Source organism: Rhodoferax sp. GW822-FHT04A08 (genome assembly GCF_058801025.1).
Genome location: NZ_JBXAMW010000009.1, coordinates 53,628 through 108,844 on the forward strand (window position 1 = coordinate 53,628; position 55,217 = coordinate 108,844).

Here is a 55,217-nt window from a genome sequence, read left to right on the forward strand (position 1 = left end):
CGGTATGGGGCCCGGTGGCGGTTCGCGCCGCTTTGGCGGCAGTTCGGGTGTACAGCCGGTGTCGGTCATGGCCGCGCGGCTACAGGACATACGGGTCACGGCCAGCGCCATTGGCAGCCTGACCGCATCCAACACGGCAGTGGTCCACGCGCAGGTGAGCGGCACGCTGCAGAGCATCCTGTTCCAGGAAGGGCAGCAGGTGCAGGCCGGCCAACTGCTCGCACAGATCGATCCGCGCTCTTTCCAGGCCGCCGTGGGCCAGGCAGAAGGCGCACTGGCACGTGACAGTGCCCAGCTCGACAACGCCCGGCTGGACCTGCAACGCTACAAGGACCTGGTGGCCAAGGACGCAGCCCCCAAACAGCAGGTCGATACCCAGTTGGCCCTGGTGCGTCAGCTCGAAGGCACCGTCAAGGTGGACCGCGGCGCGCTCGACAGCGCGCAGTTGCAACTGTCCTACACCAAGGTCGTGGCGCCCACCAGCGGGCGCGTCGGTCTGAAGCAGGCCGACATCGGCAACGTGGTGCAACCCTCGGATGCCAACGGCATCGTGTCCATCGCACAGACGCGGCCAATCGCGTTGGTGTTTTCCATCCCTGCGGCGCAAGTGCCGGTGCTGCAGGCCAAGCTCAAGGCCAAGCAGCCACTGCGCGTGGAGGCCTGGGACAAAGGCAGTGCCAAGCTGCTGGCCACTGGCCAGGTAGCGACCATCGACAACGCGATTGACGCCAGCACCGACACCATCAAGGTCAAGGCCTTGTTCCCCAACAAGGACGATGCGCTGTTCCCCAACCAGTCGGTCAGCGTGCGGCTGCAGCTCGACACGCTCAGCAATGTGCTGGCTGTGCCGCAAGCGGCCGTACTGCGGGGTGCGCAGGGCTTTTATGTGTACGTCGTCGGCGATGACAACACGGTGAGCACACGGGTCATCAAACCCGGCGTGGTGGACGGCGACTGGATGGCCGTCGAAGGCGCTGTGCAGCCAGGCGAAAAAATTGTGATCGACGGTGTGGACCGGCTGCGCAATGGCGCCAAGGTGGAAGTCATAGTTCCCAATGCCAAACCGGGTGGCGGTGGCAACTGGAAGGGCGGCGACAAGGGCGGCAAGGCTGCCAATGGTGCTGCACCTGCGGCATCTGGCGCAGCAGCACCAGCCCCTGCAGCTCTCGGCCCCGGCACCAGACCTGCTCCGGCAGGCGCACCACCCCAACCTGCAGCCGGCAAGGAGGGCCCCGCCGAGAATGCGGGAGCCGCCGGTGCCGACGACGCTGCAGCGGCGCAACGCCGCGCCTTCTTCCAGAGCCTATCCCCCGAAGATCGCGAGAAGCTGCGCAACATGACGCCAGAAGAGCGCCAAGCCTGGCGCGAAAAGATGCGTGCCAAGCTCAATCCGCAATAGGCCCCCATGAATCCGTCGCGCATATTTATCGAGCGGCCGGTGGCAACCGCGCTGCTGATGCTGGCCATCTTGCTTTCGGGTCTGCTGGCGTACCGGCTGTTGCCGCTATCGGCCCTGCCCGAGGTGGACTACCCCACCATCGAGGTCACTACGCTGTACCCGGGCGCCAGCCCGGATGTGATTTCCACCACGGTGACCGCGCCGCTGGAGCGTCAGTTCGGACAGATGCCGGGCCTGGGCCAGATGACGTCGAGCAGCTCGGGTGGCGCGTCCATCATCACGCTGCGATTCTCGCTGGGCCTGTCGCTGGATGTGGCCGAGCAGGAAGTGCAAGCCGCCATCAACGCCGGCAGCAACCTGCTGCCCAGCGACTTGCCCATGCCACCGGTCTACAGCAAGGTCAACCCGGCCGATGCGCCGGTGCTCACCATTGCCGTGACCTCACCGTCGCTCACCGCTATCAAGCTGCATGACCTGACCGAGAACCGGCTCGCCCCCAAGCTCTCGCAGGTGGACGGGGTGGGCCTGGTCAGCATTGCCGGTGGCCGCAAACCCGCCGTGCGCATACAGGCCAACCCGCAAACGCTGGCCAGCCTGGGGCTATCGCTCGATGACATTCGCACTGCTATTGCCGCAGCCAATGTGAACCAGGCCAAGGGCAGCTTCGACGGTGCGCAGCGCGCCTCCACCATCGATGCCAATGACCAGCTCAAGTCGGCTGCCGAATACCAGGACCTGATCATTGCCTGGAAGAACGGCAACCCCTTGCGCCTGAAAGACGTGGCGCAGATCGTGGACGATGCCGAAAACCTGCGTCTGGCCGCCTGGGCCGACCAGACGCCCGGCGTCATCCTGAACGTGCAACGCCAGCCCGGCGCCAACGTGATCCAGACAGTGGACCGGGTCAAGGCCCTGCTGCCGCGGCTGCAGTCCACGCTACCAGCCTCGGTGGACGTGCGCATCATCGCCGACCGCACCACCACCATACGCGCCTCGGTGGATGACACTGAGTTCGAGTTGCTGCTGGCCGTGGCGCTGGTGGTGATGGTGATCTTCCTGTTCCTGCGCGATGCGCGGGCCACGTTGATTCCGGCGGTGGCCGTGCCGCTATCGCTGGTGGGCACCTTCGGCGTGATCTACCTGGCGGGCTTTTCCATCAACAACCTCACGCTGATGGCACTCACCATTTCCACCGGGTTTGTGGTGGATGACGCCATCGTGATGATCGAAAACATTGCCCGGCACCTTGAGGTGCCGGGCAATGTTTCGGCGCAGGCTAACTTGGGCGAAGCACAAGTTAAGGGTGCGTCAGCACCCGGCCAGAGCCAAAACATTGCTCTCTCGCCCATGCAGGCCGCACTCAAAGGCTCCAAACAGATTGGCTTCACTATCATCTCGCTCACGGTGTCGCTGATTGCGGTGCTGATTCCGCTGCTGTTCATGGGCGATGTGGTGGGGCGGCTGTTCCATGAGTTCGCCATCACGCTGGCGGTCTCCATCCTGATTTCCGCCGTGGTCTCGCTCACGCTCACGCCCATGATGAGTGCACGCCTCTTGCGCCCCGAAGCGCAACGCAGCCACAGCCGCCTGGGCGCCTGGAGCGGCCGGGCCTTCGACTCCATGGTGGCTTCCTACGGGCGCGTGCTCCACTGGGTGCTGGACCGCTCGGCCCTCACGCTGCTGGTGTTCGGCCTGACGCTTATCGCCACGGTGGCGCTGTATATCGCGGTGCCCAAGGGCTTCTTCCCGGTGCAGGACACCGGGCTGATACAGGTCATCACCGAGGCGTCGCAGAGCACCTCGTTTGCCGCCATGGGCGAACGCCAACAGGCACTGGCAGACACCATCCTGCAGGACCCGGATGTGGACCACCTGGCCTCCTTCATCGGTGTGGATGGAGCCAACGCCACGCTCAATACCGGGCGCATGCAGATCACGCTCAAACCGTTTTCCCAGCGCACCAGTTCGGCCAGCGAAGTGATACACCGCCTGTCCGCCAGTACCTCGCATGTGCCAGGCATTACCGCCTACATGCAGGCGGTGCAGGACCTGAGCATTGAAGACCGCGTCTCCAAGACGCAGTACCAGTTCCTGCTCAGTTCACCGGACTCCAAAGACCTGGCCACGGCCGCCAGCCGGCTGCTGGAGCGCCTCAAGACACTGCCGCAGATTGAAGACGTGGCTACCGACTTGCAGGACCAGGGTCTGCAAGCCTATGTGCAGATCGACCGCGAGGCCGCTGGCAAGCTGGGCGTGACGGTGTCCGCCATCGACAACGCACTCTACAACGCCTACGGCCAGCGCCTCATCTCCACCATCTACACCCAGGCCAGCCAGTACCGTGTGGTGCTGGAAGCCGCCGAGCCTTACCGCACCGGCATGCGTTCGCTGGACAAGCTGTATGTGCCTGGCAGCAGCGTGAGCAGCAACGGCACCACCACGACCGTGCAGGTGCCGCTGTCGTCGGTGGCGCAGTTTGTGGAGCGCCCCTCGGCGCTTTCCATCAACCATGTGGCGCAGTTCCCCTCGGCCACCGTGTCCTTCAACCTGGCACGGGGCGTGTCGCTGGGTGCGGCAGTGGATGCCATCAAGGCCGAAGAAGCCAAGCTCGATCTGCCGGCCAGTGTAGAGACCAGCTTCCAGGGCGCGGCCGAAGCTTTCCGCGCATCGCTGACCAGCACCCTGCTGCTGATCGTGGCGGCGGTGGTCACCATGTACATCGTGCTGGGTGTGCTGTATGAGAGCTTCATCCACCCGGTCACCATTTTGTCCACGCTGCCCTCAGCCGGGCTGGGCGCGCTGCTGGCATTGCTGCTGGCGCGCCAGGACCTGGGCGTGGTGGGCATCATCGGCATCGTGCTGCTGATCGGCATCGTCAAAAAGAACGCCATCATGATGATCGACTTCGCGCTGGACGCCGAGCGCGAGCAGCAGCTCTCGCCACGCGAGGCCATCCACCAGGCCTGCCTGCTGCGCTTTCGCCCCATCCTGATGACCACCATGGCCGCGCTCTTGGGCGCACTGCCCTTGATGCTGGGCACCGGCGCAGGCCATGAACTACGCCACCCCCTGGGCGTGACCATGGTCGGCGGCCTGATCGTGAGCCAGATCCTCACCCTGTTCACCACCCCCGTGATCTACCTGGGCTTCGCGCAGCTATCGCAGCGCTGGAAGGCGCGCAGCTCCGAAGGAGCAGCGGCATGAGCGAGCCCACCAAGGCTGCCGCGGATCCGGCTCCGCCGGTCCGCCAGCAGCGCCCCCCCTCGGGGGGGGAGGCGCCGAAGGCGACACAGGGGGGCTCCATCTCGTCGCCTTTCATCAACCGCCCCGTTGCCACCACACTGATCACACTGGGCATTGGCCTGGCCGGTGCGCTGTGCTTCTGGCTGCTGCCCATCGCGCCGCTGCCGCAGGTGGACATTCCCACCATCTCGGTGAGCGCCTCACTTCCCGGCGCCAGCCCCGACACCATGGCCGCCACCGTGGCCACACCGCTTGAGCGGGTGCTGGGCAGCATTGCCGGGGTGAGCGAGATCACCTCGCGCTCCTCACTGGGTTCCACCAACGTCACGCTGCAGTTTGACCTGAAGCGCGACATCAATGGCGCCGCCCGCGATGTGCAGGCTGCCATCAACGCCGCACGCACGCTGCTGCCCACCGGCATGCCCAGCAACCCGACCTACCGCAAGGTCAACCCAGCGGATGCGCCCATCATGATTCTGGCGCTGACCTCGGACACGCTCACGCGCGGCCAGATGTATGACGCGGCCTCCACCGTGCTGGCGCAGCGCATTGCGCAGGTGGAGGGCGTGGGACAGGTGAGCGTGGGTGGCGGAGCCCTGCCGGCGGTGCGCGTAGAACTCAATCCGGACCAGCTCGCAGCCAACGGCATTGCGCTCGACAACGTGCGCCTTGCACTCACCGCCACCAATGCCAACCGTCCCAAAGGCACGCTGGAAGATGGCGCACGCAGCTGGCAGGTGGGTGCCAATGACCAGGCCCGCACCGCGGCCGAATACGCACCCGTGATCCTGAACTACCGCAGCGGCGCAGCGGTGCGCCTGCGCGATGTGGCGACCGTACGCGACTCGGTGCAGGACACGCGCAACTATGGCGTGGCCAATGGCAAGCCAGCGGTGGCGCTGTTTGTACAGAAAGAGCCTGGCGCCAACATCATCGACACGGTGCAACGGGTGCGCGAGCTGCTGCCGCGCCTGCAGGCCTCCATTCCCGCGGCCATCGATGTGAAGGTGCTGAGCGACCGCACGCCCACCATACGTGCGTCGCTGCGCGAAGTGGAGCGCTCGCTGGCCATTGCCATCGGGCTGGTGATTCTGGTGGTGCTGCTGTTCTTGCGCAGCTGGCGCGCCACGCTGCTGCCGGCGGTGGCCGTGCCAGTGTCGCTGGCAGGCACGCTGGGCGTGATGTACCTGTGCGGCTACAGCCTGGACAACCTCTCGGCCATGGCGTTGACGGTAGCCACCGGCTTTGTGGTGGACGATGCCATCGTAGTGCTGGAGAACATCACCCGCTATACCGAGCAGGGACTGAGCCCGCGCGAGGCCGCGCGCAAGGGTGCGCGCGAAATCGGCTTTACCGTGGTGTCCATCAGCGTGTCGCTGATTGCGGTGTTCATTCCGATTCTGATGATGGGTGGCGTGGTGGGTCGGCTGTTCCGCGAGTTTGCGGTGGTGCTGTCCACGGCCATCATGGTTTCCATGCTGGTGTCGCTCACCACCACGCCCATGATGGCTTCGCTGCTGCTGCGCCCCCGAGAGAAGCAACGCCCGCGCAACGCACGACTGCAGGCGCTGTCGGATGGAGTGGCAACGCTGGGGCGCAAGGCCGTGCGGTTGTACCGGCGCAGCCTGGCCTGGACGCTGCGGCATCAGCCGGTGGCCATGCTGTCGCTGCTGGCGGTGATCGCGCTCAACATCTACTTGTACACCGCCATCCCCAAGGCCTTCTTTCCGCAGCAGGACACCGGTGTCATCGTGGGCGGCGTGCAGGCTGACCAGGGCAGCTCTTTCGAGATGATGCAAAAGCGGGTGGACACATTTGTGGCCATCCTGATGGCCGATCCGGCGGTGGCCAACGTCAGCGGCTCCACCGGCGGCGGGCAGCGCAACACGGCCAACTTCTATGTCACGCTCAAACCCCTGGCCGAGCGCAAGATCAGCGTGGACGGCGTCATTGCCCGGCTGCGCGGCAAGCTGGCGCATGAGCCCGGCGCCAATCTGTTTCTGGTGCCGGTGCAGGACATCCGCATGGGTGGCCGCCAGGCCAATGCGCAGTACCAGTACACCTTGCAGGCCGACTCGCTGGAGGACCTGCGCAGCTGGGAGCCGCGCGTGCGTGCCGCCTTGTCCAAACTGCCGGAGCTGGCCGACGTGAACTCCGACCAGCAGGACAAGGGCATGCAGACCACGCTCACCATTGACCGCGATGCTGCGGCCAGGCTGGGCGTGACGGTGAGCAATCTGGACACCACGCTCAACGACGCGTTTGGCCAGCGCCAAGTCGGCGTGATCTATAACCCGCTCAACCAGTACCGGGTGGTGATGGAATTGGCACCCGAGTACCTGCAAGGGCCGGAGATGCTGAGTCGCCTCTACGTCACCAGCAAGACCGGTGCGCAGGTGCCGCTGTCGGCCTTTGCCAAGGTGGAGACCACCAACACGCCGCTGTCCGTCAACCACCAGAGCGGCACACCGGCCTCCACCATCAGCTTCAACCTGCCGCTGGGCGTGTCGCTGTCGGAGGCCACCGCTGCCATTGACGGTGCGCTGCTGCAGCTGGGCGTGCCGGTGTCGGTGCGCGGCAGCTTCCAGGGCACGGCCAATGCGTTCCAGCAGTCGCTGTCGTCACAACCCTTGCTGATTGCCGCGGCGCTGGTCACCATCTACCTGGTGCTGGGCATTCTGTACGAGAGCCTGATCCACCCGCTCACCATCCTGTCCACGCTGCCGTCAGCCGGTGTGGGTGCGCTGCTGGCGCTGATGCTGTTTGATACGCAGTTCTCCATCATCGCCTTCATCGGCGTGATCCTGCTGATCGGCATCGTGAAGAAGAACGCCATCATGATGATCGACTTCGCCATTGCGCGCCAGCGCGTGGGCAACGTCAGCGCGGGTGCCGCGATCTTCCGTGCCGCCAGCCTGCGGCTGCGGCCCATTCTGATGACCACCATGGCCGCCTTGTTCGGCGCGGTGCCGCTGGCCCTGGGCACGGGCGATGGCGCCGAGATGCGCCAACCACTGGGCATTGCCATCGTGGGCGGGCTGATCCTGAGTCAGCTGCTCACGCTCTACACCACGCCGGTGGTATTTGTGCTGATGGACCGGCTGCGCCGCAAGCCCAAGGCCACTGCCGCCCCTGCCCTCACCCCTTTGCCGAACGCGACTGCACACTGAGACCGCCATGCTGAAACCCAAAAGCCTCACCCTTCTCTCCCTGGCCGTATGCGCGCTGCTGAGCGCCTGTGCCATCACGCAGGTTGCACCACCCGCGTCGCAAGACGCGCCGGCCCGGTTCAAGGAAAGCGCTGGTCCTGACGCTGCCACTATGCAGAACGTGCCGGACGCTTGGTGGACCCTGTTCCAGGACCCGGTGCTGGATGATCTGGAACGCCGCGTGGTCATCGGCAATGAGAGCATCAAGTCCTCGCAGGCCCAACTTGCCAGTGCGCAGGCGGTGCTGGGCGCCAGCCGCAGCGCCACCGGGCCCACTCTGTCTGCCAGCCTGAACGGCACGCGTTCGGCCAACGCGCAATCGACGGCGGCTGAGAACCCGAGCAACAGCGTCTCCCTCACCGCCACCGCCAGCTGGGAGGTGGACCTGTGGGGCCGCCTGTCCATGGCCACACAAGGTGCAGAGGCCAGCCTGAATGCATCGCAGGCGGATCTGGCTGCCGCGCGCCTGTCGGTGCAGGCGGCCGTGGCGCAAAACTATTTTTCGCTGCGTGCAGCCGAGGCGCAGCAGGCCCTGCTGGCGCGCAATGTGCAGGCCTACCAGCGCGCACTGGAGTTGACCCGTGTGCGCTACAGCTCGGGTGTGGTCGGTCTCACCGACGTGTTGCAGGCGCAAACCCAGCTCAGCAGCGTGCAGACCCAACTGGCCGACATGCAGGCGCAGCGCGCCCAACTGGAGCACACACTGGCGGTGCTGCTGGGCGAGGCACCCGCGGTCTTCTCCATCGCGCCCACGGCAACCTTGCCCCAGGCAGTGGCCGTGCCAACGCTGCTGCCATCCACCCTGTTGGAACGGCGGCCGGACATTGCCGCTGCACGCGAACGCGTGAAGGCCGCCTACGACCAGATCGGAGTGACCGATGCGGCCCTGTTCCCCACCCTGAACCTGTCGGCCACGGCGGGCTACAGCCAGTCGTCCATCGCCAATCTGCTGAGCACACCCAATTTGCTGTGGTCGCTGGGAGCCTCGGTAGGTCAGTCCATCCTGGATGGGGGCAGCCGCCAACTGGCCAGCGCACAGGCGCGGGCCTCGGCCGACCAGGTCACCTCGTCGTACCGGCAGTTGGTACTCACCGCGCTGCAGGAAGTGGAAGACAACCTGGTCCTGAGCGCCCGGCTTTCCGACGAGGTGCAATCACAGACTCAAGCCCTGCAGGCGGCCCAGCGCAATCTGGAGATCGTGATGGAACAGTACCGCGCGGGCACGGTGAGCTACCTCAATGTCAGCAGTGCCCAAAGTTCGGCACTGAGCAGCGAGGCAACCCTGGTCTCGGTGCGCAATCGCCAGCTGATTGCCATCAACACCCTGCTCAAGAACATTGCGGGTCGCTGGCAGATGTAACAAAAAAGCGTGTCTTTACATAGCTGCGGTAAAGATAGGTAAACAGCTACGTTTTTGCCGCTTTTCATTTGATTTAGAAAATTTTCCGCCGAATTCCAATGGAGTCCATCCCACCCCATTGGAGTCAACATGAGCAGCATCGACAGCATTTCCTCCTCGGTCTATGTGCCCCCATCCAACCTGACACAGACGAGCCAGACCAGCAGTACTTCTGACCCGGATGGCGATGGGGACGGCAGCAAAGGTGTCAAGGGTTCGGGTCACCACGGGCATGGCCATGGTCGCGGCGGCGCCCTGCAGTCCGCTTTGATGCAGGCACTGCAAAGCCTGGGGCTCAACACCACCCAGAGCACCAGCGCCACCTCCAGCACTTCGGGCAATTCGTCCACCACCACCGCCGGCACCGACAGCGACGGTGATGACGACGGCTCCACTTCCGGTGCCAGCAGCACCAAGGCGGACATTGGAGCCTTCATGCATGCCCTGTTTCAGGCCGTCAAGAGTGAGAACACCGGCGGAGCTTCGGGTAGCGGCACAGGCAGCAATTCCGGCGATCCCAAGAGCAACTTTGCCTCCGGCCTGTCGGCCCTGATTTCACAGGTCACCAGTGGCAACGCGCCATCGGACCTGCAAAGCGCCTTCAACAAGATGGTGGCGGACCTGCAAGGCAGCTCCAGTTCAAGCTCTGGCAGCACGGGCACCAGCGGCAACGGATCGACCAGTTCACAAGTCAGCCTGCAGGCCCTGCTCAGCCAGATGCAGCAGAACCTGGGCTATGGCGCTACCTCCAGCACGTCCTCACTGGGCAGCCTCTTCAGCAACCTGGCATAAGACGCCGGGGACGCGTGCCTAAGCCGGCACTCCGGCCAACGCGGACTCGATGACGGCGATGCGCGTGCGCAGCTCCGGTGCAATCCAGCGCTCCATGGCCTGCATGGGTTGCGTCCAGCGGGCAAGCGCAGGCGCCCTGACGCCAATCTGCGCCCATGCCCAGTCCAGCAACACGATCGCTACCACGCGCAGGAAGTCGTCGGCCACCCAATAGGCCAGTGTTGCATCGCGCTGGCCCGCCTCGCACAGTTGCCGTGTGACAGAACGCAGCGCCTCCACGCGCTGCAGCACGCGGGGGTGCGATGGCACAGCCAGGTCCAGCTCTGCAACCAGGCTGTCCAGCCAGTTGCCAAAGGATGTGCCCGCGTCAGGCAGTACCTTGCGCACCAGCAGATCTATCGCCTGGATCTCGTTGGTGCCTTCGTAAATCATGGCCACGCGCGCGTCGCGCACGATTTGCTCGATACCCCACTCGCGCACATAGCCGTGCCCGCCCAGCACCTGCAGGCATTCGCTGCCACCGTAAAACGCCTGCTGGGTAAAGGCGGCCTTGATGACCGGCGTCACAAAGCTGCACCAGCGCTGGGCCGCTTCGCGGCGAGCGGCGTCTGCGTGGTGTTTGCCCATGTCCAGCTCGATGGCGGTTCGGTATGCCAGCACACGGCCGCCGTCGATCCAGGCCCGCTGGGTATCCAGGATGCGGCGCATGGCCGGATGCTCGGCGATCAGGTCGGCCTCGGCGGCCGACCTGCCGCGGCCCGGTGCGCGCATTTGCCTGCGCTCGCGGGAGTAGGCGTCTGCGGTTTGCCACGCGGCTTCCAGCAGGCCAATGCCCTGCAAGGCCACATGCAGGCGCGCGGCGTTCATCATGACGAACATGGCGTTGAGACCACGCCCGGGCTCGCCCACGATCCAACCCCTTGCGTCTTCGAAACGCATGACGCAGGTGGGGCTGCCGTGCAGGCCCATCTTCTCTTCTATGCGGTCGCAGTAGGCCGCACTGCGGCTGCCGTCTTCGTAGTATTTGGGCACCAGAAACAGCGACAGCCCCTTGGGGCCGGGCGGTGCGTCGGGCAGGCGCGCCAACACCAGGTGCACGATGTTGTCGCTGAGGTCGTGCTCGCCGCCGGAGATGAATATCTTGGTGCCCGAGACGCGGTAGCTGTCATCCGCCTGTGGCACGGCCTTGGTACGCGCCAGCCCCAGATCACTGCCGGCATGGGCTTCGGTCAGGCACATGGTGGCCAGCCATTCGCCGGTGGCAATCTTTTCCAGGTAACGCTTCTGCAAGGCTTCACTGCCGTGGTGCTTGAGGCATTCGTAGGCGCCGTGCAGCAAGCCGGGCGCCATGGTCCAGGCGTGGTTGGCGGCACTGAGCATTTCGTACAGCATGGCGGCCAGCACCGAGGGCAGCCCCTGCCCACCGTCTTCCACATCGGCCGCCAGTGCGGGCCAGCCGGCCTGCCAGAAGGCGGCGTAGGCATCCTTAAAGCCTGGCGGCATGGTGACCGATCCGTCCTTCCACTGCGCGCCCACTTCATCACCCTGGCGGTTCAACGGGGCAATGGCTTCGCCCACAAACTTGCCGGACTCCTCCAGCACCTGGGCCATCAGATCTTCATCGACCTCTGCGAATGCGCCTAGTTGCTGCAGAGTTGCAGGCGCCTGCACCACAGTGGCCAACAACCACTGCATGTCCTGCGTGGGAGGCTGATACACGCTCATGCTGCTTCTTTCCGTTTGGCTGCACCCAGGTAGGACTCGATCACACGCGGGTCTTGCGCCAGTTGTTCGGCCGGACCGTGAATGCCGATGGCACCCATCTCCAGCACATAGGCATAGTCCGCCACCGCCAGTGCGGCGCGCGCATTCTGCTCTACCAGCACGATGGTCACACCGGTCTCGCGCAGCTTCTCGATGATGCTGAAGATCTCCTTGACGACTAGCGGCGCCAGGCCCAGGCTGGGTTCGTCGAGCATCAGCACCTTGGGGCCGGACATGAGTGAGCGGCCCACGGCCAGCATCTGGCGCTCGCCGCCGGACAGGGTTCCCGCGAGTTGCAGCCTGCGCTCTTTCAGGCGGGGGAACAGGGTGTAGACCTCTTCCATGCGGTCACGCCAGTGCGGATTGGCCAGACGCATCTGGCGAAAGCCGCCCAGCAGCAGGTTGTCCTCCACTGGCATGGTGCCAAACAGCTCGCGCTTCTCCGGCACCAGGGCCACGCCGCGCATGACACGCTCTTCCAGCGTCAAGGACTGGATGGGGGCGCCCTCCAGGTCGATCTGTCCGTTGGCGGGCAGGACGCCCATCAGCGTGTTGAGCAGCGTGGACTTGCCCGCGCCGTTGGGGCCTATGACCGTGATCACGCTGCCGGGGTCCGCGTGCATATCGATGCCGTGCAAAACCTCGGCGCGGCCATAGCCCGCACGCAGGTTGTGGACGCGCAGTACCGGTGTCGTCATGGTGCGCTCCTTAATGTTCGGTACCCAGGTACGCGGCACGCACCTTGGGATCTTGCTGAATCTGCTCGGGCGTACCTTGCGTGAGCAGGGTGCCGAACTCCATCACGACCAGGTGGTCGCACACGTCCATGACCAGTTCCATGTCGTGCTCAACCAGCAGAATGCTCACGCCTTGCTGCTGCAACTGCCGCAGCACTTCGCCCAGCCGCTTCTTCTCGAGGTGGCGCAGTCCGGCTGCAGGCTCATCCAGCAGCAACAGGGCCGGGTCACTGCAGAGGGCGCGCGCAATTTCCATCAGGCGCTGCGGCCCCATGGCCAGGTTGCCCGCCAGCTCATGCAGGTACTCACCCATGCCAATGCGCTCCAGCTGGCGCTGTGCCTCCTTGTAGAGCTGGCGCTCTTCCAGACGGTTGGTACGCGTCATGGCCGACAGCACGCCCTTGCTGCCGCGCAGGTGGGCGCCCAGCGCCACGTTTTCCAGCACCGTCATGTCGGGGATCATCTTGACGTGCTGGAAGGTGCGCGACATGCCGCGCCTTGCGATTTCGCGGGAAGGCAGGCCGCTGACCCCTTCGCCGCGGAACACCACTTCACCGCCGCTCAAGGCGAGCACACCGGTGATGAGGTTGAAGGTGGTGGACTTGCCCGCACCGTTGGGACCGATCAGGCCCACGATCTGGCCGGCATCGATCTGGAAGCTGATGTTGTTCACCGCAGTCAGTCCGCCGAACACCTTGCGAATGCCCTTCACCTGCAGAATCGGCTCGCCCTTGGCCGGCTTGCCGCGCTCAGGCAAGGCGGGTGCATCGGCCCAGTCCACGGCACGCGCTGCACGCGGCAGCTTGCGTTGCACCATGGACCACAGCCCATCGGGAAGAAACTTGAGCATCACCACCAGGACAATGCCAAACACGATGACTTCGTAGCTGCCGCTGGTGCCGATGAGCTTGGGCAACAGCACCTGCAACTGGTCTTCCATGAGCTTGGTGATCAATGCGCCGGCGACCGCACCCCACACGTGGCCGATGCCGCCCACCACGGTCATGAACAGGTATTCAATGCCCATCTTGAGACCGAAGGGCGAGGGGTTGATGGAGCGCTGGAAGTGCGCGAACAGCCATCCGGAAATGGAGGCCAGTTGCGCGGCGATCAGGAAGATGATGATCTTGTAGCGCAGGGTGTTGACGCCCATGGCCTCGGCCATGCGGGTGCCGTTGCGCAAGGAGCGCATGGCGCGGCCGGCGCGCGAGTCCAGCAGCGAGATCAGCGCCGCCGCCGCACACAGCACCACCACCCAGGTCAGGACGAAGAAGCCCTTGCCCTGGCCGATCTGCCAATCGAACACCGACAGACCCGGCAGGCCCAGCAGGCCGTCGTACTTACCCAGGGCGTCCAGGTTGCCCATGAGGTAGTACAGGGCCAGCGCCCAGGCGATGGTGGCCAGCGGCAGGTAATGGCCGGACATGCGCAGCGTGATGCCGCCCACGACCAGCGCAGAAGCCGAGGTGATGGCCAGACCGATGAACAGCGTCACCCAGGGCGAGAGGCCCAGGTTGAGGGTGAACCAGCCACTGGCATAGGCACCGATACCTACGAACGCAGCCTGCCCGAAGGAGGTGAGGCCGGCCACGCCGGTGAGCAACACCAGCCCCAGGCAAGTCAGGCTGTAGAGGCCGATGTAGTTGAGTTGGGTGATCCAGAACTCGGGCAGTGGCAGCAGGGCCACCAGCAGAACCAGGGCCCCCAAAGCGAGCCAGCGCATGTTACGGTTGTTCATGTCAGTGCTCCTCATCCGAATGGCCACCCTGGAGCGAACGCCAGAGCAGGATGGGAAGAATCAGCGTGAACACAATGACCTCCTTGAACGCACTGGCCCAGAAGGAGGCCAGCGACTCCACGATGCCCACGAACAGAGCGCCCACCAGGGCACCTGGGTAGCTCGAAAGACCAGCTACCACCGCCGCCACAAAACCCTTGAGGCCGATGAGGAAACCCGAGTCGTAGAACACGGTGGTGGTCGGCCCGATCAGCAGGCCCGACAGCGCGCCAATGAGCGCGGCCATGGCAAATGCCGTCTGGCCGGACGCGTGGGAAGAAATGCCCATGAGGCGCGCACCCAGGCGGTTGACCGCGGTGGCACGCAGGGCCTTGCCCATGAGGGCACGTTCAAAAAACAACCAGAGCAGCACGATGAGCGCAACGGAACAGGCAAAGATGATGAGGGTCTGTCCGGTCAGCGTCACTGGACCCAGCGAAAGGCGCAAATCCCAGAACGGCGGATTGCGGAAACCTTCGGCCCCGAAGAACAGCAGCCCCAGGCCAGTCATGGCGAAGTGCACACCCACGGCCACGATCAGCAACACCAAGGGCGACGCATCTTCCAGCGACTGGAAGGCCACGCGGTACACCAGGGGCCCGAAGGAGGTGACGATGGCCACACTCAGCAAGGCTTGCACTTCCAACGGAAACTGGCGCGGCGCGGCCCACAGCGTGACCAGCGCAAGCGCCACCGGAACCGCCAGCACCTTGAGGGCCGACTTGAGTGCAGCCAGCGGGTTGCGGTGGTGGCGCCACCGGCTTACCAGCTCCATCAGAGCAGCTATGCATGCCATGATCAGCAACAGCCATACCGTGCCGGGCACGCGTCCCGTCTGCAGAATGGCCAGGGTGAGCGCGCCGTAGGCGACGAACTCCCCCTGGGGGATGAAGATCACACGCGTGACCGTGAATACCAGCACGGTGGCCAGACCCAACAGGGCATATACCGCCCCGTTGGTCAAGCCATCCAGCAGCAGGATGCTGGCAATCGTGGAGTCCATGGGCTTGAATCCTTTTGCGTGTTATTCGATTTTCCAGTCGCCGTTGACCACCTTCACGATCACGCCGGTGTCCAGGGTGTAGCCCCAGTGGTCTTCCTTGGTCCAGTTGAGCGTGCCGTGGGCCACCACGGTGCGGCCCATGGTCTCCAGCGCATCGCGTAGGGCCGCGCGGAATTCGGGCGTACCGGTCTTGGCCTTCTTCAGCGCCAGGGGAACCGCTTTCTCCAGCACCAGGACGGTGTCGTAAGCGTGGCCGGCGAACTGGTTGTGGCTGCCCGCACCATAGGCGCCGTCGTACTTGGCCACGAAGTCCAGGGCAAACTTCTTGGAGGGGTTGGAGTCTGGCAACTGCGCCGGTGCAATCACCGGGCCCGACACCACATAGGTGCCTTCCATGGCCTTGCCACCCACGCGCATCAGGTCCTTGGTGGCAGCGGCATGGGTCTGGTAGATCTTGCCTTTGTAGCCACGGTCCAGCACGGCCATCTCGGGCATGGCGGCTCCGCTGCCCGAGGCCACCACCAGGATGGCATCGGGATTAGCGGCGGTGAGCTTCAAGGCCTGCGCGGTCACGCCGGTATCGGTGCGGGCAAAGCGTTCGGCGGCCACCACCTTGATGCCTTCCTTGTCACCGGCAGCGGTGAAGGCCTTGAGCCACTGCTCGCCATAGGCATCGGTGTAACCCAGGAAGCCCACCGTTTTGACGCCCTGCTTCTTCATGTGCGCAACCACGGCGTGCGCCATGACGTCATTCGACTGGGGCAGACGGAAGGACCAGGTGTCCTTGCCGGGTGGCAGACCAATGGGGGTGGCTGCGAGCTGCACCGTCTGGCTTTCCACCGCCACGTCGGCAATGGCAATCCCCACCGGTGTGGCAGCGGAACCGAGCAGCACGTCCACCTTCTCTTCGGCCACCAGGCGGCGCGCGTTCTTCACGCCCTGGGTGGGATCGGTGGCATCGTCGAGCACGATCACCTTGAGCTTCTCGCCGGCAATCTTTTCCGGCCACAAGGCGATCTGGTTTTTCATGGGAATGCCCAGGCCGGAGGCCGGACCGGTCAGCGGAAGAATCACACCGATGGTGAGGTCGGCCATGGCCAGACCCGACATCAGTGTGGTTGCGGCAGCGGCAATCACTTGGTAGCTAAGTTTCACGGTTGTCTCCTTTTTGTGGTGGTTGAAGCAGTGGATCAAGAGCACAGTGTCTTGATGAATTCCGGTACCGGAATGGATTTCATGCGCACCTCGTCGCCGGGCAGGCGCACGACGAAGGCACGCACCTCGGTGCCTTCGCACAGCAGGTCGTCACCGCGCATGACGACATGGCGGTGCAAAAAGACCTTCTCGCGCCATTCGGTCACGCTGGTGTGGATCTGCAGCCGCTCTCCATAGGTGGCCGGTCGCTTGAACTGGGTGTTGATCTCCAGCAGCGGGGTGCCGATGATGCCGGTGGTCTTGACCAGTTCGCGCCAGGGCTGCACACCGCACTTCACGAAGAAGTTCAGCGAAGAGGCATCCATCCACTTGGAAAAATTGGGGAAGAACACGATGCCGGCGGGATCACAGTCCCCGAACATCACTTCCACTTCGTAGATCACGGTTTTGCTCATCGTCTTCCTTGGGTTAGCGGGGGGCCATGCGCAGTGCGCCGTCCAGGCGTATCACTTCGCCATTGAGGTGGCCATTGGTGACGATATGCGCAGCAAGCTGCGCGAACTCTTCGGGTTTACCCAGGCGTTTGGGGAACGGGATGCTCTCGGCCAGTGACTTCTGCACCGCTTCGGGCAAGGTGCGCATCAACGGCGTGGCAAACAGGCCGGGCGCAATGGTGCACACGCGGATGCCGTGCTGCGCGAGGTCACGTGCCATAGGCAGGGTCATGCCCACGACCCCGGCCTTGGAGGCGCTGTACGCCTGCTGGCCCACCTGGCCGTCAAATGCCGCCACCGACGCAGTAAACACCATCACGCCGCGTTCGCCATCCTCCAGCGGCTCCTGCTGTGCGCAGGCGGCGGCAAACAGGCGCGCCACGTTGTAGGTACCCAGCAGATTGACCTCGATGACTTTGGCGAAGTCCTCCAACGGGGCGGCGCTGCCGTCCTTTGCAATGACACGCTTGGCGCTGCCGATGCCGGCGATCTGCAGCAGGATGCGCGCTGGCCCGTGGGCTGCGGCTGCCTGCTCCAGGGCCGCTTGCACGCTGGATGCGCTCGTGACGTCGCACTGAATGGCCAGGCCACCGATTTCGCCAGCTACCTGCTGCGCCTGTGCCAGGTTGACGTCCAGGATGGTGACCTTGGCGCCCAGGCGTGCGAGCTCGCGCGCGCTGGCCTCGCCCAGGCCTGATCCGCCGCCGGTGACCAGTGCCGCTTGTCCTGTGATGTGCATGGAGTTCCTTTGCTTGTGCGTGGGTTGTCTAGTGGTGCGGCCTCAGGCTGCAGCGGGGTTTTCCAGCAGCAGGGCAATGCCTTGACCGCCACCGATGCAGGCGCTGGAAACGCCGTAGCGCAGACCGCTGCGCTGCAGTTCACGCGCCAGCGTCAGGGTCAGGCGCACACCGGTTGCGGCCAAGGGATGGCCCAGGGCAATCGCACCGCCGTTGACGTTGAGCCTGGACATGTCCAGGCCCAGTTCGCGGCCCACCGACAGGGTTTGCGCACCCTGGGCTTCATTGATCTCGAACCGGCCCACGGCATCCAAAGACAGCCCTGCGCGTTCCAGCAGCAGGCGGATGGCAGGCGCCGGGCCTATGCCCATGATTTCCGGCGGCACACCCACCACGGCGGCAGCCACCACGCGTGCCAGCGGCTTCTTGCCTTGGGCTCGCACATAGCTGCCCGCGGCCACCACGGCGGCGGCCGCCGCGTCCACCAATGCCGCGCTATTGCCGCCGGTCTGCACGCCGTCTGGATACACGGTGCGCAGCTTGGCAAGCACTTCGACCGGGGACGGGCGGGCATGGGTGTCGGTGGCCACTTCGGTTACCTTGCCCTGCAACTGGATGCCGCGCGTGGCGTAACCGGGAAGCTCAAACTTCTCGCTGACCACGGGCGCAATCTCGCCAGCATGGAAACCATCGGCCTGTGCAGCCACTGCCTTGGCAAACGACGCGCTGGCAAAGGCATCCACCTCTTCGCGGGTGATGCCGTACTTGCGCGCCAGGTTCTCGGCGGTCTGGATCATGGTGATGCCGCAGGCGGAATCTTTCAGCGCCTCCCACAGAAAATCCTTGAACTCCACCGGCGCACCCAGCTTGAAACCGGTGCGATGGGTGAAGGAGGCAATCGGGTTGCGAGTCATGGACTCGGCGCCCACCACCAGGGCCACATCGGCACACCCGGCCTGAATCTGTTCGCCTGCCTGGCGGAACAGCTCAAAACCGGTGCCGCAGATGCGCTGCACCATCAACGCGGGCACGGTCTGTGGCACACCTGCATACAGAGCGACGTGGCGCGGCAGCATGAACTGCTCGTAATCGCCAGGCGCCATGTTGCCGGTCAGCACCGTCTCGATGTGATCGGCCGGGACGCCTGCCTTGTGCAAGGCTGCACGGGCCGCTTTGATACCGAGATCGGTGGGCGAGATGTGGCCCAGCGCACCGCAGTAGTCCACCATGGGGGTGCGCATGCCGTCGATCATCCAGATGTCGTCGAATGCGTTGAAGAATCCTTTGGATGCCATATGGTTCCTTGTATGGGTCGTGCTTAGTTAGTGGGATGGTGTCAGCGTGTGAGGCAAACGGCCATCGTGCATTGCTTCAACAATGGCACTGCGATGGGCCAACACGGCACGCTGGTTGATGGAGCCCTTGTCGGTGATCTCGCCCAGATCCAGCGACGCAGGCGTGGACAGCAGGCACAGCCGGGCAACGCGGTTGGCGCTACCGGTGGCCGTCTTGGCCAGCTCATCCACCAGACTCTGGAAACGTGCGAGCACGGCGGGCGCGGCCAACACACCTTCCAGCGGTGCGCCGTCGGGCAAGCCGCTCAACGCGCGGCAGAGCGCCGCATTGGGAAACACCATGGCGCCGACTTCGTGCATGTTCAGGCCGGTAATCACCACGTCTTGCACCAATCCGGCGGCACTGGCGATGATCTTGGCGCGCAACGGCCCCACGCTGACAAAGGTTCCGGTTGCGAGCTTGAAGTCTTCGGCAATGCGTCCATCGAACTTGAGGCCCAGGTGGATGTTGTTTGCATCGATCCACGCGACCGCATCGCCGGTTCTGAAGAATCCTTCTTCGTCAAAGTGGGCCTTGGTCTCTTCCGGCGCCCGCCAGTATCCAGGTGTGATGTTGGGTCCGCGGTAGCGCACCTCCACCTTGCCGTCGCTGGGCACCAGCTTGAGCTCCATGCCCGGCGCGGGCAGGCCCAGGTCACCGGCGCGCACCTCCGGGTTGGTGACATAGATACCAAAGGGGCCGGACTCGGTCATGCCCAGGCCGCTGGTCATCACGATGCGCTCGCCGATTTCCGCTTCTTCGCTGGCGTACAGGCTGTCCCACACCGGCTGTGCCAGTGCGGCACCAGCGTAGAAGAACATCTTGACCCTGGAGAGAAAGGTGCGGCGCAGCGCATGGTCGATCTGCATGGCCGCGGCAATGGCTTCAAAGCCGGTGGGCACATTGAAGTACACGGTGGGTGCCACTTCACGCAGGTTGCGCAAAGTCTCACCAATCAATGCGGGTACCGGTTTGCCTTCGTCGATGTAGAGCGTGCCACCGTTGTAGAGCACCAGCCCGAAATTGTGGTTGCCACCAAAGGTGTGGTTCCAGGGCAGCCAGTCCACCAGCACCAGCGGATCCTCGGCCAACACCGGCATGCTCTGGCGCATCTGCTGCTGGTTGGAGCACCACATGCTTTGGGTATTGATCACCGCCTTGGGCAGTTTGGTGGAGCCACTGGTGAACAAGAACTTGACGATGGTGTCCGGCCCGGTGGCCGCAATGGCGGCATCCACCTCTGCCGTTGCTTCAGTATCCAGCAAGGCACCGAAGCTGGTGCTGGCGCGCTGCTCCAGCGTACCCCGGCACAACACCACTTCCACGTCTGCAGCCACTACGGCCTGAATGGCCTTCTGGTAACGCGTGGCATCCGAGGCAAACACCAGGCCGGGCGTGAGCGTGTTGTAGACATGGCGCAGCTTGGAGTAGTCGGTGCTGATGGTGGAATACGCAGGCGACGCGGGACACCACGGCACACCTGCCAGCATGCAACCCAGCGACAGCAAGGCGTGCTCGGTACCGTTTTCCGACAGGATCAGGACCGGGCGCTCGGCGCTCAGGCCGCGTTGCAGCAGGGCCTGTGCAATGCACCGGGCCCGCTCCAGCGCCTGAGCGTAGGTGATGAACTGCCATGCGCCCCGGCTGCCATCGGCCTCGCGGCTGCGTTGTGCCATCCAGACGCGATCCGGTGCGGTCGCGGCCCAATGGAGCAGGCGATCGGTCATGCGCCTAGCGGTAGCCTGCAGCGGCACCTGCGCGCGCAGGTACTGCACGCCGTTGGCGCCATCGGTCAACTCACCACGGGTCACTCCGAAATGGAGTTCCCGATACTTGTACTTTGCTGTCATTGTCTTGTCTCCTGCTTGCCCTCGGCTTCTACGTCCGAAAGTCAGGTGGGGTTGGTTGTCAGCTCTTCTGGACCTTGGCGGCCCGGCCTTCCAGAAAGGCCGTCACGCGGGCCTTGGCCTCGGGTGCGCTCTGGGCAATGGCGGCCATCATGGCTTCGGTAAAGAAGCCCTGGTCCGAAGGTTGTTCGGCGATGCGCGGCAGTGCGTGCATCAATGCGTAGTTGGTCAGGGGCGCGTTCTGTGCAATGCGCAGGGCCAGTTCAAAGGCCTTGTCCGAAGCGGTGCCGATGGGCACCAGATACTGCGCCATGCCGATACGTTCGCCGTCCTGCGCGTTGTAGACGCGGCCGGTGAGCATCATGTCGGTCATGCGTGCGGTGCCGATCAGGCGCGGGATGCGCACGGCACCACCACCGCCCACAAAAATACCGCGCGAACCTTCGGGCAAGGCGTAGAACGTGGTCTCGTCTGCCACACGGATGTGGCAGGCACTGGCCAGCTCCAGACCGCCTCCGACCACAGCACCGTGCAGTGCCGCGACCACGGGAACCGGGCCGAACTGCACACGGTCCAACGCGTCATGCCACATGCGCGAGTGGTGCAGACCTTGGCCCGCATCTCTTTCCTTCAGCTCAGACAGATCCAGGCCAGCACAGAAGTGCTCACCTTCGCCTTCGATCACGGCGGCCCGGACCGACGTGGGCATTTCATCGAAGAGCTTGCGGATGGCCAATACCAGTCCGTCGTTGAGTGCATTGCGCTTGTGGCCGCGCAGGAGGCGAATCACTGCCACTTCCTGGCTATCGCCTTTGAGCTCCATCTGTATGTCTTTGCGTGTCATCGGTTCTCCATCAAGTGGGTGAATTATGGTTATATTTAATAACCAAATGATTGGTGTTTACCCTGTGTGATTCAACGCGCCGCAGCGCTAGCGGTAGACCTTCTGCAGCAGCCGCAGCAGTGTCTTGCGCTCACTCTCGCTGAGTTTGCTACAGGCCTTGAGTTCCAGTTCACTGGCCTTCTTCTCCGCTGCGCGCAACATCTCCACGCATTTGGGTGTGGGGTGCAATCCCGTGGCGCGACCGTCATTGGGATGGGGCCTGCGCACCACCAGTCCGCGCTTCTCCAGGCCGTTGAGCAGCGCCACCAGATTGGGTGGCAGGATGCCCAATGCGGCGCAAATCTGTCGGGACGTGATGCCCGGGTTGTGCAGCACCAGCGACGCCACGGAAAAGTCCACCGGCCTCAGATCGAACGGTGCCATCTCCACCAGGAATATCTCGATGACGGCCAGCGCGGCGCGCCGGGCGTTGTAGCCCAGCAGGGTCTCCAGAAATCGCGTGTCGACGTCTTCGACGAAGGCAGTACTGCTCTTGCTTGGTGTGGGCATAGGAGTGTCAGGTGATCTCCGCCCGCGTTGCGGGCAGGAGCGGTGGCAGCGATGATAGCAATGCACCACACATTTTCCGTGGCAGGTGCGCATGCCGGTGTGCGGCACGTGCACCTGCCACGCTCACTGCGTCAGAAGGCGTAACGAAGACCACCCACAATGCCGGTTTGCGAGCCGCCCGCCACCGGGTTGCTGCCGGAGGCACCGGAGCTGACCGATATGGCCAACGCACCTTCATTGGCGATCTGACCCAATCCGGCGTACACCACCAGGCCGCTTGCCAGCGTGTAGGTACCGCGTGCAACGAACAGTTGGGCCTTGTTCGAGGAGTCCTTGAACGTAAGCTGCGACACCTGCGCATCCAGCACGAAGGAGGGCGTCACGGGATAGGTCACACCGAAGAACGTCAGATCGCTTTTGGGTGTGGCAGCGCTGCCCATGTTGTTGCGGGTCATCAGGCCGCCGGACAACTTGACGCTGCCGAACTTGTAGTAGCCGTTGAGTGTGGTGCGGCGGTCGGTCAGATCGCTGGACGTCAAGCCCAGCGCGGCCCACGAACCTGCTCCACCATTCATCTCGTCGATGGCGGCAGCCACGCCCCAGGTGGGCTGGTCGTACTTGGCCATGACCGACCATTCACGGCAGGCATTGGGGTCGTTGGCCGACTCACCACCGCAGTTCGTGCCGGCGGGGTTGTTGGGCGTGGGGTTGGCCGAGTCGCGGCCGGTGCTGAACGTTGCGCCCATGGTCAGACCGCTGAAGCTGCCTTTCCATGCCAGCGAGTTGTCAACGCGCGTGTTGGGGATGTAGCTGTCGAGCGAACCCAGACCGAACACCATCGGACCAATGTTGTCGGCATCGAGCAAGGACCAGTACAGCATGGTGTATTGGCGCCCCACCGAGAACGTACCCCAGCTGCCGCTCAATCCGACAAACCCCTGGCGACCAAACAGGCGACCGCCCTGACCCGAGGTACCGGAGTCGGGCGCAAAGCCGCTCTCCAGCGTGAACACGCCGGTGAGTCCCTCGCCAAACTCCTTGCTGCCACGGATACCGACGCGGGAAGGAAGCGCGCCAGTGGTACTGGCCATACGCACGAGATTGTTGCCGGTGGTGCCTACGTTGTTGATGCTTTCCTCGCCGATATCAATGAGTCCGTAGATGGTGTAAGCCGGAGCGCCGGGTGCGCTTGCAGTCGTACTTTGTGCGTTGGCGAGAACGCAGATCGCGCTGAGTGCTATGGCACTGTAGGTATTTCTCTTCATGTCTTGTCTCCTGTAGTTTGTGATGGGGCAAACGATTTGTCGTCGTACGGGCCGTGTGTTGAATCACGCGTGCTCAATCTGATTTCAGCTCAGATATTGTTATGTTATGTAATTATCTTTGGTAACTATCTAGTACAAACCCCAAGACAATCGACGAAACTTGTTACTCAACCTAAGTAAATGAGCCAAGGTGATAATCGCCTGAATGAACAAGAAGACTGTGAAATACGGCAGCACTCCGGGCTCCGGCAGCGTGCAAGTCGCAGGCGGAATCCATGCCCTGGTTGGCTACCAGCTGGCACTGTCCACCGCAGTGCTGAGTCCCGTCTACTTCCGCGAGGTCGGCCTGCCCATGCAGATGGGGAGAATAGAGTTCACCATCCTCAATCTGGTGGACCTGACTGACGGCATGACCCCTACCCAGATATCCCAGGCCATCTCCATCAAGACTTCCAACATCACGGTTGCTGTGGACAAGCTGGCAGCGCGTGGACTTCTGGTCCGGGAAAAAAGCCTGCGTGACGGACGTGCCCAGCATCTGCGTCTGACAGCCCAGGGCAAGGAGCTTGTCAAGGACGCATTGGTTCGATTGAAGAAGGCCGAGGAAGTGGCCATGAGCCACCTCAGTCCGGGCGAGCGGTTGATGCTGCTGGAGCTGCTGAGCAAACTGGCGCTGCCGCCCCCAGGCGCAACGCACACAGCACCCGCTGGGTCATAATGCGATCCATGTCGACCCTCCAGTCCCTTCGCGAAGCGCGCTCCATCGTCCGATGGATGCTGCTGTGCTTTGCGCTGTCGATTGGTGTGGCCATTGCCTCGCCGCTGGTCAATCCGCAGGGCATGGAACTGGTCTGCTCGGCCACGGGCAACGTCAAGCTGGTTCTTGCCAACGACGCGGCAGGCCCGTCCAACCCGTCAGTCACCCACGCACTGCATTGCGTGATGTGCCTGCCCTTCGGCGCGCCCCCGGCCGCCGAGATGCCTGTACCGGGCGTGCCGGACCTGGGCCAGGTCTTCCATGCAGCCCGTCCTGCAGCCGCCGTCTGGCGCCTGGCCGACCCCACGTCGGCCCGTGATCCTCCGTCATCCATCTGAACCCGACAGAGACCTGCGCCGCTGAGGTGCAGGCTTGGCGCATTGCCGCGTTGGCAGTGCACGCCTTGTTTATTCAGATTCGACTACAGGACACCCAACATGAAGATCTACACCCAATTCGTTCTCGCCCTGGCCACCTCCCTCACCGCAGTGGCCGCCCTCTCCCACGTGGTTCTCGATGACCCGGTTGCTGCCGCAGGCGCGGCCTACCGCGCGGTGCTGCGCGTGGGCCATGGCTGCGATGGCGCCGCCACCAACTCACTGTCGGTCACCATCCCCAGCGGGTTTGTGTCTGCGCAACCGCTGGTGAAACCCGGCTGGAATATCTCCACCAAGATCGGCAAGCTGGCCGAGCCTTACGAGATGCACGGCAGCAAGATCACCGAGGGCGTGCAGGAAATCACCTGGACCGCCAAGGGCCCGGAAAATGCACTGCCCAACGCCTTGGCAGATGAATTCGTCTTTCGCGTCACCACCCCCAAGAAGCCCGGTGCCACCTGGTTCAAGGTCGTCCAGGGCTGCGACAAAGGCAGCAACGAATGGGTGGAAATCCCCGCTTCTGGCCAGGACGCGCATAGTCTGAAATCGCCTGCGGCACGTCTGGACATTCTGGATGTACAGGCCGCTGGAAGCCATTCCCACTAAACCACCACCCCAAGGATCACCATGAAATTCGTTCGCATTGCCTGTGTATCGTTGATGGCCGCCTGCGGCTCGACTGCCCTGTGGGCCCAATCGCTGGATGTGCAAAACCCCTGGGTACGGGCCACGGTGCAGGGCCAAAAAGCCACTGGCGCCTTCATGACCTTGACCTCCAAGGAAGGTGGCAAGCTGGTGGGCGTGAGTACGCCAGTAGCCGGTGTAGCAGAGGTTCACGAAATGAAGACGGACGGCGGCGTCATGAAGATGCGTGCGGTCGAGGGTGGACTGGACTTACCGGCGGGCAAGGCAGTTGCCCTCAATCCTGGCGGCTACCACGTGATGCTGATGGACCTGAAGCTGGGTCTCAAGGCCGACACCACCATTCCGTTGACCCTGGTGTTCAAGGATGCCAAGGGCGCGGAGAGCAAGATTGAAGTCAAGGTACCCGTGCTGATGACCCCGCCTACCGCAATGCCCATGTCACATTGATCCTCTGCCGAAAGCAGTAGCCGCAGACGCCGTTCAGGCTCAGGGCTGACTCGGCCGCTGTGGCGGTGTGCCTTGCGGTGCACCGGAGGGCGGGCCGGCGTCATCACCCTTGGCAAACACCCAGGCATTGGGTTCCAGTGACACCACCAGTCGCTTGTCGGCGATGGCTTGCTGCGAGATGCTCAAGGATGCGTACAGGGGTTTGACGGCATCCAGCACCTCTTCCCATCCGGCCGCGCGATTGCTGGCCCGATCAATCTGGCTGCCTATGCGCTGCATGGCACTGCCTTCCGTGGGCGCGGGCCGGCTGGCCCAGGTGCCTTCGTCGAGCATGATTTTTTCCACCGCGCCCGCATAGCGCGCATACAGTGCCACTTGCTGGGGCGTGAGTTGCAATTCACCGGGCAAGCTGCGCAGCCGTTCACCGGCGGCCATCTTGATCAGCGTGGCGCCAGCGGGTTCGGGTGATTCAGCAGAGGCACTCTTGCAATCGCCACCCGGCCGGCCTCGCCCGCCTCCTGGCCCACCCATTCCTCCACCCATCCCCCCGCTCATCTGCGCACGAGCGGCACCCGCACCCAGCAGTCCCAGTGCCGCCACGCCGACCCAAGCGCGGCGCGTGCCGAGGTTCACGGTTGAAGATTTGTCAGTCATCGCGTATCGCTTCCCATGCAAATGGAGCGATCGTAAGTGCGCCTTGCACCAAGGCTATGTCTGCAGAGTCAAGTTATGCAAATCCGAAAAAGCACCACGCACGGCTACTTCTGGGAGGTGGCCAATCGCGGTTCCGTCTTGGCCACATCCAATGCATCACTCAGAACGCGTGCGGCCTCCAGCAGGAAAATATCCTTGGCTTCCTTGCGCGCCTTTTCCGCCGAGATCGAATTGGCAAGGCTGCGCTCGTTGGGCAGCAGTCCATCGTCACGGGACGCGGCCACGGTATCGGTCGCCGGCGTCTTCGCCGACTGGTCGGTAGCCGTGCGGGAGGCCAGACGCGCTTCCTGCGCATCGCGCTCCTTGCGACGTTCCGCTTCGTTGAGAGAGATGGTGTTCTTCTTGCGCTCCTGCTTGAACTTTGCGATGTCCTCGAACACGTGCTTCATGTCCGCGTCGACGGCGACCCGGATCTCATGCTTTTTCAGCAGCACCGGGACCATACTCTGCAAGTCACTGGTAGGCACGAAGTCTGCCGGCTTGATCTGCGTCCAGGGCAGCGCATTGTCATAGCTGGCCTCGCCATAATCACCGTCATCGGTCCCGCCTTGCAAGGGGATGTCGGGCACCACACCACGCAGCTGCGTGGTACCACCATTGACGCGGAAGAACTGCGCCACCGTCATCTTCAACTCGCCAAAGCGCGGTTTGCCATTCTTGGCAATGGCGTCCAGATCGACCATGGACTGCACCGTGCCTTTGCCGAAACTGGGGTCCCCCATCACCAGCCCGCGCCCGTAATCCTGCATGGCTGCGGCGAAGATCTCGGAAGCCGACGCCGAACCGTGGTTGATCAGAATGCCCAGCGGACCATTCCAGATGACCTTGGCCTGCCCATCGCGTTCCACCGAGACGCTGCCGTTGGCCTTGCGCTGCTGAACCACCGGGCCGTTGCCCACGAACAGACCGGTGAGCTCGATTGCCTCGGCGAGTGAACCGCCGCCGTTGTTGCGCAGGTCAATCAGCAGGCTGTCGACCTGTTGCGCCTTGAGCTCTTGTACCAGGCGGGCCACATCACGGGTCGCACTGCTGTAGTCCTTGTTGCCAGCCTGCTTGGCGGCAAAATCCTCATAAAACGAAGGCAGGGTGATGACGCCGATGCGGTAGGTCTCACTGCCCTTGGTGACGGTTTGGATCGACGACTTGGCAGCCTGCTCGCTCAGGCGTATCGGCTTGCGCACCAGGGTCACCACCTTGTGGCTTCCGTCCGGCCCGGCCTGTGCGGGAAGGATGTCGAGCCGCACCACGGTATCGCCGGGTCCGCGAATCAACTGAATGACGTCATCCAGGCGCCAGCCCACGACATCGACCATGGGACCGGCCGTGTCCTGCCCCACGCCGACAATGCGGTCTCCCACATGCAATTGCCCGGACAGACCTGCGGGCCCACCCACCACCAGTTCCCGGATGGCGGTGTAGTCCTCGGTCTCGGCCAGGGTTGCACCAATGCCAGTCAGCGAAAGTCGCATGGAAATATCGAACTCGGCAGCTGCCCTGGGTGCCATGTAATTGGTATGCGGATCAATCGACATGGTGTAGGCGTTCATGAAGGTCTGAAACGCCTCTTCGCCCTTGACCTTGGAGATACGCTGCATGGCATGCGCATAACGCTTGTCCAGGATGTCGGCAATGCTGGCGTTGTCCTTGCCCGCGATCTTCAGGCGCAGCCAGTCGTTCTTGACACGCCTGCGCCAGAGATCACGTATTTCCGCTTCGTTCTGCGCCCAGGGCAGCTTGTCCCGGGAAAGCTCCAGCACCTCATGTGCATTGAAATCCATGCTCTGCTTGAGCAGGGTTCTGGCGTACGCAAAGCGCTCGGTCGCCCGCTGCTCATACAAGTTGAACATGGCAAACGGCAGGCTCAGATCTTCCTTGAGGATGGCGTTGCCCAACTGGTTGCGCTGCGCGGCAAAGCGGTCAACGTCGGCCTGCACGAAGAAATACTTCTCACCGTCCAGCGCCTTCAGATACTGGTCAAAGATCTTGCCGGACAGGGTGGCATCCAGCGCCATGGCCTTGTAGTGGTAACGCGTCAGGACCTCCGCGGCCAGGCGCGCGGCCTGCGCCTCGTAGCGTTCCGGGGTCAGCGTGGGCGGAGCGGACAGGCCGACATCGGGCGTTGCGCCTTGTGCAAGCGCCGCAAAGCCCAGTACCAGCCACAACAGTCTTTGTTTCAGTTTCATGCGCAGGGTTTTACCATGGGGCGAATGCCGGGGTGGCACTCTTTTGAGTGCCAGTATGGAGGCTGTGTGTATAGGAGTGCCTGCGAATCACAAAGATTCGGTAAAGCAGCGCAGGCCGTCCGCCTTGCCTCAGGGCACCATGCGAAACAGCGCAGGCTGGCTGTGCTGGTAGAAGCGCAGCCACAGCAAGGTGGCGGGTACCAAGGACTCGCAGGCAAACCACAGGGCTTCATCCAGCGCCTCGCCCGCAGGCAGATCGAAGCGCGTACGCATGGTGTCCCAGCCGCTCCAGTCCAGCTCCGGCAACACGCTGCGGGTAGTCGCATCTACCTGGCGGGCGCTGTCGGCCAGCACCACGAGCTGGCGCAGCACCTCACGCCGCGTCAGACGCGAGCGCAGCAGCTCCTCGCGCGACAGGTCTTCCACCAGGGTGGCCACTGCGGTTGCGGCTTGTTCCATCAGCCCCAGCAGGGCGCTTTCCAGGATAGGGGTCATGCGGGTTTCAGGCCGGCAGATGGGCTTCGGCGGCCAGCAGTAACCGGCTGTTGAGCTCGATGGCGAATTCGCGCCAGGCCGATGCCATGTCGCGGGTGATGGCACGTACCGTCTCGGCATCCGGCCGGTGTTCCTGGGCAAAGTTGGACAGCGCGCAGGACGCGCCGTTGAAGGCCAGTGCACGGTCCAGCAACTCCTTGTTCCAGCCTTCAAACGGTGCCAGCAAGGCGGCAGTCAGTGCGTGGCGGCCCTGCACGACTTCGGCCTGGGAGGCGTCCAGGCTTTCCAGCAACGGGTCCAGGCGGGAGAGGGCTTCGCTGTAGCACTGCTCCACCGTGGCCACCAGAGCGCGCTGGGTCAGCATGTCGGTCTGCTGCGCCACGAGCAAGCGCGTGAGGTGCTGGCGATAGCGCTCTGCCGCCAGGTTGCGCAGCGTTACCACACCGCAAGAATATGCACCTATGGCGGCGGCGCGGGTCAGGCGCTCACCGTGTTCGCTGCTATGGGCTGAAACAATCTGCCCGCGCAGCAAGGCATGGGCCATGCGGTCGGCAGACTCCAATGCGCCCTCCATATGCCCCGCCCCATGCGCTGCGGTTTCGCTGCCGCCCATATACAGGCGGCCACCCCACAAAGGCTGGCGCAACAGCGGATCAGCCTGCGGCGGCTCGCCCGGTTGTGCCAGGTCCAGGGCGCTGCAGGTCCAGGGCTCCAGCGCCCAGTCCTGCACAAACAAGCGGCCCTGCTGCGCCTCTGCACCAAAGAGCTGGGCCAGCTGGCTTTCCAGCAGCAGAGGCAGGCCGCGCTGGAAGTTTTCCCGCTGCGCCGCATCCAGCGCCACAAAGCCGCCCAGCGCGCCCGGCTGCGGCGCGTCGCCAGCGTGGGCGCAGCAGTCATACACCGGGTCCAGCACGGCCTGCGGATGGCGCACAAAGGCATTGCCCGACTGACCGTTGCTGCGCCAGAACGCCTGCGCAAAGGTGCTCAGCGCCTTGGCCTGTGCCGCCATCCAGGTCGGAGTGTCCTGCATGGCCTGCGTCACACGCTCGGGCAAGGCGGGCAGGAATTCCAGATGCTGCAGCGCCAGCCGGGGTGGAAGTGCCAGCACCACATGCCGGGCACGCACCACCTGGCCTTGGGCCATGACCAGTTCCACGCGATTGCCGCAGTCGCGCACAGCACGCACAGTCCTGCCCAACTGGATGCTGTCTTGCGGCAAGGCCGCAGCCAGTGCCTGCACCAGCGCGGCAACGCCGCCCTGGATGCGGCGGGCACCGGCATGCACACCGTCCGGCTCATGGCGCGGCTCGGGTGCGCGGTTGGGATCGGTAAGCCAAAGCGCGTCACCCGGATCGTGTTGCGCCAAGTCGGGCAGGTTCAGCGCGGCCAGCAATGCGGCCACACGCGGCTCGGTTTCCGGCCAGAACCAGGTCGGCCCCAGGTCCAGCGCCTGACCGGTGTCGGGGCACTGCAACGTGAGCGCGCGACCACCCAAGCGCTCGCGCGCCTCCAGCAGCTGCACCGTGAGCCCGCGCGCATGCAGGGTGCGCGCCAGGGCCAGGGCGCACAGGCCTGCACCGACGATGGCAACGTCCCAGGTCGGCTCCGCATTGCGGGCGACTGGCAGCGGCACAGGCTCTGTCATGGCATGGTGTGGCGGTTAGAGCAGTTGCACGGTGACGGCTTCTTCTCCCAGGATGGCCTGGCAGGCCAGTCGCGAAGCCGAAGCAACGCCGACCATGCCGTCGAGCTTTTCGTTCTCGGCGCGCTGGATCTTGGACAGGCTCTTGCGGCCCTCGGGCACCATCACATGGCAGGCTTCGCACTTGGCGCCGCCGCCACATTTGGTCTTGATCGGTTCGCCCACAGACTGCAGTGCGGCAAGCAGGCTCTGGCCGGCAGCCACGTCATAGGATTTGCCGGAAGGAAGAACGGTGAGAGTGGTCATGGTGTCAAACGGGCACGGGGGCCATTGGTGGTTGAGAAAACGGAACAAAAAAACTCAGGCGGTGACATCCACCTGCAGCGCGGCAATCAGCGCTTCAGAAAACTGCGCCAGCGGCATGGCAATGCGGGTGATGTTCTGCTCCTGCAGAAAGCGCGCCTCCATGCGGGTGGGCTCTTCGGGCAGCACCGCCCAGTGCTGGTCGCTGGAGCGCTTCATGATCTGGCGTGCAAAGCAGCGCGTGAGCTGGTCGTCAAACCTGCAGCCCAGAAACAAAAAGCTGCGTCCGCTGCGAAAGGCCTGCACCGCCGCCGGAATCGGTGTCTGGATATCGATCTCGGTGAGCACCTCGACAAAGTCGCTGTCCGACACCAAGTAGTTGGATGCCGGGCTGTGGCTGCCCAGCGGCTTGTAGAGCAGGCGCTCGGCCGTGGAGGGCATATCGGGCAAGAGGCTTCCATCGCTACCATAGGCAGCCACCCAGTCGCCAAAGTGCTCCGACTGCGACAGGCCTTGCACCTGCGTCCACTCGCCCGGTGTTTGCGAAAGCGCCTTGGCAAAGGTGTCGTCATACCAGGTGTCCACCCACAGCTGCGCCGCACTGCCTGCCAGTGCCTTGTGCAGCGCGGAAGGTGTGGGCGTAGTGGCATAGGCCTCGTTCATCAGATGCACCACCGATTTGCGGTGCTTGAAGTTCTCGATGAACTGCGCCGCCTGCGTGAGGCGCTTGCGGATCTTGTGCGGCACGCTGACCTTGGCGGTCATGCTCTCTGCCAGTGCCAGTGGCGTGGCGGGCACCTGCACGTCGCTGCACAGGCTCAGCATGTCCGGCCCCAGATAGGGAATGACCGTGCCGCTGTCGAGGCTGTTGGCAATGGTGTGGATCAGATCGGTCATGGTGTTCCTTAGAGGTAAATAGCGGCACCGGCGCCCACATTCGTGGCGGTGTCCTTGAGCGTCTTGACGATGTACTGAACCTGTTCTTCGTCCAGCTGCGTGTGCAACGGCAGCGCCAGGGCGCGGTCGCCGATGCGGTCGGTATCAATCAGCACGCCACGGCGTCGGCCAATGGCATCGGCGGCGTTCATGTAATAGAACTGCTGGTGCAACGGGTGGCTGTAGGCAGCGGTCTCCACACCGCAGGAGCGCAGGTCATCGATCATCTGGGCGCGCGCGCTGCCGGAGAAGCGCTTGCCCAGATGTACCACGTAGAGCATCCAGTGCACCTCGTCCACATGCTCGCCGATGTAGGGCGGCTTGACGCCCTCAAAGCTCTGCATCTGGTCGTGGTACCAGGCCACCACCTGCTTGCGCGCATCGAGCCGGTCATCCAGCCCGGCGAGTTGCGCCAGACCCAGTGCAGCCGTGAGTTCACTCATGCCCGCCTGCAAGGGCACGCGCGAGCCGACCGATACCGAAGAGCGGTCCGCCAGTCGGCGCTGGCGCAGGTAGCGCAGCTCATGCACCAGCGTGTCGTCGTCGGTGACCACCATGCCGCCCTCACCCGTGCACAAGGCGCAGGGTGCGGAGAAGTCAAACACCGACACATCACCAAAGGTGCCCACCTGGCGGCCCTGGTAACGCGAGCCCAGCGCTTCGGTGCTGTCTTCAATAAGCACCAGACCATGGGCCACGGCCAGGGCGCGCAGGGGTTCCCAGGCGGCCGGGTGGCCGTTGGTGTTGCCGGCCAGCAAAGCGCGGGTCTGCGGCGTGATCTTGAGCGCCGCCTTTTCGGGGCTGAGGCTGCCGGTCCAGTAGTTGATGTCGGCAAACACCGGCGTGGCGCCGCACAGGGTGATGGCCTGTGCCACCTGGTGCCAGGTGTGCGAGGTGCAGATCACCTCGTCCCCCGGGCCTATGCCCAGTGCGCGCAAGGCAATCCAAGTACCCAGCGTGCCACTGCCCACCGCCACCGCATGCTTGCGCCCGACCCAGCCTGCAAAGGCCCGCTCGAACGAATCCAACATGGGACCATCGCCCCAGCGCGCCGACTCCAGCACGGCGCTCACCAGTTCAATTTCGCGCGCGCCGCATTCGGGCTCGAAGAGGGAAATCAGGTCGACTTCCATAGTTAGTTTTGCGTCAGGATGAGGGCGGTGGCTTCATCTGCCCGGTCCGTCACCGACCAGCAGTGACCGTTGCTGCTGGCCAGATAAACATTGCGGCTGCCCAGCTTGAGCGCGGGTGTCTCGTCACGCATGTCCATGGCATCGACCAGCACCACGCGCATAGCGGGGTCACGGGCGCGCCAGAGGGCGGCGGCGTCACGCAGCGAGGGGGCGGCGCCAATCACTTCACTGGCGTTGCGCAGGTATTCGGGGGTGACCATGGTCATTCGTCCGTGAGCGCCAGGCGGCGTGCTTCCACCGTGATGGGCAGCGGCGTGTCGGCCGGCATCTCGGGCAGCTCGAACTGCCAGCCGTTGGCCAGCGTCACCAGTCCGCCCCACATCGCCGGGTTGGCCATGGAAACAATGGGCTCCTCCAGATCTTTCTTGGGCACATAGCCGGTCAGCACGCCCTTGCTGTCTTTGCGGATCATCAGTTTCATCATGGACTTTCGGTGGTGGATGGGGTGGTTGTTTCTTCGCGCAGCAGCGGCGCCAGCAGGGGCGGCAGTTTGTTCAGCAGGTAGCCCACATCGCCGTGGGTGGTGTCACTTCCCAACGAGAAGCGCACAGCGGCCAGCGCCTCGTCGGCAGGCACGCCCATGGCCTTGAGCACATGCGACGGCTCGCTGCCGCCGGAGGAGCAGGCTGCACCGCTGGAGGCGGCCACGCCCAGTGTGTCCAGGCGCTGCAGCACCACGTCCACCGACAACTGGCCAAAGCGCAGGTAACTGGTGCCGGGCAAGCGCGCCACCTGTTGGCTCCAGACATGGGTGGTGGGCAGCGCTTGCTGCAGCCCGGTCTCCAGCGCGTCGCGCAGCTGGGCAATGCGGACCGCTTGCTGTTCCAGGTCGCCCAGGCGCTCCAGCGCGGTGGCCATGCCCACGATGGCCGGCAGGTTCTCGGTGCCGCCGCGCCGGCCACGCTCCTGGCTGCCCGGTGTTTGCGGCACAAAGGCCGTGCCCTGGCGCAGCAGCAAGGCGCCTACGCCTTTGGGGCCATGGAACTTGTGCGCCGACAGCGACACCGCATCGGCGCCGCTGGCAGCAAAGTCAAACGGCAGCTTGCCAATCAGCTGGGTGGCATCCACGTGCATGCGGGCGCCGACGTTTTGCGCGAGCTGGCCTATCGCCTCAAACGGCATGAGCACGCCGGTCTCGTTGTTGGCGGCCATCAGCGAGACCAGTGCTACGTCCGGCCCCATCAAGGCTGCGGCCGCTGCCACATCCAGCGTGCCGTCGGCGCGCACCGGCAACCAGTCCACCTGCACGCCGCTCTCAGCCAGCGCACGCGCCAGCTTGAGGTGGGCCGAATGCTCCACGCGGCTGAACAGCACGCGGCGGCGAACGGGCTCTGCCGCTGCCAGCAAGCCGCGCACCGCCATCTGGTTGGACTCGGTGGCGCCGCTGGTGAACACCACTTCCACCGCCTTGCAGCCCAGCACACGCGCCACCACGGCGCGCGCCGCACCCAGGGCGCGCTTGGCGTCCTGACCCGGGCCGTGCTGCGACGAGGTGTTGGCCCAGATGCTGCTCATCTGCTGCAGCATTGCCTGCACTACGGCGGGCGCGGGCTGGGTGGTGGCGTTGTGGTCGAGGTAGATCATGGTCGTTCTGCTTACGGCCAGAACTGGCGATCAGGGTCCACGCACAGCAGGTCCAGTGCGGCGTCCAGCTCCGCGTTCTGCAACTGGGGCTCCCAACTGGCGTTGGCATGGTCACGCGAGCACAGGCACCAGCGGTTGGCCTCGTGCGGCACCAGCAGGGCAATGTCGATCACTCCGCCGCTGGGGTCGATCTTGCGCGAGCAATTGGGGCTCTGGATGCGAAAGGCATCACCCTCCTGCAGCACCTGCGGGCGCACATAGCGGTAGCGCACCCGCTCGCGCAAGGCGCGCTCCAGGCGGTGCAGCGTCAGGTTCATGACGACGGCACCGCTGGCAGCGGCATGCGCGTTGACCGCAGTCACAGCGGCTCCTCCGTCTCTGGCAACAGCCCGGCAGGCGCCGGCACCAGCTCAATCTCCAGGCAGCCCACCACACAGTCGGCAAACTGCACCAGGTACACCGGCTCATTGATTTCTTCGGCGTGGCCAATGTTCACGATCTCACCCACCGAACCGCGCGCAGCCAGCAAGGCGTCTTCGGCGCGCTCGGGGTGGCTGCCGTCGTTGATCAGGTCGTCCAGCGCAATCACACGCTGGCCCCAGGCATAGGCAGGTTCGCGGATATCCATTCCGGGCATGGTGCTCATCACGACTCCTTGGTGGTTTGGGCGGAGCCCAGGGTTTGTAAAGCAGTGGCTTTTTCGCCGAGCTGCGCCAGCACTTCTTCGGGCAGGTTGTCCAGCGTGCACAGCTCCTTGGCGCGCATGCCCACGCGGTGGCCGGACTCCACGAAGTCCACCGCGTAGATGTAGAACTGCTGCAGAAAGGTGTTGATGTTGATGACGTAGCCGATCTCACCCTTGTTCACCAGCACCTCGCCAATGTCGCGGCCGTTGTAGGTGCCGTCGTTGCGCACCACGGAGCGCGCAATCACCCGCTCGCCATAGGAGAAGCGCGGCGGCGAGGCCAGTTCGATTTCATCGCTGTCGCGGTTGATGTCAGCCATGGGGCACTCCTTGCGGGCCGCAGGGCAGTGCCAGGCGCTCCTGCACCATGCGGCGGACTTCGGTATCGGCGTCTTCCTGCATGGCGCGCAGCGTGGCGGTGTCGGCACGCTCGGCCACTTCAAAACGCACGCGCCAGTCGGCATCATTTGCCAGGCGCGACAGCAGCGCCGCAGGCAGGCGCGCGGCAACGATGCAACGCACCTCGGCCTCGCTGTCGTCAGCCATGCGCAGCAGCGCGGGCATTTCCAGGCGCCGGGCCACGCGCATGCGCACGGCGCGGTCGGCATCAGCCGCCATGGTGGGCAGCAGTGCCAGCGGCAGGCGCAGCGCCACCAGCTCGCGCACGCCGTAGTCGGGGTCGTTGCGCAAGGCGGCCAGGTCATGCGGCGCCAGGCGCTGGGCCACGCGGATGCGCACCTCGCGGTGGGGGTCGTTCACCATGCGCAGCAACTGGCTCATGGGCAGACGCAGTGCAACCTGCAGGCGCACGGTTTCATCCGGGTCGTCCATCAGGGCGGTGAGGCGGAACACACTGGCAAAACGCGCAGCAATGGCGCGCACTTCAAAGTAGGGATGGGCCAACTGCTCGTCACACAGATTCGGGTGCCAGCGAAAAAAGCGGTCTATGCGGCGGGCGTACACATCCTGCATGCAGGCATAGCCCGGCTCGCAACCATTGCGGCCTTCCAGCGCACGCAGGTGTGCATAGGTGCAGCTGCCGCAGTGCACCGGACCGCCCTGCCAGTGCTGGGCCGGAATGTCGTCCTGCGGCGCGCGCACGGAGCGCTTGGGGACAAGCGGCTCTACGGGCATGTCGGCGGTGGCGTTCATGGTGTGGTCGCGCCCCAGCCGCGTGCCGGGTATTCCGGCGAGGTGTCGGTGGGCCCACCGGCTTCATGGCGCGCCAGCACATGGGCCAGCAGTCCGCCGCCCACATGGTCCTTGGGGTCCAGGCGGCGCAGACCGGCGAGCATGAGGCGCGCTTCGTCCATGTCACCCAGACGCATATTGAGATAGGCCAAGCCCTTGAGCGCAAACAGGTAGAAGCGCACCGCAGCGTCATGCCGGGTGGCATCGTCGCTGGGCGGCTCGTCGCCAAAGTTGGGGCCCAGCGCGGTACGCGCAATGGCCAGTGCGTCTTCCCCCACGGCCCGGGCCTTATCCAGCTGGTGGCCGTAGAAGAAGAAACGGTACAGCGCAATCAGCGGCGCCGGGTGGCTGGGCGCGGCGGCGCGTGCCTGCTCCAGCAGTGCCAGTGCCTGCGCAGGTGACTCGTACAACGTGGCAGCCTGCTCGATCAGGCTGCGCACCTGCGGACTCAGGCCTGAGCCGATGACGCTGTCAGCAAATGCCGCCAGGTCGTCACCGAAGCGCAGGCTGTCCGCAGTCATGGCAGCGCGCGATCAGGAGGCGACGACGGGGGCCGGACGGCCCCGGCCAATCGACCCGATGTCGATCTTGGTCACGCCGACCTGGGGTGCGCTCTCGGCACTGCTGCAGGCGCAGGCGGCCTTGTTGGGGTCAATGAACGACAGGCCGGACTGGGTGGCGGTTTCCACAAAGTCGATGGTGATGCCGTTGAGCATCAGCCGGCTCTCAGCACCCAGAAACAGACGCACGCCGCCGGTTTCCAGCAGTTGCTCGCCACCTTGCGGCGCGGCTTCGGCGCTGAACTCGGAGGAATAGCCGGAGCAGCCGCCCGGCGTCACCGACAGGCGCAGGCCCGCGCCTGCAGGCAGGCCGGAGAAGCGCACGATGCGGTTGATGAATTTCGCCGCAGCGGGGGTGATGGTGACAGTGGGCAGCATGGTGGTGAAGTCTCCGTAGGAATAAGAATCAGGCCTTGACGATGCAGCCATCGACCGGGCACACCGCCACGCACTGGGCGGTGTCGAAGTGGCCGACGCAGTCGGTGCACTTCTTGGGGTCGATCACATAGGTGCCATTCTTTTCACGGATGGCAACGTTGGGGCACTCGGGTTCGCAGGCGGAACAGGCGGTGCAGGTGGAGGCAATGATTTTGTGGGCCATGGTCGGTCTCCAGTGGGTTGAAAAAACGGGTACTCAAGCTGCCAGTGCAGCGTTGTTGCCAAGGTTGGTGTAGGCACCCTGGCGGATCTGCGCGTCACCACGGGCCTGGTGCACCACGGCGCCGCTGGCAATGCGGGCGCGGTAATCGTTGAACCAGTCGAGCGCGGCTTTTTCAATGAACTCACCCACGTACTGGTCTACCGGCTCCACACCGGCCTGCAGCAATTCGTCCTTGGGGCAGGCGCCGATCTTGGCCACCAGCACCGCATGGCAATCGTTGATGGCGCGCACCACCGATGGCAGTTGCTCGTCGTCACCCGCGCCGCCCTGGCAGTACTGGTCCACACGACGGTGGCCTACAAACAGCGCTTGCGCTGCGGACACTTCAAACACCTGGAACTCGGTCACGTGGCCAAAGTGTTCGTTGACACGGCCGCCGCCCTTGGTGGCCACAGCCACCATGACCTTGAGGTCATCGCCCACCGTGATGGCACTGGCTTCAGCCAAAGCTTGCTGCTTGGCAGCGTGCTGTGCCTGGCGCTCGACTTCCACCTGTTCCTGGTAGGACTTGCGTTTGTCCAGGTCATAGACCACATCCATCTGCTCCAGCTTGTCCAGGGTGAACTCTTCGCTGCGGTCTTCACCGAGCAGGCCCACCGCATCGGCGCGGCACTGGCGGCAATGGCGCATGAGGTTGGCGCCGCCCATGCAGGCGTCCTGCACGGCTTTGAGTTCAGAAGCAGTCGGGCCACGCTGACCGGTCAGGCCAAACACGGTGCCGTGTTCGGCTTCGGAGATCAGCGGCATGATGTTGTGCAGGAAGGCGCCGCGCTTCTTCACTTCGCGGTTCACTTCAATCAGATGCTCGTCGTTGATGCCGGGGATCAAGACCGAGTTGATCTTGGTCAGCACGCCACGGGCGGTGAGCATTTCCAGGCCCAGCATCTGGCGTTCATGCAGGATCTTGGCCGCCTCGTAGCCGGTGACGCGGCGGTGTTCCCAGAAGATCCAGGGGTAGATTTTTTCGCCCACGGCGGGGTCCACCATATTGATGGTGATGGTGACGTGATCCACGTTGTACTTGCAGATTTCATCCACGTGGTCGGGCAGGGCCAGGCCGTTGGTGGAGATGCAGAGCTTCAGGTCAGGCGCCTGCTCCTGCAGCATGCGGAAGGTCTGGAAGGTCTTGGCCGGGTTGGCTAGCGCGTCACCCGGGCCCGCAATGCCCAGCACCGTCATCTGCGGAATCTCGCTGGCCACGGCCACCACTTTTTTCACGGCCTGCTCGGGCGTGAGCTTTTGCGAGACGACGCCGGGGCGCGATTCGTTGGAGCAGTCGTACTTGCGGTTGCAGTAGTTGCACTGGATGTTGCAGGCAGGCGCCACGGCCACATGCATGCGGGCAAAGTGGTGGTGGGCTTCTTCGGAATAGCAGGGATGGTTCTTGACCTTGTCCCAGATGGCCTGGGGCATGTCATCGGGTCCGTCGGACGAGCCGCAGCTGGCTTTTCCTTCTCCACCGTGGGTGCCGCAGCCGCCACCGCTGGCGGGCAATTCAAACTTGGCACCCAGGGTTTTAATCTGGCCGATGCTTACATAAGATGTCGCTTGCATGGAGACCCTTCTCGCAGCCAACGATGGCCGCACAAGGGGTTAATAGCTAAATCCATGCCATACAAAAACGACCTTTTTTGCCGGAAGTTTGTAGGAAGTGGCACACGGGACGGGTGGGTGTGTGCCGGGTTTGCGGGGGTTGCTGTCAGTGATGCGACAAAGGTGACACAGGCAAATCCGGGCGGCTCGTGGGAGTTAAGCGCCACTCCGCACAGCAAGCTCCAACTGACAGCAGCAGGTAGCCGGGCAGTAGCGGCTAGCCGCCACTACCCGACCTGTGCTTACTTCTTACCGAATACCAGGAACATCGCATCGTCGGATGTGGCGTGGCGAACCTGGGCGTTGTCAAAGGCTGCGAAACCAAATCCATAGCGTGCGTTCATATCGGAGAACTGCACATCGAACTTGCTGCCGGTCACCAGTTTGCGGCTGATCACCGATGTGTGCATGCCATTGCCATAGCTGTTAGCCACCTTGATGTCACCCGCATCGGTGCCAGCCTGCGAGTTGATGATGATGGAAGCCACCTCATCGCCTGCTTTGAACTTGCTGTCGTCAAACGGCACTTCATCGCCCTTCTTGATGTAGTAGGTGCCGCCTGCATTGGCGGCCAAGCCGTTTCGGTTCATGAACGCAGGTTTCCCATTGACCAGGGCAATGTTGGTGTATTCACTAGGGCCTGGGTCACCTTTGCGACCGGCATTGGGTGCGGTCTTTGCATCGTAGCGGGTGTCATCGGTGTACTGATCGTGCACCAAGCCCCATGGCGCCGTGCGCACCCCCTTCATGTGCCACATGTCCAGCATTTGTCCAGGCAAGTTGGTGTACTTGTTGCCAAACGGTTTGCCCTGCCCTTCATGACAAGCCATGGCACAGCCTTCCTTGGCAAAGGGCTTGGCAGTTTCTTCATTGATAGGCCACAGCATGGCCCATTTGTCTTCGTAATACATATTGTCATCGCCCCCCTTGTCAGCCGGATCAACCAGCTTCTTCCAGGAGCCATCGGCCTGCTTTTGATACGGGAAGCGGCGCACCGAGTTGGTTGGGTCCTTGTACTGGATCAGCATGAACAGGGTGTCTGCGGTGTAGGCGGCTTTCAAGGTGACGGTGGTCTCGCCTTTTTCTCCTGGCTTGGCTCCAAAATTGACACCGCCAGTCAGTGTGGTGGACAGGGCGCTGGCCTTGGCCCACACCGGATCAGCCGCACCCGCTGCCAAGACCGGTGCGGCGTTGGTGAATGTGGCCACCAATGAATCAGGCGACACCTTGTCTTGCACAGCTTGGCAACCTGCCAAGGCCAGCAACGCGGCCCCCATAACGGCACTGAATAACTTGGTTTTCATCTTTAGCTCCTTCGTTGAAATATGACTTCTTGATCGCATACCTGCCAAGCCGGTGCGAGGAAGACCACCCAACTATGGTTCTTCAATCAGAAATTAAATTGATCCAAATCACCAAATAGCGCATCGCAGCGCTTGATATGCGCGGGTTTGCTCCGTACGTAGCTCATAACCAATGCGAATTACCTTTGGAGAAGGCATGGCTGAGCGATTGAGCGGGGTGCGATGAAATTCAATATGGGTTGAACTCATTCAGACGCAGCAGCGTCCATAATGTGGCTCTGGCTATCGTCCAAGCCTCCCCCCTCCAACGGGAAAGCACGCAACATGCAGGGCACTCACCACATCCGCAAACCACATGTTCGGGCCAGACGCATAAGGAGGGATTGCGACACAGGCTCGCAACACGAGGTTTGACCATGAAACTATCCGCTCCCGTTTACCGCCTGAAGAGGCTGGCAAAAGAACTTTCCAAAGAGAAGAACATTCCGCTGCACGCGGCATTGGACCGCGTCGCGCAGGAGGAAGGCTTTGCCAGCTGGAGCCTGCTGGCAGCGCAACTGGCCACAGAGAGCCCTACCGACAAACTGCTCTCCCGCCTGGAACCCGGCGACCTGGTATTGCTTGGCGCCCGCCCCGGCCAGGGCAAGACCCTACTGGGCCTGGACCTCGCCATTGCCGCCGCGAAGTCCGGACGCAGCGGCTGGTTCTTCACACTGGAGTGGACCGCCGCTGACCTGTTGGGCGGCATGCAGACGCTGGGCGAAGCGCCCACCGCCATCCCCGAACGGTTCCGCTTTGACAACGCCGACGCGATATGCGCCAGCTACATCATGGAACAGCTCTCCAGCGCCGAAAGCGGAACTGTTGCTGTCATCGACTACCTCCAGATACTGGACCAACGGCGCGAGAATCCGCCGCTGGCCGAGCAAGTCCAGGCGCTCAAGGAATTTGCGCGGGAGCGTGGCTTGGTTATGGTTTTCCTATCGCAGATAGACCGCACCTTTGACGCAGTGACGCAGCCCGTGCCGACTCTTGCGGATGTGCGATTGCCCAACCCGCTGGACCTGGGACTGTTTGACAAAACGTGTTTCTTGCACAGGGGCGCGGTGCTTATGGGATAAACCCACCGCGCCTCAGGTGCTTGTTGTGCCGGATGTTTTTTACAGCCTCAATGTTCGACGTAACCGACCGGAGGAGGGTGGGCGTCAGGCGGTCAGCATTGGACAAGCGGCCGACAATGCTGTACAGTAATGCGTACATATAAGGAGCCCCGAAATGGATGCGATTACCTACACGGCGGTTCGTGCGAACTTGGCGAGTGCGATGGACCGCGTTTGCGACGACCACGAAGCGTTGATCATCACGCGCAACGGAGAGCAGTCGGTTGTGATGCTCTCGCTCGAAGACTACAAGGCGCTGGAAGAAACCGCGTACCTTCTGCGCACACCCGCGAACGCAAAACGCATTCTTGCGGCAACGGCGCAGCTGAACGCAGGGAAGGGCGTTGAGCGGAAGTTGGCCAAGTGAAGCTAGTCTTCGCTGACGAGGCATGGGAAGACTACCTGTATTGGCAAAAGCAGGATAGGAAGATGGTCGAGCGGATCAACAAACTGATTCGCGAGACCCAGCGAGAACCGTTCAGCGGCATCGGCAAACCCGAACCACTGAAACATGCCCTCTCGGGATTTTGGTCACGCCGGATCACGGACGAGCACCGTATGGTGTATCGGCTTGAAGACGACCAACTTCAGATAGCTCAATTGCGTTTCCATTACTGAGACGCCCAACGGGGAAAGTAACCGGACACCGCGCGAGGCAGATAGCAGAAACGCGAAGGCATGTTTTCGGCAGACCGGTTGACCAACCTGTTAGGCAGCATCGTTCTGCGCACCCAAGATTCGCTGTGCGATGTAGTCGAGGGTAAGTATCGTCGTTACCTTTCCATGGAGTTGCGAGACGACGACGGCCCGAGCGTTGGGTTCGCCAAGTGCCTGCTCAAGCCGGTTCCACGCTTCCTCTTTCTCATCGTCGGTGTGGTACTGAGTGCCATTGAGCCAAGTCCTGAGCAGAGACTCTGCGAAGAGGGGCTGACCGCCAACATGCACCTGAAAGAACAAGCTCATTTCGCCGTCCTTGAAGATGCGGCGTGCCAGCTTCAGCGAGGCCCGTAGCGTCGGGTGGTCAATCCGGCGAGCAACAAGCGCCGCAATCCGAGAGAAGCTTGCCGCCTCATCTTCGAGAGTCATTGGACGAAGGACGTGGAGCAGTTCGTGGAGCTCGGGGTCAGTGCAATCGCCGGCCCGTATGCTGACGCCCGATGAGTCGTAGCTGAGACCCTTGAACCCTGACATCCCGCGCATGAGCAGTGTGCACGTTCGAAGTCGACTCACGTATCGAACATAGCGTCGCAAGAGGACGAGTTCTTCGTCGTCGAAGGTGGCCTCGACCTGGATTTCAGCGAGCCGTGAGCTTCCAGCTTCGTCGACGATTGGAACCTGAAGTGAGATGAGGGCCATGCTGCCTACCGTTCGAGGTGAGGCGGAACCGACGGCGAGACGGGCCAGCCGCTGGAAGGATGATGCGCACAATCTGGAAGTGGCTGGCCTGGCTTGCCGTTGGGCCTCGCCTCGACCGACTGGTTAGGCCACCGGTGGAAACTTAAACGGATGACCATATTCGTGCTCATAGATCCGGCGCAAGTAGCTGCTAACAATCTGTGTTTCTTGCACCAGCAGTATGTCAAGGTCGTTCGGTCGCCCCTCGTGGAGAAGCTCGCTCCTGAGACCATAGGCGCGATCAAGTACCGTCCATGCATTCGAATCGCCTGGGAACCAACGCCCACAAAGTCGCTTTAGCGCCTGGCGTACCGATTCCCGTTTCAGTTGCAGGAGCCGCCCACCAAGTGAGTCACGCAAGTGAACTGGCACCGACACATCCGCCTTGAGAGCGATGCAAAGCGCATCGACTGCAGCTGCAACCTCTGGTCCCAAGTCAACTTGTTCAGCTAGGGGCTCAAGCGCAGAGACTGCCATGACAAAACGAGCCCTGTCGTTTGACTCAAGAGACGCTGCAGCAAAGAGCTCCATCGAGAGAAGCAGCCTTCTGTCTCTAGGAGTGGCGAGAAATGCGCGCTCAAACTCTTCAAGGACCACGCTCTGAGGCCAAGAGGAATAGGCCTCGCCTGACATCATCGAGCCGGTGCTTGCGGTTCGGTCGTAGACCGATGGTGGTTCATGCGATATGTAGCTCAAGCGCAGGCCGAAGTTCAGGCTGACAGCACAAACAAGAAGCGCTTGCGCCACCTGCATTCCGGCGTCTTCAGCTTCGCTGGCCTTGGGAAAGCCAACTACATCGATCTCATATCGCTTCCCACCCTCCCAATCCCGAACGTGAGCGGGCCGTATCGTCGCGATTCCGCCGCCCGGAAGAAGCAAGGAGACGTTCTCAAGTTCGCCGATGTATGCGGACCGCTGCACTTGGAACAGCACACGTGCACCGTACTTCCTTCGATGGTCCTTCGCCAGAATTAGTTGGCGCTCGATGTGCGGTGGTTTGCGCGACATGTGCTTAGGTGGTCTAACGCCAAGTTCAGCGGCGCCGGAGCGCAGCGGAGGGGACTAACAGCGAAGCTGTTGGCGTCAGCTGCAACGCAATGTTAGGCTGGGGATCGGAGGCAGGATTGGTCACTACACATCTTCCACGGTGACTTGTCCGAACTCGCCCGTTAATGCTTCGATGAAGATGCCCAAGAACTCGAAGTATTCACCTGATCGATCCACGTCAATGCCCCCTTGAACAATGACGCAGTGGAACTCAAAAGGCGGTTGATCTGGCGGATTGATGAACAGGAATCGCTCACGCTCCTCATCAAGAGGTGCCGCCGCCCCAAGGCTACGGAGAAGTTCCTCAACCAGTGTCTCTGACTGTGCAGCAAATCGGAAATGTTGGCGAAGTCCCATGTCGTGAAGCCTAACGTAATATATAGAGCACACCTTGCTCCATAACTCTGCTTCTGCTCGATAAACTGGACATTCAACACTCCCGAAAGTGGCTTACAGTCTTGCGTTACAGCCAATACAGGGAGTTGTATACAGATATAAAAATCTGTGAAACACCGCAAACTGGTTCCACCCATTCTGCCCCTCTATCCACGGCCTAGCCATCCCCCATTCGGGTGAGTCAAAGCAACGTCAAAACTTCCTCACCTCAATCCCATTCTTCTGCAGCGCATAGCCCATCTGCCGTGGCGATATCTTGAGCAGGCGGGCAGCCTTGGCTTGGACCCAGCCGCAGCGCTCCATGGCCCAGATCAGGCGTTCGCGCTCGCCTTCGGGTTTGCCATCGCTGTCGGATGCGGAGCTCTCTGCCACCGCCACGTCATCTCCGTCCGCAGGTGCGGCCTCCGAGCGCGCCGGCAGGGGCGGTGCTGACGGGGCGGCTGGGGCGCCGGTGGGGATCTCCACCACCGGGATGTCCACCAGCCGCGGGCTGATGACCACCTCTTCGCGTTCGATGTGGTGCAGCACCTGGGTCAGGCAGCGGTTTTCCTTGCAGGGGAAGGCCAGGTCGGTGATGAGGTCGCCTTGCGCCATGGTGGCGGTGCGCTCCACGCAGTTCTCCAGCTCGCGCACGTTACCGGGCCAGTAGCAATTGCTCAGCACGCGGATGGCGGTGGGGCTGAACTGCGCCGTGCGCTCGTTCTCGCGGTTGAAGCGCTCCAGGAAATGCTGGGCCATGGCCGGAATGTCTTCCCGGCGTTCGCGCAGCGGTGGCAGCTGGATGCTGACCACGTTGATGCGGTAGTACAGGTCGGCACGGAACTCGCCGGCCTTGACCATGCGTTCCAGGTTGCGGTTGGTCGCCAGGATGAGACGCACATCCACCTTGACCGGCGTGGAGCCGCCCACGCGTTCGAACTCGCGCTCCTGCAACACGCGCAGCAGCTTGGCCTGGAAGGCCATGGAGATTTCGCCGATCTCGTCCAGAAACAGGGTGCCGCCGTGGGACAGCTCAAAGCGGCCCTTGCGCGTGGCCTGGGCACCGGTGAAGGCGCCCTTCTCGTGGCCGAACAGCTCGCTCTCCAGCAGCGATTCGGACAGTGCCGCGCAGTTGACGCTGACGAACACCTCGTTCTTGCGGTTGGAGAGGTTGTGCAGGGCGCGTGCGATCACCTCCTTGCCGGTGCCGCTCTCGCCGCGCAGCAGCACGGTGGTGCGCGTGCCGGCCACCTTGTGAACTTGTGCAAAGACTTCCTGCATGGGGGTGGAGTTGCCCACCACATGCGGAATCTGTTTGCCGGGCTTGAGCACCTTGTGCATGCGCCGCACTTCGTCCTGCAGGTTGTCGTGCGCGACGCTCACGTTGCGATGTAGCAGCAGCGCCTGGCCCATCAGCGTGGCGACCATCTTGAGTAACTGCAAATCGTTCGCAAAGGCGCGCTTCTCACCCGGGTTGAGGCAGTCCACCGCCAGCACGCCAATGGTCTGGCGGTCTGCGCGAATGGGGGTGACCAGCATGGCCACCGCCACGCCGGGGCTCTGGTCGGCACCGCCGGTGCGGTTGAGAAACAGCGGCTCGGCGCGCACGTCGGGCACCAGCACCTGGTGGCCATTGGTAAAGACGCGGCCGACAATGCCTTCGTTGGATTGGAACTGCAGGCGCTGCTGCTCTTCGCGTGTGAGGCCGACGGCGCACAGGCCGTTCAGCTTGCCGTCAGACTCACCCAGCACCACAAATGCACGGCGCCAATCAAAAGCATGCAGCAGATAGTTCAGCGCTTCACGAAACGTCTTGTTCACGTCCAGCGACGTAGCCAAGGTCTTGCTGACTTCATAGATTGCGTTGAGCTCGCGGCGTGATTCGATTGACTGTGTATTCACCATGCTGAACTCCGGTTGACGTGATCTGGGGCATTGCACATCTGAGGTTTTGTGCGATGCAAGAAACGCGCCCGCGGGTGTTTCGAAAATGGTCCCGCCGTTGCCAACTGCCGCTTCGTGACAAACATGACAACAATTCCCACACATGTGAGGACACGGCAAACAAAAACAACAAATTTGCGGCTCAAAAGGCCCAATTCTGCGTTCCAGCGCATGGCACCGAAATTGCGAAAAGGGCTGCGTCCAACTTTTTCAGGAACGCCCCATGACGGATTCCAGCAACCACAAGGCCACCATGCGCAGTGCACCGCCCGTGTATTTGGACTACGCCGCAACCACCCCCGTGGACCGGCGGGTTGCTGCCAAGATGATTCCCTACCTGACGGACCTGTACGGCAACCCGGCCAGCCGCTCGCACGCCTTTGGCTGGGCGGCGGACGAGGCGGTGGAGCTGGCGCGCGAACAGGTCTGCGCACTGATTGGCGCCGACCCACGCGAGCTGGTCTGGACGTCCGGTGCCACCGAATCCAACAACCTGGCCATCAAGGGCGCTGCGCACTTCTACAAGGGCAAAGGCAAGCACCTGATTACCGTGGCCACCGAACACAAGGCGGTGCTTGACAGCATGCGCGAACTGGAGCGCGAGGGCTTTGAGGTCACGGTGCTGCCGGTGCTGCCCAGTGGTTTGCTGGACTTGGCGGTATTCGAAGCCGCCCTGCGCCCGGACACGGTGCTGGCCTCGGTCATGTTTGTCAACAACGAAACCGGCGTGATCCAGGACGTGGCTGCAATCGGTGCACTGTGCCGCGCCAAAGGGGTGCTGTTCCATGTGGATGCAGCGCAGGCAGCCGGCAAGGTGGAGATTGACCTGGAGCAGTTGCCCATCGACATGATGTCCCTGTCGGCCCACAAGATCTACGGCCCCAAAGGCATTGGCGCCCTGTACGTGCGGCGCAAGCCCCGCGTACGCATCGAGGCGCAGATGCACGGCGGCGGCCACGAGCGCGGCATGCGCTCGGGCACGCTGCCTACGCACCAGATCGTGGGCATGGGCGAGGCCTTCTGGCTGGCGCACAAAAACATGGCAGCCGACAACCAGCGCATACGCGCCCTGCGTGAGCGGCTCTGGGTCGGCCTGTCCAAGATGGACGAGGTGGTGCTCAACGGCGACGAGGAGCACCGTGCCGTGCAGTACCTCAATGCCAGCTTCAACTATGTGGAGGGCGAGTCCCTGCTCATGGGTATCAAGGGCGTGGCGGTGTCGTCGGGCTCGGCCTGCACCTCGGCCAGCCTGGAGCCCAGCTATGTGCTGCGCGCCATGGGCCGCAGCGACGAGCTGGCCCACAGCTCGGTGCGCTTCTCCATCGGCCGCTTCACCACCGAAGAAGAGATCGACTTCACCATCGCACAAGTCACCCAAGTGGTGACACGTCTGCGCGCCATGAGCCCGCTGTGGGACATGGTGCAGGCTGGTGTGGACCTGTCCACTATCAAGTGGGCTGAACACTAGACCGGCCCCTTCGCGTTGCGCGCCTTCTTTATTTGATTTGTAACCAGGAGAACTTCCATGGCCTATAGCGACAAAGTGGTTGACCACTACGAGAACCCCCGCAACGTCGGAGCCCTGGATGCGTCTGACGACAACGTCGGCACCGGCATGGTGGGCGCGCCCGCCTGCGGTGACGTGATGCGCCTGCAGATCCGCGTCAACGCCGAGGGTGTGATTGAAGACGCCAAGTTCAAGACCTATGGCTGCGGCTCGGCGATTGCGTCGAGCTCGCTGGTGACCGAATGGGTGCGTGGCCGTACCCTGGACGAAGCCCTGGCCATCAAGAACGCAGATATCGCCGAAGAGCTGGCGCTGCCGCCCGTCAAGATCCATTGCTCCATCCTCGCCGAAGACGCCATCAAAGCGGCCGTGGCCGACTTCCGTTCACGCCATCCTGCACCCGGCGGCGGCACCCTGGTGTCCGAGCAGCTGGCCTGCGCCTCCTCCACCCGCTAAGCCCGGCTTGGCACTCCACCCACACCACAAGGAACCACTATGGAAGCAGCACTGAGCGTTAGCACTACCAGCCAGCCAGCCGGCATGCCCAGCCAACTGGAATTCACACCGGCAGCCGCAGCCAAGGTTGCGGAGCTGATCATCGAAGAAGGCAACCCCGGCCTGAAGCTGCGCCTGTATGTCACGGGTGGCGGTTGCTCGGGCTTCTCCTACGGCTTTGCCTTTGACGACGCCGTGGCCGAAGACGACACGCTGATCGTGACCGAGGGCGTGGCCCTGGTGGTGGACGTGATGAGCCTGCAATATGTGGTGGGCGCCCGCGTGGACTTTGAAGATGGGCTGGAAGGCTCGCGCTTTGTCATCCACAACCCCAACGCCCAGACCACTTGCGGCTGCGGCAGTTCGTTCTCCGTGTAAAGAGGTTTCACCATGTCTGTCTCCCTGACACCCGCCGCCGTACGCCATGTGAAGAAGTCCCTGGCCAAGCGCGGCAGCGGCATCGGCCTGCGCCTGGCGGTCAAGACCAGCGGCTGCAACGGCTTTGCCTATGCGCTGGAATTTGTCGATGCGGCCAACGAAGAAGACCTGTGCTTCGACAGCCTGGGCGTGAAGGTCATCGTGGACCCGCGCAGCTTTGGCATGCTAGATGGCACCGAGCTGGACTTTGTGCGCGAAGGCCTGAACGAAGGTTTCAAGTTCACCAACCCCAATGCGAAAGCAAACTGCGGGTGTGGGGAAAGCTTCGCGGTCTGACCGATGGCACTGCTCCAAATTTCGGAACCGGGCCAAAGCGCGGCGCCGCATCAGCACAGTCTGGCAGCCGGCATTGACCTGGGCACCACCAACTCGCTGATTGCCACGGTGCAAAGCGCGGTGGCGCGGGCCTTGCCGGACGAAGACGGCGCGCTGCTGCTGCCGTCGGTGGTGCGCTATCTGGCAGGCAACGGAATTGTGGTGGGGCACGAGGCACAGCAAAGCCAGGCGGACGATCCGCAGAACACCATTGTGTCGGTCAAGCGCTTCATGGGGCGCACCCTGGCCGACCTGAAAGAAGCCACCGGCCTGCCCTACCAGTTCACCGACGGTGCAGGCATGGTGGGCATACGCACGGTGGCCGGTGAGCGTTCACCGGTGCAGGTGTCCGCCGAGATTTTGACGGCGCTGCGCGAGCGCGCCGAGGTCACACTGGGCGGCCCCTTGAGCGGCGTGGTGATTACCGTACCGGCTTACTTTGATGACGCGCAGCGCCAGGCCACCAAGGACGCCGCACGGCTGGCGGGCCTGACGGTATTGCGCCTGCTCAACGAGCCCACCGCCGCCGCCATTGCCTACGGGCTGGACAAGGCGGCTGAAGGCACGTTTGCCATTTACGACCTGGGTGGCGGCACCTTTGACATCTCCATATTGCGGCTGACCAAGGGCGTGTTTGAAGTGCTGTCCACTGGCGGCGACTCGGCCCTGGGTGGTGACGACTTTGACCACGCGATTGCCGAGTGGTTCTGCACCCAGCATGGCATTGCGGGCCTCTCAGCCCTGCCACCCGGTGCGCAGCGTAGCCTGTTGGCCGCATCGCGTGCGGCCAAGGAGGCACTGTCGGCCCACGACACGGCTGCCGTCACGCTCACCAACACCGACGGCCAGACACAGCAAGCCATTCTGTCGCGCGTGCAGTTCGCCGAGCTGGGCGCGCCGCTGATCGCCCGCACCATGGCCGCCACCAAACGGGCCCTGCGCGATGCGCAGCTCAGCACCGACGACATCACCGGCGTCGTGCTGGTGGGCGGCTCCACCCGCATGCCGATTGCACGCGATGCCGTGCGCGACTTCTTTGACCGCGATCCCCTGGTGGACATAGACCCGGACCAGGTAGTGGCCATAGGCGCGGCCCTGCAAGCCAATGTGCTGGCGGGCAATGGCGGCGTGGGTGACGACTGGCTGCTGCTGGACGTTTGCCCACTCTCGCTGGGCATAGAGACCATGGGCGGCCTGGTGGAAAAAATCATTCCGCGCAACTCCACCTTGCCGGTGGCACGCGCGCAGGAGTTCACCACCTTCAAGGACGGGCAGACGGCCATGTCGCTGCACGTGGTGCAGGGCGAGCGCGAATCGGTGGCGCATTGCCGCTCGCTGGCGCGCTTTGAGCTGCGTGGCATTCCGCCGGCGGTGGCGGGTTCGGTACACATCCGTGTGAGCTTCCAGATCGATGCCGACGGGCTGCTGTCGGTCACGGCGCGCGAGCAGGCCAGCGGCATTGAGGCGCACATCGAAGTCAAACCCACCTACGGCCTGGCGGACACCCAGATTGCCGCCATGCTGCAGGACGCCATTGGCTCCTCCAAAGAAGACATGGCCTTGCGCTCGCTGCGCGAAGCGCAGGTGGATGCGCGCCGCATGCTGGACGCCACGCAGACCGCGCTGAATGCCGACGCCGAGCTGCTCACCCCCACCGAACTGCAAACCATTCGCCAGGCCATGTACACACTGGGCGACATGCTGGAAACCGAAGCGCCGCTGGACGCGGTACGCAAGGCCACCGCAGCCCTGGGCGCAGCCACCGACGGCTTTGCCGCCAAGCGCATGAATGCCTCCATCAGCAAAGCGCTCTCGGGCAAGTCCATGGACAGCCTGGCCTGAAGCCCCATGCCCATCGTCCACCTGCTGCCCCACCCCGAGCTGTGTCCGGACGGCCGCGACCTGGAAGTCAAGCGCGGTGCTTCGCTGTGCGAGAGTCTGCTCAAGGGCGGCGTTGCAATTGAGCATGCCTGCGAGATGGTGGCGGCCTGTTCCACTTGCCATGTGTATGTGCGCGAAGGTGGCGCGTCGTTGGCCGAGCCTGACGATGAAGAGAATGACCAGCTGGACCACGCCTGGGGTTTGCAGCCGCAGTCGCGACTGGCTTGCTGTGTGCGGTTGAAGGATGCGGACATCACGGTGGAGTTTCCCAAGCACACGCGCAATCATGCGCGGGAGCATTGAGTCTCTCGTTCACCTCTTGCCTACTTTGTTGGGGGACTCAGGACGGCGTGGCACTCTGCGCCGTCCGTGTCCCCCGCCCACTGCGTGGGCTCCTCCTTTACCTACCGGCGCAGAGTGCCACGCCGCCCTGAGTCTGCAATCGCTCTAGGTACTTGAAAGGTTTTAAGTCACTGTGCGCCAACAGTGCGGGTTGCCGATGGCGCTGGGGTAGATGCTGCAGCGACATAAAGGAGGAGGCCGCAGGCCGGGGGACAGTCGCGGAAGCATCTACCCCAGTGACATCGGCGCACAAAAGCAGCAAACACAAAGTCCTGTCTGAAACAAAACATTCCCGACACAGCACCCCACAGCAAGCACCCAAAGCGTCGTGTTTGCAGGCAAAAACAGGTGGCACACACCTTGCAATGAGCTAGTCAAACACTGCTCACCATGACGCCCAATCTCATCATCAACGACACCACGCTACGCGATGGCGAACAGACGGCCGGAGTGGCCTTCACTGTTGCGGAGAAGTGCGATATCGCCACCGCCTTGTCCAACGCCGGCGTGCCGGAGATGGAGATCGGCATACCAGCCATGGGTGAGCAGGAAATTGATTGCATCAACAGCATTGCCGCCCTGCACTTGCCCGCGGCGCTGATGGTGTGGGGCCGCCTGACCGATGCGGACCTGCAAAGCGCCTTGCGTTGCGAGGCTGACATCATCCATCTGTCGATCCCCGTGTCGGACATCCACCTCACCTACAAACTGCGCCAGTCGCGCGAATGGGTGCTGCAGCAGGTCACGCGCGTGATCACACAGGCCGTGCGCAGTGGCCGCAAAGTTTCTCTGGGCGCTGAAGATGCGTCGCGTGCCGAAGCGGGCTTTCTGGCGCAGGTGGCGCAGCGCGCCGAAGACTGTGGCGCCAGCCGCATCCGCTTTGCCGACACGCTGGGGGTGATGGACCCGTTCACCACCTTCGAGGCCATTGCGCGCCTGCGCGACGCGGTGGACCTGGAGATTGAAATCCATACCCACAACGACATGGGCCTGGCCACGGCCAACACGCTGGCTGCGTTGCGCGCCGGCGCTACCCACGCCAACACCACGGTCAACGGACTGGGCGAGCGTGCCGGCAATTCGGCGCTGGAAGAGGTGGTGATGGCAGTGCGCCATCTGCACCACGCCGAGACCGGTGTGGACACCCAGGCCCTGGTGCCGATTTCGCATCTGGTGGCCAAGGCATCGGGGCGTGCGGTGGCATTCAACAAAAGCATTGTGGGCTCCGCCGTGTTCACCCACGAGTCGGGCATCCATATCGATGGCCTGATGAAGAACGCCTCCACCTACGAGAGCTTTGACCCCAGCGAACTGGGCCGCACCCGCAGCACGGTGCTGGGCAAGCACTCCGGCTCGCAAGCCGTACGCCAGGCCTATGCCATGCTGGGCGTGGTGCTGGATGACGACGCCCTGGTGAGCCGCCTGCTGACCCGTATCCGCGAACACGCCATGCGCGCCAAGCAGGAACCCACACCCGACCAGTTGCGCGACTTCCTGTTTGCGTCGCTGGACAACCCCGCATGCCACGGCAGTGGTCTGGTTGTATGAGCCAAGCCCGCGCCTCCTGGTGGTCACTGCTGGTCGGTGACGTGCACTGTGTGCTGGACCGTGACCCGGCCGCACGCAACCGGCTGGAAGCCTGGACCATCTACCCCGGCGTGCATGCGATTGCCCACCACCGCATCGCCCACGCACTGTGGATGCGTGGCTGGCGCTACCTGCCGCGCTGGATCTCGTTCGTGTCGCGCTGCCTGACGCAGATCGACATCCATCCCGGTGCGCGCATCGGTGAGCGCTTCTTCATCGACCACGGCAACGGCGTCGTCATCGGCGAGACCGCCGAGATCGGCAACGATGTCACGCTCTACCACGGTGTCACTTTGGGTGGCACGGCCTGGCATGCCGGCAAGCGCCACCCCACGGTGGGCAACAACGTGGTGGTGGGTGCCGGTGCCAAGATCCTGGGCCCCATACGCATTGGCGACCGCGCCCGCATTGCCGCCAACTCGGTGGTCATTGAGGCGGTGCCTGCCGGCGCCACGGTGGTCGGCATTCCGGGCCGGGTGGTGGTACCGCAACGCGCCACCACGCACGGCTTTGATCTGGACCACCATCTGATACCCGACCCTGTGGGCAAAGCCATTACCTGCCTGCTGGACCGCGTGGCATTGCTGGAGCGCACCCAGCTGGCCGCCGCCGACACGAGTTGCTCCACCTGCGATGACAGCTGTGTGGAGCCCATCTTCAACCGCCCCGTTCTTCAACCCGCCAACCTGGAGTAAGCCACCATGGAAACCTTCCTTTTGAAACTCAAGGAGCTGTCCTCCGCGGAGGATTTTCTGCAGTACTTTGGTGTGCCCTTCGAGCAGAGCGTGGTGAACGTCAGCCGCCTGCATATCCTCAAGCGCTTCTTTCAGTACATCCGCCAGGAGAACCTGCTGACCCAGAGCGACGAGCTGGAGCTCTACACCGCCTACCGCGCCCAGCTGATGAAGGCCTATGCGGACTTCGTCAAATCCACACCGGCGCAGGAAAAGGTCTTCAAGGTGTTCCAGGACACCAATGGCCGCCAGCACGTGTCGCTGGACAACCTGCGTGCCTCGCTGCCCCAGCGCCTTGCCGCCTGAAAGGATCTCCCTATGCACATCGTCGTCTGCATCAAACAGGTACCGGACTCGGCGCAGATCCGCGTCCACCCGGTCACCAACACCATCATGCGCCAGGGCGTGCCGGCCATCGTCAACCCGTATGACCTGTTCTCACTGGAAGAGGCACTGCGCCTGAAGGACAAGTTTGGCGGCAGGGTCACGGTGCTGTGCATGGGCCCACCCCAAGCCGAGGAAGCGCTGCGCAAGTGCATCAGCTTCGGCGCCGACGACGCCGTGCTGGTGACCGACCGCGCCTTTGCCGGCGCCGACACGCTGGCTACCTCCTACGCACTGGCTGCCGGTGTGCGCCAGATTGCTTCCGAACAAGCGGTGGACATTGTGTTCACCGGCAAGCAGACGATTGACGGCGACACGGCCCAGGTGGGCCCCGGCATTGCCAAGCGCATGGGCCTGCAGCTGCTGACCTATGTGTCGCGCATCATCGAGACCGACCTGGAGAACCGCACCATCACCGTGGAGCGACGCGCCGAGGGTGGCGTGCAGGTGCTCAAGACCGCGCTGCCCTGCCTGATCACCATGCTGGAGAACACCAACGAGATGCGCTTTGCCGCCCTGCCCGCCATGATCCACGCCGCCGCCTACCCGGTGCGCAAATGGAACAAGGAACAGGCCGGCATCGAGGACATCGGCAAGATCGGCCTCAAAGGCTCGCCCACGGTGGTGAGCAAAGTGTTTGGCCCGACACCGCGCACCGAGAAGGTCGAGATGTTGGAGCTGGAAACCTCCACGCTGCGCGACGTCTCGCTCAATCTGATCCAGAAGATATTCACCCGCCACCCAACGCTCGAAGCCGACCTGCTGATGAAGGAAATGACATGAGCCAAGCACCT

General features: G+C 63.4%; 58 protein-coding genes (2 of these 58 cut by a window edge). 23 read left to right on the top strand and 35 right to left on the bottom strand.

Features of this window, described 5'->3' with window-relative positions; all coding sequences use genetic code 11:
• The 5 genes from AC1RMF_RS17285 to AC1RMF_RS17305 form a co-directional block, all read left to right on the top strand.
• A protein-coding gene (locus AC1RMF_RS17285; RefSeq protein ID WP_493143080.1) for an MdtA/MuxA family multidrug efflux RND transporter periplasmic adaptor subunit crosses the window boundary here: on the top strand, positions 1–1,399 show its 3' portion. The gene continues 182 nt to the left of window position 1, outside the view; 1,399 of the gene's 1,581 nt are visible here — the last part of the coding sequence; its start codon lies beyond the left edge, outside the window; its stop codon occupies positions 1,397–1,399.
• 6 nt (positions 1,400–1,405) lie between these two features.
• A complete protein-coding gene (locus tag AC1RMF_RS17290) occupies positions 1,406–4,603 on the top strand; it encodes an efflux RND transporter permease subunit (protein WP_493143082.1) in 3,198 nt (1,065 codons plus the stop codon).
• Positions 4,600–7,812 carry a multidrug efflux RND transporter permease subunit gene (locus AC1RMF_RS17295; protein WP_493143084.1) on the top strand — a complete coding sequence of 1,071 codons (3,213 nt, stop codon included), beginning with the start codon at positions 4,600–4,602 and terminating at the stop codon, positions 7,810–7,812. Before AC1RMF_RS17290 ends, AC1RMF_RS17295 begins: the two co-directional genes overlap by 4 nt.
• Positions 7,813–7,819: 7 nt before the next feature.
• On the top strand, positions 7,820–9,211 hold the full coding sequence (locus AC1RMF_RS17300; protein ID WP_493143085.1) for an efflux transporter outer membrane subunit: 1,392 nt from the start codon (positions 7,820–7,822) through the stop codon (positions 9,209–9,211).
• A gap of 129 nt (positions 9,212–9,340) precedes the next feature.
• Positions 9,341–10,042 carry a hypothetical protein gene (locus tag AC1RMF_RS17305; protein WP_493143086.1) on the top strand — a complete coding sequence of 234 codons (702 nt, stop codon included), beginning with the start codon at positions 9,341–9,343 and terminating at the stop codon, positions 10,040–10,042.
• An 18-nt stretch (positions 10,043–10,060) separates the two neighbouring features.
• Here AC1RMF_RS17305 and AC1RMF_RS17310 read toward each other — a convergent pair whose 3' ends face one another.
• The 12 genes from AC1RMF_RS17310 to AC1RMF_RS17365 form a co-directional block, all read right to left on the bottom strand.
• Positions 10,061–11,767 (bottom strand): acyl-CoA dehydrogenase family protein, encoded by a 1,707-nt coding sequence (locus AC1RMF_RS17310; protein ID WP_493143087.1) that lies wholly within the window; start codon positions 11,765–11,767, stop codon positions 10,061–10,063.
• Entirely contained in the window at positions 11,764–12,504 is a 741-nt protein-coding gene (locus AC1RMF_RS17315; protein WP_493143089.1) for an ABC transporter ATP-binding protein, read from the bottom strand. The genes AC1RMF_RS17310 and AC1RMF_RS17315 overlap by 4 nt, the downstream gene beginning before the upstream one ends.
• Positions 12,505–12,514: 10 nt before the next feature.
• Positions 12,515–14,281: a branched-chain amino acid ABC transporter ATP-binding protein/permease gene (locus AC1RMF_RS17320; protein ID WP_493143090.1), complete on the bottom strand. Its 1,767-nt coding sequence runs from the start codon at positions 14,279–14,281 to the stop codon at positions 12,515–12,517.
• A gap of 1 nt (position 14,282) precedes the next feature.
• Entirely contained in the window at positions 14,283–15,323 is a 1,041-nt protein-coding gene (locus tag AC1RMF_RS17325; RefSeq protein WP_493143092.1) for a branched-chain amino acid ABC transporter permease, read from the bottom strand.
• 21 nt (positions 15,324–15,344) lie between these two features.
• Complete coding sequence (locus AC1RMF_RS17330; RefSeq protein ID WP_342621027.1) at positions 15,345–16,433, bottom strand: ABC transporter substrate-binding protein; 1,089 nt, start codon at positions 16,431–16,433, stop codon at positions 15,345–15,347.
• 80 nt (positions 16,434–16,513) lie between these two features.
• On the bottom strand, positions 16,514–16,933 hold the full coding sequence (locus AC1RMF_RS17335; RefSeq protein WP_342619256.1) for an acyl-CoA thioesterase: 420 nt from the start codon (positions 16,931–16,933) through the stop codon (positions 16,514–16,516).
• A gap of 13 nt (positions 16,934–16,946) precedes the next feature.
• Positions 16,947–17,711 (bottom strand): SDR family NAD(P)-dependent oxidoreductase, encoded by a 765-nt coding sequence (locus tag AC1RMF_RS17340; protein ID WP_493143093.1) that lies wholly within the window; start codon positions 17,709–17,711, stop codon positions 16,947–16,949.
• A 42-nt stretch (positions 17,712–17,753) separates the two neighbouring features.
• A complete protein-coding gene (locus tag AC1RMF_RS17345) occupies positions 17,754–19,004 on the bottom strand; it encodes a thiolase family protein (protein ID WP_493143095.1) in 1,251 nt (416 codons plus the stop codon).
• A 27-nt stretch (positions 19,005–19,031) separates the two neighbouring features.
• Complete coding sequence (locus AC1RMF_RS17350; RefSeq protein WP_493143096.1) at positions 19,032–20,894, bottom strand: feruloyl-CoA synthase; 1,863 nt, start codon at positions 20,892–20,894, stop codon at positions 19,032–19,034.
• A 58-nt stretch (positions 20,895–20,952) separates the two neighbouring features.
• On the bottom strand, positions 20,953–21,735 hold the full coding sequence (locus AC1RMF_RS17355; protein ID WP_493143098.1) for a crotonase/enoyl-CoA hydratase family protein: 783 nt from the start codon (positions 21,733–21,735) through the stop codon (positions 20,953–20,955).
• A gap of 87 nt (positions 21,736–21,822) precedes the next feature.
• On the bottom strand, positions 21,823–22,284 hold the full coding sequence (locus AC1RMF_RS17360; protein ID WP_493143099.1) for a MarR family winged helix-turn-helix transcriptional regulator: 462 nt from the start codon (positions 22,282–22,284) through the stop codon (positions 21,823–21,825).
• A 131-nt stretch (positions 22,285–22,415) separates the two neighbouring features.
• Positions 22,416–23,549 (bottom strand): porin, encoded by a 1,134-nt coding sequence (locus AC1RMF_RS17365; RefSeq protein ID WP_493143100.1) that lies wholly within the window; start codon positions 23,547–23,549, stop codon positions 22,416–22,418.
• Between the two features lie 205 nt (positions 23,550–23,754).
• Between AC1RMF_RS17365 and AC1RMF_RS17370 the strand changes: the two genes are divergently transcribed.
• The 4 genes from AC1RMF_RS17370 (at position 23,755) to AC1RMF_RS17385 (ending at position 25,775) form a co-directional block, all read left to right on the top strand.
• On the top strand, positions 23,755–24,267 hold the full coding sequence (locus AC1RMF_RS17370) for a MarR family winged helix-turn-helix transcriptional regulator (RefSeq protein WP_493143102.1): 513 nt from the start codon (positions 23,755–23,757) through the stop codon (positions 24,265–24,267).
• Between the two features lie 8 nt (positions 24,268–24,275).
• Positions 24,276–24,644, top strand: coding sequence for a DUF2946 family protein (locus AC1RMF_RS17375; protein WP_493143104.1), 369 nt, complete (start codon positions 24,276–24,278; stop codon positions 24,642–24,644).
• Positions 24,645–24,743: 99 nt separating this feature from the next.
• Complete coding sequence (locus AC1RMF_RS17380; protein WP_493143105.1) at positions 24,744–25,289, top strand: YcnI family copper-binding membrane protein; 546 nt, start codon at positions 24,744–24,746, stop codon at positions 25,287–25,289.
• A 21-nt stretch (positions 25,290–25,310) separates the two neighbouring features.
• The gene (locus tag AC1RMF_RS17385) at positions 25,311–25,775 is read left to right on the top strand and encodes a copper chaperone PCu(A)C (RefSeq protein ID WP_493143107.1); all 465 of its coding nucleotides are present in this window, start codon (positions 25,311–25,313) and stop codon (positions 25,773–25,775) included.
• Between the two features lie 39 nt (positions 25,776–25,814).
• Here AC1RMF_RS17385 and AC1RMF_RS17390 read toward each other — a convergent pair whose 3' ends face one another.
• From AC1RMF_RS17390 to AC1RMF_RS17480, 19 genes are all read right to left on the bottom strand, one after another.
• The gene (locus AC1RMF_RS17390; RefSeq protein WP_493143108.1) at positions 25,815–26,429 is read right to left on the bottom strand and encodes a hypothetical protein; all 615 of its coding nucleotides are present in this window, start codon (positions 26,427–26,429) and stop codon (positions 25,815–25,817) included.
• 104 nt (positions 26,430–26,533) lie between these two features.
• Positions 26,534–28,672, bottom strand: coding sequence for a carboxy terminal-processing peptidase (locus AC1RMF_RS17395; RefSeq protein ID WP_493143110.1), 2,139 nt, complete (start codon positions 28,670–28,672; stop codon positions 26,534–26,536).
• A gap of 129 nt (positions 28,673–28,801) precedes the next feature.
• Positions 28,802–29,167: a hypothetical protein gene (locus tag AC1RMF_RS17400; protein ID WP_493143111.1), complete on the bottom strand. Its 366-nt coding sequence runs from the start codon at positions 29,165–29,167 to the stop codon at positions 28,802–28,804.
• Positions 29,168–29,174: 7 nt separating this feature from the next.
• Positions 29,175–30,812, bottom strand: coding sequence for a flavin monoamine oxidase family protein (locus AC1RMF_RS17405; RefSeq protein WP_493143113.1), 1,638 nt, complete (start codon positions 30,810–30,812; stop codon positions 29,175–29,177).
• Between the two features lie 15 nt (positions 30,813–30,827).
• Positions 30,828–31,115 carry a 2Fe-2S iron-sulfur cluster-binding protein gene (locus tag AC1RMF_RS17410; RefSeq protein WP_342619274.1) on the bottom strand — a complete coding sequence of 96 codons (288 nt, stop codon included), beginning with the start codon at positions 31,113–31,115 and terminating at the stop codon, positions 30,828–30,830.
• A gap of 54 nt (positions 31,116–31,169) precedes the next feature.
• Positions 31,170–32,009 carry an SIR2 family NAD-dependent protein deacylase gene (locus AC1RMF_RS17415; protein ID WP_493143115.1) on the bottom strand — a complete coding sequence of 280 codons (840 nt, stop codon included), beginning with the start codon at positions 32,007–32,009 and terminating at the stop codon, positions 31,170–31,172.
• A gap of 8 nt (positions 32,010–32,017) precedes the next feature.
• On the bottom strand, positions 32,018–33,181 hold the full coding sequence (locus AC1RMF_RS17420; RefSeq protein WP_493143118.1) for a DegT/DnrJ/EryC1/StrS family aminotransferase: 1,164 nt from the start codon (positions 33,179–33,181) through the stop codon (positions 32,018–32,020).
• Positions 33,182–33,183: 2 nt separating this feature from the next.
• The gene (locus tag AC1RMF_RS17425) at positions 33,184–33,441 is read right to left on the bottom strand and encodes a hypothetical protein (protein WP_342619277.1); all 258 of its coding nucleotides are present in this window, start codon (positions 33,439–33,441) and stop codon (positions 33,184–33,186) included.
• 2 nt (positions 33,442–33,443) lie between these two features.
• Positions 33,444–33,662, bottom strand: a complete 219-nt coding sequence (gene nifT, locus AC1RMF_RS17430) for a putative nitrogen fixation protein NifT (protein ID WP_342619278.1) — start codon at positions 33,660–33,662, stop codon at positions 33,444–33,446.
• Entirely contained in the window at positions 33,662–34,825 is a 1,164-nt protein-coding gene (locus AC1RMF_RS17435; RefSeq protein WP_493143120.1) for a cysteine desulfurase family protein, read from the bottom strand. Before AC1RMF_RS17435 ends, nifT begins: the two co-directional genes overlap by 1 nt.
• A gap of 11 nt (positions 34,826–34,836) precedes the next feature.
• Positions 34,837–35,187, bottom strand: a complete 351-nt coding sequence (locus AC1RMF_RS17440; protein ID WP_493143122.1) for a DUF3024 domain-containing protein — start codon at positions 35,185–35,187, stop codon at positions 34,837–34,839.
• On the bottom strand, positions 35,184–35,471 hold the full coding sequence (locus tag AC1RMF_RS17445) for a nitrogen fixation protein NifZ (protein WP_342619281.1): 288 nt from the start codon (positions 35,469–35,471) through the stop codon (positions 35,184–35,186). The genes AC1RMF_RS17440 and AC1RMF_RS17445 overlap by 4 nt, the downstream gene beginning before the upstream one ends.
• Positions 35,471–35,830 (bottom strand): nitrogen fixation protein NifZ, encoded by a 360-nt coding sequence (locus AC1RMF_RS17450; RefSeq protein ID WP_342619282.1) that lies wholly within the window; start codon positions 35,828–35,830, stop codon positions 35,471–35,473. Before AC1RMF_RS17450 ends, AC1RMF_RS17445 begins: the two co-directional genes overlap by 1 nt.
• Positions 35,823–36,662, bottom strand: a complete 840-nt coding sequence (locus tag AC1RMF_RS17455) for a 4Fe4S-binding leucine-rich repeat protein (RefSeq protein ID WP_493143124.1) — start codon at positions 36,660–36,662, stop codon at positions 35,823–35,825. The genes AC1RMF_RS17450 and AC1RMF_RS17455 overlap by 8 nt, the downstream gene beginning before the upstream one ends.
• Positions 36,659–37,222 carry a hypothetical protein gene (locus tag AC1RMF_RS17460; RefSeq protein WP_493143125.1) on the bottom strand — a complete coding sequence of 188 codons (564 nt, stop codon included), beginning with the start codon at positions 37,220–37,222 and terminating at the stop codon, positions 36,659–36,661. Before AC1RMF_RS17460 ends, AC1RMF_RS17455 begins: the two co-directional genes overlap by 4 nt.
• A 12-nt stretch (positions 37,223–37,234) precedes the next feature.
• Entirely contained in the window at positions 37,235–37,639 is a 405-nt protein-coding gene (locus AC1RMF_RS17465) for a HesB/IscA family protein (protein WP_342619285.1), read from the bottom strand.
• Between the two features lie 28 nt (positions 37,640–37,667).
• Entirely contained in the window at positions 37,668–37,862 is a 195-nt protein-coding gene (locus AC1RMF_RS17470; protein ID WP_342619286.1) for a 4Fe-4S dicluster domain-containing protein, read from the bottom strand.
• A 33-nt stretch (positions 37,863–37,895) separates the two neighbouring features.
• Complete coding sequence (gene nifB / locus AC1RMF_RS17475) at positions 37,896–39,476, bottom strand: nitrogenase cofactor biosynthesis protein NifB (RefSeq protein ID WP_493143127.1); 1,581 nt, start codon at positions 39,474–39,476, stop codon at positions 37,896–37,898.
• Positions 39,477–39,757: 281 nt separating this feature from the next.
• Positions 39,758–40,819, bottom strand: coding sequence for an ethylbenzene dehydrogenase-related protein (locus AC1RMF_RS17480; RefSeq protein WP_493143129.1), 1,062 nt, complete (start codon positions 40,817–40,819; stop codon positions 39,758–39,760).
• Between the two features lie 416 nt (positions 40,820–41,235).
• Between AC1RMF_RS17480 and AC1RMF_RS17485 the strand changes: the two genes are divergently transcribed.
• From AC1RMF_RS17485 to AC1RMF_RS17495, 3 genes are all read left to right on the top strand, one after another.
• Positions 41,236–41,940 (top strand): DNA helicase, encoded by a 705-nt coding sequence (locus AC1RMF_RS17485; protein WP_493143131.1) that lies wholly within the window; start codon positions 41,236–41,238, stop codon positions 41,938–41,940.
• 154 nt (positions 41,941–42,094) lie between these two features.
• On the top strand, positions 42,095–42,346 hold the full coding sequence (locus AC1RMF_RS17490; RefSeq protein WP_493143132.1) for a type II toxin-antitoxin system Phd/YefM family antitoxin: 252 nt from the start codon (positions 42,095–42,097) through the stop codon (positions 42,344–42,346).
• Positions 42,343–42,597, top strand: coding sequence for a Txe/YoeB family addiction module toxin (locus AC1RMF_RS17495; RefSeq protein ID WP_493143133.1), 255 nt, complete (start codon positions 42,343–42,345; stop codon positions 42,595–42,597). Before AC1RMF_RS17490 ends, AC1RMF_RS17495 begins: the two co-directional genes overlap by 4 nt.
• Before the next feature lie 90 nt (positions 42,598–42,687).
• Here AC1RMF_RS17495 and AC1RMF_RS17500 read toward each other — a convergent pair whose 3' ends face one another.
• From AC1RMF_RS17500 to nifA, 4 genes are all read right to left on the bottom strand, one after another.
• Complete coding sequence (locus AC1RMF_RS17500) at positions 42,688–43,335, bottom strand: hypothetical protein (RefSeq protein ID WP_493143135.1); 648 nt, start codon at positions 43,333–43,335, stop codon at positions 42,688–42,690.
• A 123-nt stretch (positions 43,336–43,458) separates the two neighbouring features.
• Positions 43,459–44,382, bottom strand: coding sequence for a hypothetical protein (locus AC1RMF_RS17505; protein WP_493143137.1), 924 nt, complete (start codon positions 44,380–44,382; stop codon positions 43,459–43,461).
• 123 nt (positions 44,383–44,505) lie between these two features.
• On the bottom strand, positions 44,506–44,778 hold the full coding sequence (locus AC1RMF_RS17510; RefSeq protein WP_493143138.1) for a hypothetical protein: 273 nt from the start codon (positions 44,776–44,778) through the stop codon (positions 44,506–44,508).
• Between the two features lie 231 nt (positions 44,779–45,009).
• Positions 45,010–46,701, bottom strand: coding sequence for a nif-specific transcriptional activator NifA (gene nifA / locus AC1RMF_RS17515; RefSeq protein WP_493143140.1), 1,692 nt, complete (start codon positions 46,699–46,701; stop codon positions 45,010–45,012).
• Between the two features lie 262 nt (positions 46,702–46,963).
• On the opposite strand from nifA, the gene AC1RMF_RS17520 reads away from it, so the two are divergent.
• The 11 genes from AC1RMF_RS17520 to AC1RMF_RS17570 all read left to right on the top strand — a co-directional run.
• Positions 46,964–48,208 (top strand): IscS subfamily cysteine desulfurase, encoded by a 1,245-nt coding sequence (locus AC1RMF_RS17520; protein ID WP_493143141.1) that lies wholly within the window; start codon positions 46,964–46,966, stop codon positions 48,206–48,208.
• A gap of 57 nt (positions 48,209–48,265) precedes the next feature.
• Entirely contained in the window at positions 48,266–48,703 is a 438-nt protein-coding gene (iscU, locus tag AC1RMF_RS17525) for a Fe-S cluster assembly scaffold IscU (protein ID WP_493143142.1), read from the top strand.
• A gap of 39 nt (positions 48,704–48,742) precedes the next feature.
• Positions 48,743–49,120 (top strand): iron-sulfur cluster insertion protein ErpA, encoded by a 378-nt coding sequence (erpA, locus tag AC1RMF_RS17530; RefSeq protein ID WP_342619299.1) that lies wholly within the window; start codon positions 48,743–48,745, stop codon positions 49,118–49,120.
• 12 nt (positions 49,121–49,132) lie between these two features.
• The gene (iscA, locus tag AC1RMF_RS17535; RefSeq protein WP_342619300.1) at positions 49,133–49,456 is read left to right on the top strand and encodes an iron-sulfur cluster assembly protein IscA; all 324 of its coding nucleotides are present in this window, start codon (positions 49,133–49,135) and stop codon (positions 49,454–49,456) included.
• A 3-nt stretch (positions 49,457–49,459) separates the two neighbouring features.
• Positions 49,460–51,337: a Fe-S protein assembly chaperone HscA gene (gene hscA / locus AC1RMF_RS17540; RefSeq protein ID WP_493143144.1), complete on the top strand. Its 1,878-nt coding sequence runs from the start codon at positions 49,460–49,462 to the stop codon at positions 51,335–51,337.
• Between the two features lie 6 nt (positions 51,338–51,343).
• Positions 51,344–51,679 carry an ISC system 2Fe-2S type ferredoxin gene (fdx, locus tag AC1RMF_RS17545; RefSeq protein ID WP_493143145.1) on the top strand — a complete coding sequence of 112 codons (336 nt, stop codon included), beginning with the start codon at positions 51,344–51,346 and terminating at the stop codon, positions 51,677–51,679.
• 429 nt (positions 51,680–52,108) lie between these two features.
• On the top strand, positions 52,109–53,266 hold the full coding sequence (gene nifV, locus AC1RMF_RS17550) for a homocitrate synthase (protein ID WP_493143146.1): 1,158 nt from the start codon (positions 52,109–52,111) through the stop codon (positions 53,264–53,266).
• Entirely contained in the window at positions 53,263–54,000 is a 738-nt protein-coding gene (gene cysE / locus AC1RMF_RS17555; protein ID WP_493143148.1) for a serine O-acetyltransferase, read from the top strand. Before nifV ends, cysE begins: the two co-directional genes overlap by 4 nt.
• Before the next feature lie 6 nt (positions 54,001–54,006).
• On the top strand, positions 54,007–54,345 hold the full coding sequence (gene nifW / locus AC1RMF_RS17560; protein WP_493143149.1) for a nitrogenase stabilizing/protective protein NifW: 339 nt from the start codon (positions 54,007–54,009) through the stop codon (positions 54,343–54,345).
• A gap of 12 nt (positions 54,346–54,357) precedes the next feature.
• Entirely contained in the window at positions 54,358–55,206 is an 849-nt protein-coding gene (locus AC1RMF_RS17565; protein ID WP_493143151.1) for an electron transfer flavoprotein subunit beta/FixA family protein, read from the top strand.
• Positions 55,203–55,217, top strand: the 5' portion of a protein-coding gene (locus AC1RMF_RS17570; RefSeq protein WP_493143153.1) for an electron transfer flavoprotein subunit alpha/FixB family protein. The gene runs 1,095 nt beyond the window's last position; only the first 15 of its 1,110 coding nucleotides appear in the window; it begins with the start codon at positions 55,203–55,205; the stop codon falls past the right edge of the window. The genes AC1RMF_RS17565 and AC1RMF_RS17570 overlap by 4 nt, the downstream gene beginning before the upstream one ends.

Excerpts from the sequence above, each read along its gene's own strand:
- AC1RMF_RS17290 (WP_493143082.1), top strand. The coding sequence starts at position 1,406 with ATGAATCCGTCGCGCATATTTATCGAGCGGCCGGTGGCAACCGCGCTG.
- AC1RMF_RS17295 (WP_493143084.1), top strand. The coding sequence starts at position 4,600 with ATGAGCGAGCCCACCAAGGCTGCCGCGGATCCGGCTCCGCCGGTCCGC.
- AC1RMF_RS17300 (WP_493143085.1), top strand. The coding sequence starts at position 7,820 with ATGCTGAAACCCAAAAGCCTCACCCTTCTCTCCCTGGCCGTATGCGCG.
- AC1RMF_RS17305 (WP_493143086.1), top strand. The coding sequence starts at position 9,341 with ATGAGCAGCATCGACAGCATTTCCTCCTCGGTCTATGTGCCCCCATCC.
- AC1RMF_RS17310 (WP_493143087.1), bottom strand. The coding sequence starts at position 11,767 with ATGAGCGTGTATCAGCCTCCCACGCAGGACATGCAGTGGTTGTTGGCC.
- AC1RMF_RS17315 (WP_493143089.1), bottom strand. The coding sequence starts at position 12,504 with ATGACGACACCGGTACTGCGCGTCCACAACCTGCGTGCGGGCTATGGC.
- AC1RMF_RS17320 (WP_493143090.1), bottom strand. The coding sequence starts at position 14,281 with ATGAACAACCGTAACATGCGCTGGCTCGCTTTGGGGGCCCTGGTTCTG.
- AC1RMF_RS17325 (WP_493143092.1), bottom strand. The coding sequence starts at position 15,323 with ATGGACTCCACGATTGCCAGCATCCTGCTGCTGGATGGCTTGACCAAC.
- AC1RMF_RS17330 (WP_342621027.1), bottom strand. The coding sequence starts at position 16,433 with ATGTCGGGTCTGGCCATGGCCGACCTCACCATCGGTGTGATTCTTCCG.
- AC1RMF_RS17335 (WP_342619256.1), bottom strand. The coding sequence starts at position 16,933 with ATGAGCAAAACCGTGATCTACGAAGTGGAAGTGATGTTCGGGGACTGT.
- AC1RMF_RS17340 (WP_493143093.1), bottom strand. The coding sequence starts at position 17,711 with ATGCACATCACAGGACAAGCGGCACTGGTCACCGGCGGCGGATCAGGC.
- AC1RMF_RS17345 (WP_493143095.1), bottom strand. The coding sequence starts at position 19,004 with ATGGCATCCAAAGGATTCTTCAACGCATTCGACGACATCTGGATGATC.
- AC1RMF_RS17350 (WP_493143096.1), bottom strand. The coding sequence starts at position 20,894 with ATGACAGCAAAGTACAAGTATCGGGAACTCCATTTCGGAGTGACCCGT.
- AC1RMF_RS17355 (WP_493143098.1), bottom strand. The coding sequence starts at position 21,735 with ATGACACGCAAAGACATACAGATGGAGCTCAAAGGCGATAGCCAGGAA.
- AC1RMF_RS17360 (WP_493143099.1), bottom strand. The coding sequence starts at position 22,284 with ATGCCCACACCAAGCAAGAGCAGTACTGCCTTCGTCGAAGACGTCGAC.
- AC1RMF_RS17365 (WP_493143100.1), bottom strand. The coding sequence starts at position 23,549 with ATGAAGAGAAATACCTACAGTGCCATAGCACTCAGCGCGATCTGCGTT.
- AC1RMF_RS17370 (WP_493143102.1), top strand. The coding sequence starts at position 23,755 with ATGAACAAGAAGACTGTGAAATACGGCAGCACTCCGGGCTCCGGCAGC.
- AC1RMF_RS17375 (WP_493143104.1), top strand. The coding sequence starts at position 24,276 with ATGTCGACCCTCCAGTCCCTTCGCGAAGCGCGCTCCATCGTCCGATGG.
- AC1RMF_RS17380 (WP_493143105.1), top strand. The coding sequence starts at position 24,744 with ATGAAGATCTACACCCAATTCGTTCTCGCCCTGGCCACCTCCCTCACC.
- AC1RMF_RS17385 (WP_493143107.1), top strand. The coding sequence starts at position 25,311 with ATGAAATTCGTTCGCATTGCCTGTGTATCGTTGATGGCCGCCTGCGGC.
- AC1RMF_RS17390 (WP_493143108.1), bottom strand. The coding sequence starts at position 26,429 with ATGACTGACAAATCTTCAACCGTGAACCTCGGCACGCGCCGCGCTTGG.
- AC1RMF_RS17395 (WP_493143110.1), bottom strand. The coding sequence starts at position 28,672 with ATGAAACTGAAACAAAGACTGTTGTGGCTGGTACTGGGCTTTGCGGCG.
- AC1RMF_RS17400 (WP_493143111.1), bottom strand. The coding sequence starts at position 29,167 with ATGACCCCTATCCTGGAAAGCGCCCTGCTGGGGCTGATGGAACAAGCC.
- AC1RMF_RS17405 (WP_493143113.1), bottom strand. The coding sequence starts at position 30,812 with ATGACAGAGCCTGTGCCGCTGCCAGTCGCCCGCAATGCGGAGCCGACC.
- AC1RMF_RS17410 (WP_342619274.1), bottom strand. The coding sequence starts at position 31,115 with ATGACCACTCTCACCGTTCTTCCTTCCGGCAAATCCTATGACGTGGCT.
- AC1RMF_RS17415 (WP_493143115.1), bottom strand. The coding sequence starts at position 32,009 with ATGACCGATCTGATCCACACCATTGCCAACAGCCTCGACAGCGGCACG.
- AC1RMF_RS17420 (WP_493143118.1), bottom strand. The coding sequence starts at position 33,181 with ATGGAAGTCGACCTGATTTCCCTCTTCGAGCCCGAATGCGGCGCGCGC.
- AC1RMF_RS17425 (WP_342619277.1), bottom strand. The coding sequence starts at position 33,441 with ATGGTCACCCCCGAATACCTGCGCAACGCCAGTGAAGTGATTGGCGCC.
- nifT (WP_342619278.1), bottom strand. The coding sequence starts at position 33,662 with ATGAAACTGATGATCCGCAAAGACAGCAAGGGCGTGCTGACCGGCTAT.
- AC1RMF_RS17435 (WP_493143120.1), bottom strand. The coding sequence starts at position 34,825 with ATGATCTACCTCGACCACAACGCCACCACCCAGCCCGCGCCCGCCGTA.
- AC1RMF_RS17445 (WP_342619281.1), bottom strand. The coding sequence starts at position 35,471 with ATGAGCACCATGCCCGGAATGGATATCCGCGAACCTGCCTATGCCTGG.
- AC1RMF_RS17450 (WP_342619282.1), bottom strand. The coding sequence starts at position 35,830 with ATGGCTGACATCAACCGCGACAGCGATGAAATCGAACTGGCCTCGCCG.
- AC1RMF_RS17455 (WP_493143124.1), bottom strand. The coding sequence starts at position 36,662 with ATGAACGCCACCGCCGACATGCCCGTAGAGCCGCTTGTCCCCAAGCGC.
- AC1RMF_RS17460 (WP_493143125.1), bottom strand. The coding sequence starts at position 37,222 with ATGACTGCGGACAGCCTGCGCTTCGGTGACGACCTGGCGGCATTTGCT.
- AC1RMF_RS17465 (WP_342619285.1), bottom strand. The coding sequence starts at position 37,639 with ATGCTGCCCACTGTCACCATCACCCCCGCTGCGGCGAAATTCATCAAC.
- AC1RMF_RS17470 (WP_342619286.1), bottom strand. The coding sequence starts at position 37,862 with ATGGCCCACAAAATCATTGCCTCCACCTGCACCGCCTGTTCCGCCTGC.
- nifB (WP_493143127.1), bottom strand. The coding sequence starts at position 39,476 with ATGCAAGCGACATCTTATGTAAGCATCGGCCAGATTAAAACCCTGGGT.
- AC1RMF_RS17480 (WP_493143129.1), bottom strand. The coding sequence starts at position 40,819 with ATGAAAACCAAGTTATTCAGTGCCGTTATGGGGGCCGCGTTGCTGGCC.
- AC1RMF_RS17485 (WP_493143131.1), top strand. The coding sequence starts at position 41,236 with ATGAAACTATCCGCTCCCGTTTACCGCCTGAAGAGGCTGGCAAAAGAA.
- AC1RMF_RS17490 (WP_493143132.1), top strand. The coding sequence starts at position 42,095 with ATGGATGCGATTACCTACACGGCGGTTCGTGCGAACTTGGCGAGTGCG.
- AC1RMF_RS17500 (WP_493143135.1), bottom strand. The coding sequence starts at position 43,335 with ATGGCCCTCATCTCACTTCAGGTTCCAATCGTCGACGAAGCTGGAAGC.
- AC1RMF_RS17505 (WP_493143137.1), bottom strand. The coding sequence starts at position 44,382 with ATGTCGCGCAAACCACCGCACATCGAGCGCCAACTAATTCTGGCGAAG.
- AC1RMF_RS17510 (WP_493143138.1), bottom strand. The coding sequence starts at position 44,778 with ATGGGACTTCGCCAACATTTCCGATTTGCTGCACAGTCAGAGACACTG.
- nifA (WP_493143140.1), bottom strand. The coding sequence starts at position 46,701 with ATGGTGAATACACAGTCAATCGAATCACGCCGCGAGCTCAACGCAATC.
- AC1RMF_RS17520 (WP_493143141.1), top strand. The coding sequence starts at position 46,964 with ATGACGGATTCCAGCAACCACAAGGCCACCATGCGCAGTGCACCGCCC.
- iscU (WP_493143142.1), top strand. The coding sequence starts at position 48,266 with ATGGCCTATAGCGACAAAGTGGTTGACCACTACGAGAACCCCCGCAAC.
- erpA (WP_342619299.1), top strand. The coding sequence starts at position 48,743 with ATGGAAGCAGCACTGAGCGTTAGCACTACCAGCCAGCCAGCCGGCATG.
- iscA (WP_342619300.1), top strand. The coding sequence starts at position 49,133 with ATGTCTGTCTCCCTGACACCCGCCGCCGTACGCCATGTGAAGAAGTCC.
- hscA (WP_493143144.1), top strand. The coding sequence starts at position 49,460 with ATGGCACTGCTCCAAATTTCGGAACCGGGCCAAAGCGCGGCGCCGCAT.
- fdx (WP_493143145.1), top strand. The coding sequence starts at position 51,344 with ATGCCCATCGTCCACCTGCTGCCCCACCCCGAGCTGTGTCCGGACGGC.
- nifV (WP_493143146.1), top strand. The coding sequence starts at position 52,109 with ATGACGCCCAATCTCATCATCAACGACACCACGCTACGCGATGGCGAA.
- cysE (WP_493143148.1), top strand. The coding sequence starts at position 53,263 with ATGAGCCAAGCCCGCGCCTCCTGGTGGTCACTGCTGGTCGGTGACGTG.
- nifW (WP_493143149.1), top strand. The coding sequence starts at position 54,007 with ATGGAAACCTTCCTTTTGAAACTCAAGGAGCTGTCCTCCGCGGAGGAT.
- AC1RMF_RS17565 (WP_493143151.1), top strand. The coding sequence starts at position 54,358 with ATGCACATCGTCGTCTGCATCAAACAGGTACCGGACTCGGCGCAGATC.